We start from the raw sequence: 57,671 nt of genomic DNA, 5'->3' as shown, positions 1-57,671 counted from the left end.
AACAACGACGGCGCGCATCCGGATGACCGCCGAAATTATTGTCGCCGTCGCCGCCCTCGCTGCCGTCACCGTCCTCGTTCAGCGGGGAGCCACCGCCTCGGCCTCGGGAGGAGTCGACCTTCTCTCCGCCCTGACTCCCCTGCTGCTTTCCCTGCTCGGCTGCGTCGCCGTGCTCCGGCTGTACCCGGTGATCCTGCGCCGCTCCGTGGCGGCGTCGCGCCGCCGCCGCGGAATCAGCGCGTTCTTCGGCACGATCGTTGCCCACCGCGGCTCCCCCGCCGGCCTCATCCCGGTACTCGCGGTGGTCGTCGGCATCTCCGTCGCCGTCTTCTCCGGCGTGCTCGCCTCCACCCTCTCCACCGGACTCGCCACCGCAGCCCACGCCCGCATCGGAGCGGATGCTTCCATCGCCGGCATCCAGATCTCCCCCGACCAGGTCGACGAACTGCGGGCCGTTCCCGGCATGGCCGCCGTCGCCATGGTCACCCTCAACGTGCTTCCCATCTCCTCGACGGAATCCGATACCGTCCAGGCCACCGTCGTGCTCGTCGATCGCGACGACCTCCGGGCGGTGCAGCGGGGCGTCCCCGGCGCCATCGACTGGAACCTGCTCCCGGAAACCGACACCGGTGGTGACTCCGCGTTGCCGGTGCTCGCCTCATCCTCAGCCGTCACGGCCCTCAAGGGGAACCTCCCCTCCGACGTCAACGGCACCGCGGTCACCTCCCGCGCGCTGCCCCCGACCGACCGCGTCTTCGGCACCGGCGACAACTGGATCCTCGCCGACCAGTCCGCCGCGGACGCCTTCGAGTTCCCGCTCCCCCTTTTCGGTGACAGCGTTCTGCTGCGCGCCGACGCCTCTACGACCATCGCCGCCCTGACACCCGCGATCCGCGCCATCGTCGGGCCGGATGCCACGATCACCACGCCTGCCTCGGCAGGGGCCGCGCTGTCCGACAACCCCGCGGTGGGTGGCATCCACACCTCGGTGCTCCTCTCGGTTGCCGGCGCCGGCCTGCTCAGCGCGACCGCACTGATCCTCACCACGGCACTGGACTCCCGGGGCCGACGGCGCACCCTCGGCGTGCTCGCCACCCTCGGCATGAACCGTCGCCAGGCACGGTCCGCCGTCGCGTGGGAGCTCGGCCCGCTCTCGGTCGTCGGCCTCGTGGTCGGCCTCCTCCTCGGCGCCGTGCTGTCGGTCGTGGTCCTCACCTCGGTCGATCTTCGCCCGTTCACCGCCGGACTCGTGCAGCCCGGGACATCCATCGATCCGGTCCTCACCACCCTCGTCGTCGGCGGCTTCGGCGTCCTCGTCGTCGCCACCACGGTGATCGCCGCCTGGCGCGCAACACCGCGACCGGGCACCACCCGCACCACTCCGGCAGAAGAAGGTTGGAACTCATGACCGCCAGCACCGCCACAACCCCTGACATCGACTGCGTCGACCTCGTGCGGATCTTCCGCACGAAGGACGTCGAGGTACAGGCGCTCCAGGGCCTGACGCTGCGCGTGAACTCCGGCGAGATGGTCGCCGTCGTCGGCGCATCCGGGTCCGGCAAGTCCACCCTGCTCAACGTGCTGTCGGGCCTCGACCGACCGTCCGCCGGACGCGCGATGGTCGCCGGCCACGACATGCTCGACATGGGTCGCGCCGAGCGGGTGCGGTTTCAGCGCTCCAGCGTGGGGTTCGTCTGGCAACAGACCTCCCGCAACCTGCTGCCCTTCCTCACGGCGGCCGAGAACATCGCCGCGGTGCTCGCGATTGCCCGGGGGCCCAAGGGCGACGCCCGCGCGAAGCGCGTCGACGAGTTGCTCGACCTGCTCGAGGTCGGCGACGTGCGCGACCGGATGACAGCGGAAATGTCGGGCGGCCAGCAGCAGCGCGTGGCCATCGCGGTCGCGATCGCCAACGACCCCTCCATGCTGCTCGCGGACGAACCGACCGGCGAACTCGACGAGGCGACCAGCGAGCAGGTGCTGGCCGCGATGCGCCGCATCAACGAGGAGCGCGGCCTCACCACCCTCATCGTGACCCACGACGCAACCGTCGCCGCCCAGGTGCGTCGCACCGTGCAGATCCGCGACGGTCGCACCTCGACCGAGGTCGTGCGCAGCACCCGCATCGACGACTTCGGCGACGAGCACGCCATCGCCGAGGAATTCGCCGTGCTCGACCGCGTCGGCCGCATGCAGCTTCCCGCCACCTTCACCGAGAGCCTCGGGCTGCGCGACCGGGTGCGCCTCACGCTCGAGACCGACCACGTCAGCGTGCGCCCCGGCATCGGCGAGTCGCCGGAACAGAACGAGGGGACGGACAGGGTGGATGCCCCGGCCGCCCCCATCCCGAACGGAGACCCCTCATGACCTCACCCGACGCCATCACCGCTCCCGGTGCCACCGGAACGGCAGAGCCGACGGCGCCCCTGCTACGCGCCGTCGATCTCGGCCGCGTGTTCTCCACGCGGGCGGGGGATGTCGTCGCCTGCGCGAACATCAACCTCGAGGTGTACCCGGGCGAGCTTGTGGTGGTCCGGGGTCCCTCCGGTGCGGGCAAGTCGACGCTGCTCGGCATGCTCGGCGGCCTCGATACGCCCACCTCGGGCGAGGTGTGGGTCGAGGGCAGGCAGTTCTCGAGCCTGACGGAGCAAGAGTCCGTCGAGCTGCGGCGCGGCGCCCTGAGCTTCATCTTCCAGTCGTTCGGACTCATCCCCGTGCTCACCGCGGCGGAAAACGTCGAGCTACCCCTCCGCATCACGAACGCGGCGTCGGCCGAACGCGACCTGCGGGTCGCCGAGGTCCTGGCGATGGTGGGTCTCTCGGATCACGCCGCCCAGCTGCCGTCAGAGCTGTCCGGTGGCCAGCAACAGCGCGTGGGAATCGCCCGCGCCCTCGCCGTTCCGCCGCGCATCCTCATCGCCGACGAACCGACCGCCCAGCTCGACAGCACGAGCGCCGCCCTCATCCTCGATCTCATTTCCGGACTCGTGATCTCGCAGGGCCTCGCCGCCGTGGTCGCCACCCACGACGCCGACCTCTCCGCCCGCGCCGACCGCGTCATCGAGCTGCACGACGGTCGGGCCACCGTGCAGTCGCCCGCGCGCACCGGACGTCACGCCAGTCCGGTCGAGCCGAACTGAGAGCACGTCCGTGCGGGTAGCCCAACGCCGCGGCCGCCCGCCGGCCACGCTACGCCGGCACGATCGCCACCGGGCACGGCATCGCGATGAGCGCGTCGTGCGCGGTGGATCCGAGGGCGTAGTCCCGCATCGATCCGTGTGCCTTCCGCCCGAGCACCAACAGCTGCGCGCCCGCGGCCTCTTCCTCCACCACCCGGGACGTCGGCCCCTCCCGCAGCAGCTCCGTAATGATCAGCGCCGGCCTGTCGCGCCGGATCCGCGTGAGGTGGTCGGCGAACTTCTCCTCGACCGTCTCGCCCACCTCGCGCCAGACCGAGGGGTGTGCGAACAGCACCACCGCGAGCCACGTCGGCACTCCCCACGCGTGCACAACGCGCAGCACACCGCCGGCCGCCGCAGCCTCCCGCGCCGCGAACGATTCCACGCCCGGCTGCGGGTGTTGCACGTCGATGCCGAGCACGACGGGGCCGGCATCGCCGCTCACCCAACCCTGCGGGATGACGATCACCGGGCAGTCGGTCACCGTCGCGATGCGCGCGGGAAGGGCACCGTACCCGCCGTGCTCGACCGTGCGGTGCCGGGCCGTGCCCAGCACGATCACATCGGCGTCCTCCGAGGCCCGCGCGAGCTCCACCCGCACCTGCCCGCGGCGCACCCGGGAGGTCACTGTCGTGGTCGGACTTGCCGTGGAGATTCGCTCGACCGCCTCCCGCACGACAGCGGAATAGGCAGCCTCGACGTCATCCACCATCATGCCGCCACCGTAGGTCGCCAGCTCCGCGACCGTGGTGACCTCAACGCTCGTCGGGCGCCGGCGTGACCGCTCGATGACCCACCCGATTGCCGCCTCGCACGATGGCTCACCGTCCACGGCAATGATGATCTTCTCCATGGCCACACACCCGCTTTCTGTTACGTCAGAGCTCCCCCATCCCGTCCCAGCTTTCCACCGTGCACGAGCCGGCAACAGGGCGAAGATGCGGGAAGGGGCGGAGAGTGGATGCTCCGCGCCCCGCCCACATCGCAGCGATAATGGGCAGATGCCCACGCCCGCATCATCCGCCCCTCCCGCCCTCGCAGACGCGGCGCGCTGCCCGTGCCAGAGCGGGCTCCCGTACGGGGAATGCTGCGGGCCGTTTCACCGCGGGGACTCGGCGGCTCCGACGGCCGAGCGCCTCATGCGTTCCCGCTATAGTGCGTTCGTGACGGGCGACGTCGCGTACCTGCTCGCCACGTGGCATCCCGCAACACGCCCGGCTTCGCTCGAACTGGATCCGTCGACCCGCTGGTTCGGACTCGAGATTCTTGGCCGGTCCCGGGGCGGGATGCTCGACTCCGACGGCACCGTCGAGTTCGTTGCCCGCTACCGCAGTGACGGCGTTGTCGGCGAGCAGCGCGAGCTCAGCAGGTTCGTGCGCGACGGTCGGCAGTGGCTGTATCTGGACGCTTCCTAGCCGCACTCCGGCCACCGCCGCGACCGCTCGTTGTCGGATCCCGCGAGTACCATTGCCTCGTCGTGCCCCGAACGGGGGCCGGGAATCACGAAGGAGATCGCGGGTGCTGATGACGCTGGGAACGACGGCCGGGTGGCAGTGGTACTGACGTTCCCCGCACGCTCCCCCGACGCTCACGCAGACGCCGAGTCCGTGTCCGCAGCGCCGGACAAGGGCGACCGTATCGAACCGCAGGCACCCGTGCGGGAACCGCATTCCCGACTGACGGGCATCGACGGCCTGCGGGCCATCGCGGTCATCGCCGTCGTCGTCTTTCACCTCTTTCCCGCCGTCATGCCGGGCGGCGCGCTCGGCGTCGACATCTTTTTTGTGATCAGCGGATTCCTCATCACCCGTCTGCTCCTGCGCGAACACGCGGCGACGGGGCGGGTCCGACTTGCCGCCTTCTGGACGCGGCGCGCACGGCGACTGCTTCCCGCGCTCGCCGCCCTCGTGCTGGTGTGCACCCTTGCTGCTGCCGTCATCGGCGGCGACGTCATGGTGGGCATCGGAACGCAGGTGCTCTCCGCCGCCACATTCAGCAGCAACTGGGTGGCCATCGCCACCGGGTCCGATTACTTCGCCGGGACGTCGCCTGACCTCTTCCGCAACCTGTGGTCGCTCGCGGTCGAGGAACAGTTCTACCTGTTCTGGCCGCTGATTCTGCTGCTTCTGCTGCGCAGTCGCCGGGGAATCGTCGGCCGCGTCCTGGTGGCCGCGGCCGTGGCATCCGCTGTCCTGATGCTCGTTCTCTACAACGTCGGAGCCGGCGCCACCCGCGTCTACTACGGCACCGATACGCACCTCTTCGGCCTGGCTCTCGGCGGCCTCCTCGCGTGGGGCGCCGTGCGGTTCGCGGGCCGCGGACTCGTGCGCTGGGCCTGGTCCCGGCAGCTGTTGATGGGGGCCGGATGCCTCGCGCTGATCGCCCTGGTGACCCTCACTGTCGTGCTGCCCGCCCAGTCACCGATCGCGTTCCGTGGCGGTCTGGTCGTGGCGTGCCTGCTGACCGTTGGGGTTCTGGTGGGAGCTGCCCTTCCGGGGTCGTGGCTCGGCCGCGCGCTGGATGTACCCCTCCTGCGCTGGATCGGCGAACGCTCCTACGGCCTCTACCTCTGGCACTGGCCCGTTCTCGTCCTCGTGCGCGCGGCGATGCCTGCGTGGCGTGGCAGTGTCTTCGCGGACGTGGTGGTCGGTCTCCTCACCCTCGTGGTCACCGTCGGTCTTGCCACGGTCTCCTACCGCTACCTGGAGACGCCGGTGCGCCGCGAGGGGTTCCGTGCGAGCATCGCGGCTGCCTTTACGCGCGGCCCGCGCCGCCGCCTTCGGTCGGTCACCGGCGCCGCCGTGATCCTCGTGGTGGCCACCACCACGGTGCTCGCCGGATCCGCCGTGGTGCACGCTCCGACCGCCAGCGCCAGCCAGGAACTCATCGAGGCGGGAGCCGCCGCGGTCAGGTCTGCAGGACAACAACCCGACGCGGGCGCCGGGGATGTCGGCCCGTCGATCCCCCATCTTCCCGGGCGACCTCCCTCGTCAATTGCCCAGCCCTGGGGCGATGGCATCACGGCCATCGGGGACTCGGTGATGCTCGCCTCCGCTCCCGTGCTGGAAACGACCTTCCCGGGCATTTCGATTGACGCGGTCGTGTCGCGACAGATGCGGCAGCTGCCCTCCATCGTGAGGTCCATGATCTCTGAGGGGACATTGCGCCCGGTGTTGCTCGTCGGGCTAGGCACCAACGGCGCGATCGGTCGCGACACCCTCGACGAGGTGCACGCGATGCTGGGACCCGGGCACACCATGATCGTGGTGAACGTGCAGGCACCGCGGGGCTGGACCGCCGGGGTTAACCAGACCCTCACGGGGTTCGATCGCGACAACAGCGACGTCGAGCTCGTCGACTGGAAGTCGGCCATCGCACCGCACCTCGGCCTCCTCGGCGCCGACCACATTCATCCGGGGCACAGCGGCGGCCTCATCTATGCGGCGGCTATCCGGGAGGCACTCGACAGGCTCAACGGTCAGTAGCACCGCGGCGGGCGCGCGCCGGGTGGTCTGGCCTCTCCGAGAACCCTCGGGGTAAAGTGCGATCAGGGACCAACGGAGGGACACAGCGTGACACCATCGAAGCTCACCGTCATTGGGGAATCGCTCGTCGATATCATCGTCTCCCCTCTCGCCGACAGCTCAGAACCGCAGGTGCACGCCGGCGGCAGTCCGCTCAACGTCGCGATCGGTGCCACCCGGCTCGGTCTGGACACCACTTTGGTGACGTCGTTCGCCGAGGATGACGACGGTCGGGTCATCCGCGACCATCTGTCCGGCAATTCCGTCGCCACCATCGTCGCCGCGTCCCCGTCCACCAGCCGAGCCATCGCCACGCTCAACGTCGGAGGTTCCGCGAGCTACCAGTTCGAGATCGCGTGGGACATCGCCAGCGTCGTGCCCGAGGCCCGCGCATCGGTGCAGGCGGCCGATCACGTGCACGTGGGGTCGATCTCGACGTTGATCCAGCCCGGGGCGGCCTCCGTGTTCTCCCTCGTCGAGTCCGCGCGCGAGACCGCCACCATCAGCTTCGACCCGAATTGCCGGCCAGCACTCGAACCGAGCGTGGCCGACGCGCGGGCATCGGCGGAGCGTTTCGTCGAAGCGAGCGACATCGTCAAGGCAAGCAACGAGGACCTCAAGTTCCTCTACCCCAACCGCAGTACCCCGCAGGCGGCCGCCGCCTGGCTGGAACGCGGACCCTCTCTCGTCATCGTCACCCGGGGAGCGGAGGGGCCTCTGGTTCTCACCCCCAACGGCGTGCTCGAGGTGCCCTCGCCCGAGGTCGACATCGCCGACACCGTCGGGGCGGGCGACTCGTTCATGTCCGCCATCATCGCCGGGCTGACCTTCACGCAGACGCTGGGCGCCGCCGCCCGGCCGAAACTGCCGTTCCTGGGCGAGAAGACGGTGCGCGACCTCGTGACATTTGCCGGTCGCGCCGCCGCGATTACCTGTTCGCGGGCGGGAGCCAATCCGCCGCGCCTGGCTGAGCTCGGCGCATTCACCCCGTAATCCCGCCACGGGTTGGTGGGGCACGGCCGCGAGGATTCGGCTCTCACCCATCCCTGCATGCATGATTGAATGCACCGCCAACCGGAAACGCCAGCACAGCTCGTCTTCACCCTGAGCAGGATGCATCGGCGGAGTGCGACTCCTGACTGCGAAAGACGATCCGTGAGTACTGAATCAGGCACGACCCTCGTGGTCATTCCCACCTACAACGAGCGGGAGAACCTGCTTCCCCTCGCCGCCCGGATCCTGACGACCGTTCCCGCGATCGACATCCTGGTTGTCGACGACAACTCCCCGGACGGAACGGGTGACCTCGCCGACGAGCTGGCCTCCACGGACCCCCGCGTGTCCGTCCTGCACCGCACCGCCAAGAACGGCCTCGGACCCGCCTATGTCGCAGGCTTCCGCTGGGCGCTCGAGCGTGATTACATCCGCATCGTCGAGATGGACGCCGACGGCTCCCACCGGCCGGAAGAGCTTCCCGCCCTGCTCGCGGCGGTTGCCGCCGGCGCGGACCTCGCGATTGGCGCGCGCTGGATTCCCGGTGGTCGCGTGGTCAACTGGCCGTGGTACCGCCAGCTGATCTCCCGCGCGGGCACCTTCTACGCCCGCATCCTGCTGCGCTCGTCCCTGCACGACATCACCTCGGGATACCGCGCGTACCGCCGGTCCGCGCTCGAATCCCTCCACCTCTCCACACTCAGTGCCCAGGGCTACGCGTTCCAGATCGAGCTTGCCTGGCGCATCGAACGCCAGGGTCGCCCGATCCGCGAGGTTCCCATCACCTTCGTCGAGCGCGAGCACGGGGCATCCAAAATGACCACCCGGATCGTCGTCGAGGCGCTCACCCAGGTCACCCGCTGGGGATTGTTCGGAAGCCGGATGTCCCGGGGCGGCGCCTTCGACGCCGAGCGACACAGTGACCGCGCCTAGCGTTTCGCGCACCTCCGCCCCGCGCACCCGCGGATGGGGCACCGCCCTCGCCGGCCGACCGGCGTGGGTCATCGTCCTGGGGATTTACCTCGCGTCCCGGATCTTCTCCACCGCTGTGCTCCTCAGCAGTTACGCCATGGTGGGCGACCGTCCGTGGCCGGTGGCCTCCTCCCCCACTCACCGCGATTTCTTCCGGTTCTCCGCGGTGTGGGACGGCACGTACTACCGCCACATCGCCGTCGACGGGTACCCCGCGACGCTGCCGCTCGACGGCAACGGATTCGTGAACCCCAACGCCTGGGCGTTCCTGCCGGTGTTTCCCTGGCTCACGCGCGGCGTCATGACCGTGACCGGCCTGGGGTTCGACCCGGCCGGCGTGCTCGTAGCTGTGGTGTTCGGCGCCGTCGCCGCCCTCGCCCTGTTCCGGCTACTGCAACCACGCACGGGACGCACGCCCGCCCTCTGGGCGGTCACGCTCTTCTGCTTCGGGCCGATGGCGTTCGTGCTGCAGCTCGCCTACGCCGAGAGCATTTTTCTCGCGCTGCTGTTCTGCGGTCTCGTCGCCCTCGTGCGGCGCCACTACCTGGCGCTGCTGCTGTTCGGCGTGGTCGCGAGTTTCACCCGGCCCGGCGCGCTCGCCCTTGCCGTCGCTCTCGGTGTCCACGTGATCATCCGCCTGCGCAGCGCAGAGCCGTTCCCCGTCGCCGCGCGGGTGCGCGCCGTTGCCGCCGGCGTGGGGATCGTTCTCGCCGGTCTCGCCTGGCCCGTGATCGCCGGCCTCGCCACCGGGCAGCCCGACGCGTATCTCCAGACGGAGATGGCGTGGTGGGCCAAGCTCATCGACCGGGGCGGATTCGTGCCACTGTCGCCCTGGTTCCTCCTGGCCGGCCGCTACCTGGGCGTCCTCGGGATCATCCTCGTCATCGCCATTGCCGCTGCCTTCGTCTGGTTTGTCAGCAGGCGGTCGACCCGCACCATTGGCCCCGACGCCCTGGCGTTCACCTCCAGCTACGCGCTCTACATCTTCGCGGTGTTCCTCCCGCAGCAGAGCGTGTTCCGCATCTTCCTGCCCCTGGCGCCCCTGCTCGGATCTCCCGTCTTCACGGGTGGCCGCCGCCGGCGGTGGATCTGGCTTGCCGGATGCCTCGTGCTGCAGCCTCTCGCCGTCGGCGTGCTCTGGTTCTCGTCGTTCCCCTAGGCTGCTCGCGCCGAAGCACGCCGGTTAGTGCCGGGCCCGACTCCCCATCCCGAATGCGGGCACCGACAGCACAAGGGCTCCCCGGTCGGGAGCGAGTTTGTGCCCGACGCTTCCGTACGCCCCGCACATGCCAAGCACGAGAAACAGCGTGCCGGCCGCCATACGGAACGAGAACACGTCGAAGAACGCGATCATCAGCGCCGCCCCGATGACCGAGGCCGCGAGCCCCTGGGCGAGCTGGCGTGGCAGCCGCTCGTTCAGTCGTGTCCGCGCGCGGAACACGACGACCACACAGGTGAACATGATGGCGATGAACGCACCCGTGCCGACAAAACCAAGCTCGATGAGGCTACCGAGGTACTGGTTGTCGAGAATCCTGTACTGCGGCAGGAACGTGCCGAACCCGCGGCCGAAAATGGGATTTGTCTCGATGAACGCGACGGCGGTGTCGTAACTGCCCGTGCGGGAGTTCGCGCTCGCGTCGTCCCCGATGTTGACGAACAGGTACCGGATGGTGCCGATCATTCCCGGCACCAGCAGATAGACAGCGCCGAGACCGAGAGCTCCGACCACGAGCGCGCGCCAGCGCACGGCCGCCGTCCAGGTCGGGATGAGCAGAACAACGGCGACGGCGAGACCGATCACTCCCGAGCGGGAGCCGGACAGTGCAAGTGCCGTGATGATGAGCGCGGCGGGCCACCACCGGCGCAGGGCCCGGCGCTCCGAGTCATCCACCGCGATCGTCAACGCGAGCGGGAGAATCATCGACAGCACGAACGCGTACTCCAGCGGGTTGGCCGCCGTGCCGGCCGCGCGCGCGAAGCCATTGCGACCCTGCACCGACGAGAAGTCCTGCGCAACGGTGAACCCCGGGATGACGATCGAGTCGACGAACGACTGCTTGGTGACGAACTGCACGAGGCCGAGGGCCGCCAGGAGCCCGCCCCAGGTGACGAGACGCCGCACCAGCACCCGGAAGCGGGTCGCGTCGCTGATCCCGTCGTGCGCGATGAGGAGGATTCCCGCGTACGAGACGAGCCGGAGCACACCCATGTCGGTGGCGCGTCCCTCGCCGTCCGGGCGGGGACTCAGCACCGCGACGATGTAGCTGACCGCGGCGGCGGCCAGAAAGATGGCGAGCACGATGCGGACGGGCTTGCGGCCCACGCCCATCGTCCGGGTGGTGCGGGCGAGCTGGTACCAGGCCCACCACACGAAGGCGAGCCCGCCGAAGAGGATGGCGGGAGATCCCGCGCCGGCGAGCTGCGCGATGGTGCGGTCGGAGGGAACAACGAACAACAGCACCAGATAGACGCTGAGGACGGAGACGGCATCGATCCTCAGCCTGCGCGCGCGCGGCAGGGTCGAGACGACCGTGTCCCCGCCCCGGCTCCGGGCCCGCACCGCCATCGCTGCCGCTACTCCACGACCGCGCGGGAGCGATGGTCGTCATCGTCCATCGCAGGTTCGGCCTCGCGGTCGCCCGGCGACCGCTCACGCTCTCCCTCGGCGGTGGTCGCCCGGTCGAGCGCGGGAGCGGAGTCCTCGGTCGTCGTAGAGACGACCGGACGTTCGCTCACGCGCACTCCGCGGCGTCGTCGCGATCGCAGCAGCCCATCGATCAGACCGATGAGGAACACCGACAGCACGATGCCGACGGCGGTGATCCCGAGGACCGCTTCGGTGCGGGTCTTTGCATCGAGGGTTCCCTTCTCGTCGACGGTCAGGGTCATGACCCCAATGCGCGAGTTGTTCGGCACCGACAGCGAACTCTGCAACTCGGTGAGGGACGTGGGAACTGCCGCGGCCACATCCGCGGTCATCGCGAGCGACTCCGCGGCGGTCGGCGCGGTCGACGTGATGAGAATGATGGGCCCGGTCGTCGACCTGTCGGCGTCAATCGTGAACTTTGCTCCGGGATTAGCATCGAGCAGCGCCGCACTGACCTCGTCGGACTGCACCGTCCTGGTGAGGATGTCGACAGCCTGGCTGAGCCCACCGAGCAACAGGAACGGGTTGCCGACGGTCTGCGTCGAGGTCTTCGGCGGCAATAGAACGAGGCTCGCCTGGGAGTCGTAGCTGACGGGGATGACCCGGAAGGCCGCGATCGCGAGCCCGGCGGTGACCACAAGCCCCACAATCAGGAAATACCACCGGCGCGCAAGGCTCCGCATCAGGTCACGCAAGTACATGGGTTACGTCCTCATCGGGTAAGACGAATGGGTGGAGACACAGGAACGCGCCGATCAGGGCGAACTCCTCGGTGCGGCGGCGCGACTCCGGGTGAGGCGTGAGCGCGCCACGGCCAGTCGTGACTTCAGGCGGTCGAGACCGTCCCGGCCAAGCACGGCCCGAACCGAACGCTTTGCAGCGATCCGAACCCCGTCCCGCGCGGTGCGCAGTGGCGCTTCCACGAACCGGTCCCGCAGTATCCCGGCGCTACTCGGCGCGACAATGCCGTCGAGCAGACCGGGAAAGAGCCGGGCGTAGACGGCAGGGGCGACCCGGCTGCCCCGTACCCGGTTGCTGACGTTGGTGCCGTGAATCACCTGCAGCCAGCCGGGGTTTCCGCGCACAACGGTGACGGGCATCCGGGTCGGCAGCAGGTCGTGCCAGTCGACCCAGCAGGTCATCGGCTCATCCCAGGTTTCCCGCACCGAACAGAAAGCGTTGTGTCTGTCGAGGCGGCGGTAGACGGCGTCCGGGGAGGAAATGAGGCCGTCTCCGATGTACAGCGCCGTTCGGTCCGGGGTGGAGGGAACGCTTTGCAGCCTGTCGACGAAGTCCACCGCGAGCCCGTCATCGTTGTCGAGATTGGTGGTCAGCAGCAACCGGCCCTTCTGCCCCGACACCTCGCGAAGGTCGCTCAGCAGTTCTTCGGCATCGACCGACGTCCGGAACTTCGGCACGAACGCGCCTGCGGCAGCGTGCAGGGCTATGCGCTCCATGAGCCAATCAGGGCTCTCGGGATCGAAATAGATGAGCCAGGTGAAATTCTGGTTGGTCTGCGCTCGCACGGAGGGCAGGCAATACGTTTCGAACAGCACGATGCGCGTGCGAAGCCACCCCTCCTGGGCGCGGACGAAGCTCTCCACACCCGCCGAGGGCAGGTTGAAGCGGGTAAGGATGACGTGGTCGATCTCGGAAGACATGCGGGTCCCGTCGCTCGGGTGCGGTGGGTTAGTGGCGATAGCTAACCCCGCCGTCACCTTTCGCACAAGCGGGTTGGCAAAGGAAGTGCCGCGATTATTATGAGCGGGGGTCGAGAACGCCGGGAGTGGATGCGATGACCGTACGGGGCGTGCTCAGACTGTTGCTGCGGCGCTGGTACGTCGTGCTCGTCTGTGCGGCGGTGACGGCGTTTTCCATCGGATCCGTGTCGAAGATTCAGGGCGTGTACACGACCCAGGTCCAGGTCGTCTTCCTGTCACCGCTGAGCGTCAACACGCTCGAGGACTTCACCGACGGAATCGTGCAGTTCGCCGCTCTCGTGGAGCGGAAGTTCAACGGCAATCGCGGCAGTGCGCCGATTACGCTGCAGAGCAGTTCGCTCTACGGCGAGGGCGTTCGAGAGGGATACCGGGTGACCCTCGTGGATTCCGGCGGTCAGTGGGGAACCAATTTCAACCGCCAGATGCTGTCAGTGGAGGTGGTGGGATCCAGCCCCGAGCAGGTCTCGGCGACCGTTACCGACGTCACGGACCGAATTTCCCGCATCGCCGCCGACGAGCAGAGCGCGCAGCACGTGGCGACAGCGGACAGAATCGAGACGATCACGTCCCCCGAGGCTCCGGTCATTGGCTACGTGGGAGGCAACCTTCCCCGGGCAGCGCTGGCGATCCTCGCTCTCGGTGGGGCCTCCGCGGTCGTCGCCAGCGCCGGTGTCGACTCCGCGGCCGTCCAGGTGGGGCGCTGGCGCTCGCGGCGCAGAAAAGGTGCCGGCGCTGCCGCGCCGACACCTCATCCCGCGCACTGACCTCTCAGTGCGTGACGCGGATCAGATCGTCACCTTGTACACGTGGTAGGTGTACTCCTGGGCAAACGAGTCGGTGAAGGTGCGGCCGTTGCCCACCGGGATGGTGCGGTTCTCCCCCACCACCGTGACCGTCGATCCCGTCACTCCGACCGGGAGCGTGAAAGTCCGGCTTCCGGGCTGGCTCGCCCCATCGATCATGGCGAACACGTACGCCGAATCCCCCGAGGCCTTGAGCATCGTGTCAAGTCCCGGGCCGAAGGTGTACGCGTACGACTGCGTGTTGATGACGGGGGCAAGCGAGTGCACAAAGTTATTCACGTCCTTGGCCGCGGCGACCTGCGCTGCTCCGCAATAGTTGGGCACAACCTGCGACTGGCGCAGCACGCTGCCCGCTACACACGAGCCCCCCAGACTCTGGTTGAAGTACACGATGCCCCGGGCCTCGTTGATGATGGAATCCATCACCGCACCCTTGAGCTGGCCGGGCTGGATCAGCCGCGGCGTCTCCGGTGGCGCCCCGTTGAGGTCTTCAACGAACTGCCAGATCGGCTGCAGTTTGCCGTCCACCGCATCCTGCTGGCGCAACATCTTCACGACCTTGCCGTACGACGATGAGGTGCGGCAGTTGGCTTTGTTCAGGGGCTCCAGGTAGTAGCCGACGCCGGGGTATGGGTTCCAGTCGCAGAACGGAATCGTGTACCAGTAAGCGTCCACCGAGACGGCGTCCGTGTAGTTGTTCACGTACGCCTGCGCATCCGACGGCTTTGCGTAGCTCTGAATGACGATCGAGGTGAAGTTGGCGTAGTTGAACCTGCCATTGCCGGCGTATCCGTCCTTCAGCCTCTGCAGGTAGGCGCGGCCTTCTTCCGGGGTGAACCGGCCGTCCACCTCGTCGTCCAGGATGTTGCCCACCCAGTTCTTGCTGGTGGTGCTCGCATTCCGCAGTTGGTCGCCGATCCAGAACACGTTGTTGTCTTCGAAGAGCGAGAAGTCAGTGTTGCTGTCCATCCCGATGTAGGTGTTGATGCCCACCGACTTGTCGTAGGCAACCTCGGGGTCAGACGAGATGCCGTTGTACCAGATCACGATCGGGAAGAAACTCGCGTTCGCCCATCCGGCGGCGTTGGCCCGGGGGAACTTCTTCCAGTAGTCCGATCCACCTTCCCACGGCACCCGCGGAAGCGACAGGATCGGCGTCGTCGATGGTGGCGTAGTCGGAGGTGTCGTGGTGGGCGGCGTCGTCGGGGGCGTCGTGGTGGGCGGCGTCGTCGTCGGCGGGGTTGTGGGTGGCGTCGTCGGCGGACCGGCCGGCGGAGCCGTTCCCGTCGGGCTGAACACCACGTCCACGAAGTAGTTGCTGTTCTGGTAGTTCTTCCGCGGCCATGTCTGCCTGGAGTACGAGTACACGCCACCGCCGGCCGGAAGCGTCAGGTTGCCGACGTACTGGGCACGGGAGAAGCTGTTTGTGTCCGCCGAGTACGATCCGCGTGGCGCCGTGTAGGAGGCGGTATACGTGGAGTTCTTCGCGATCGCGACGGGTGAGGAAAACATCGCGGTCTGCCACCCCGACGCCGTCTCCTTCGTGAACGTCACCTTCGCGATGCGGATGCCCTTGTTGGTCCACAGGCTCCCGACATGCGTGCCGAGGTTCCGTGGACCCTTGTAGAACTGGATACCCTTGACCGTTCCAGCGACATTGCTGACGAACTGGACTCCGAGCTCGACGGTGTTGGTGTCGGAGTCGGTGATGGTTTTCGGAACAACGTTTTGTCCGAAGAGTCCCTGGGATACCGCAGCGTCGGCGCTGTCGGCGGCCGTTATGGCCGAGGCGGTGAAGAGTCCCGCGATGAGCGTGAGCACGATGGCGAGCGATCGGGGAGCCCTGCGGCGGGATCGGTCCCGCTCCGGGGTGTGAGGCGTAGCTGTCGTTAAATTATTCATTGTGTGACCAAAGTTCCGTTTCTCAGCGGTGTGATCTGCACACGCGCACGATGACCTATGGAATTTGAACGACGCTACATCCGGTATTCCACTTTGGTGATGGGGGTTCGCGCAAGCTCAGTATTAACCCCCTTGCGCTCAGTAATTAGGGGCCGATACGCTCCCTCCATTCAGCCCACACGCGGGTGCCCTCCCGTGTGTGGGGTCGCGTGCTAATTACCCGAGTTGGCAAGTGAAAACACAGCGATGGGCGCTTCGTGGCGCCGTAATTTTTGCCCTCATCACCGCAAGCCTTGTGGTGCCTCTCTCCGCCTCGGCGACAACCTGCCCCGCCGGAAGCAACGCCATCGTCTGCGAAAACCTGCAGCCAGGCACCGATCCGTCCGTGTGGGACATCACCGGTGCCGGTGACGGCTCCATTCAGGGGTTCTCGACCGACATCAGTGTGAACGTCGGCTCGACCATGTATTTCAAGGTGGATACGGATGCCTCGGCGTACACCATCGACATCTACCGAACCGGGTACTACCAGGGGTTGGGCGCGCGCAAGATCAACACGGCGCCCGTTCCCGTGACGGCAACACTCCCCCAGACGCAACCCGCCTGCCTCCCCGACTCGAGTACGGAAATGCTGGACTGTGGCAACTGGGGGGTCTCCGCGTCCTGGCCCGTGCCGTCCACCGCCGTGTCGGGGGTCTACTTCGCGCTCCTGACCCGCACCGATACCGGCGGCCAGAGCCACATCACCTTTGTCGTCCGCAACCAGGCGAGCACCTCAGCAGTGCTCTTCCAGACCTCGGACCCCACGTGGCAGGCCTACAACACGTACGGCGGATCGGACTTCTATGAAGGTGCCGCCAATGGCCGCGCGTACAAGGTCAGTTACAACCGACCCGTCGTCACCCGCGCGGCCAACGACGGCCGCGACTTCTACTTCAGCGCCGAATATCCCCTCGTCCGATTCCTGGAGAAGAACGGCTACGACGTCAGCTATTTCAGCGGCGTCGACACCGACCGCTACGGATCTCTGCTCACCAACCACAAGGTCTTCCTGTCGGTCGGTCACGACGAGTACTGGTCGAGTGCCCAGCGCGCGAACGTGACGTCCGCGCGGGATGCCGGCGTCAACCTCGCCTTCCTCGGCGGCAACGACGTGTATTGGCGCACCCGGTACGAGGCATCCACCACCGGCGGGAACGCCTACAGGACCCTCGTCTCCTACAAGGAAACCTGGGGCTGGGGCAAGATCGACCAGACCTCGCCGCAGTGGACGGGCACCTGGCGTGACCCGCGGTACACCACGACCGCCTACGGCGCCGGCTTGCCGGAAAATGCCCTGACGGGCACCCAGTACATGTCAAACTTCTCCGACCTTGCCGTGACCGTGAGCGCGAAGGAGGGCAAGAGCCGGTTGTGGCGGAATACCAGCCTCGCCTCGCTCGCCGCCGGGACCTCGGCTACCCTCGCCGCCCATACGATCGGCTACGAGTCCAACGAGGACGTCGACAATGGTTCGCGACCCCCGGGGTTGATCAGGCTGTCGACGACCACGGGGGCAGTTCCCCAGTACCTCCAGGACTTTGGCAACAACGTCGCTGCCGGAACCACGACCCATCACATCACGCTGTACCGGGCGCCAAGCACAGCCCTCGTGTTTTCCGCGGGCTCCGTGCAGTGGACGTGGGGGCTCGACCAGACGCACGATGGCAACGGCGCGGCGGCGGATGTGCGGATGCAGCAGGCGCAGGTCAACCTGCTCGCCGACATGGACGCGCAGCCCACCACCCTCGCCAGTCCCCTCGTCGCCGCCAGCAAGAGCACCGACGCAACGGCACCGACCGTGACCATCACCTCACCGACGGCCAGTGCATCGATCCCGAACGGCACCACCGTCACCGCAACGGGCACGGCATCGGATGTGGGCGGATGCGTCGCGGGTGTTGAGTACTCGACGGACGCGGGCGCCACGTGGCATCCGGCGACCGGCACCACCAGCTGGAGTTTCACGTACACGCAGCACGGCACCGGAACCACCGCGCTCCGGGTGAGGGCCATCGATGACAGCGGCAATTACCCCTCAACGCCGTCGTCCGTGAGCGTCAGTGTCGGGTCTCCGTTCAGTGTGCTCGGCACCGAGACGCCCGTCATCGCGGATTCCGGTGACACCACTCCCGTGACCCTCGGCCTGCGGTTCACTCCGACCACCAACGGCTATGTGAAGGGCGTGCGGTTCTACAAGAGTTCCGTCAACACGGGCACCCACACGGGTGTGCTGTGGGATTCCTCCGGCGGTCAGCTGGCCACGGTGAACTTCTCGGGCGAGTCCGCGTCCGGGTGGCAAACCGCGACGTTCGCCGCATCGGTGGCCGTCACCGCGGGACAGAGCTATGTGGTCTCGTACAACGCGCCGGCGGGTCACTACGCGGTGGATCCGTTCTACTGGTCGTACCGTGGAAGCACGCCTGCGCCACTCCAGGTTGCCGGGGGCTACGGCTCGACCTCCGGTGTCTACACCACGACCGGCGGCTTTCCCGGTACCGTCCACATCGCCGACAACTACTACGTCGACGCTGTCTTCACGCTCATCAATGACACGCCGCTGAGCGCCACCGCCCAGTTCCCCATCGCCGGCTCAACAAGTGTGCCCACGACGGCAAAAATCGGGGCCACTTTCTCCCGTGCCGTCACCCCGTCCTCCGTCGTGTTCCTCGTGCGGAATCCATCCAACGTCGCCGTCGGCGGTGCGACGGCGTCTCCCGCACCGGGGACCCTCGGCACCACCGGGGGAACGTACACCTTCACCCCGAGCTCGCCTCTCGCCGCCGCCACGACGTACACGGTCACGCTGACCGCGAGCACGCCCGAGGGAGTCACGCTCACGTCGGGTGGCAGCTGGTCGTTCACCACCGCCAACCCGCCGGCGACCGTCGGCACATGCCCCTGCAGCGTGTACGACGACAGCGCGGAACCCGCGGTGATGTCGGCCAACGACGGTGTGGCGCTGAGTCTCGGGATGCGGTTCGCCACCACCCGCAACGGAACCGTCAGCGCCGTGCGGTTCTACAAGTCACAGGACAACACGGGAGTCCACACGCTGAAGCTGTTCGCCAGCGACGGCACCGTGAAGGGCACGGCAACCACCACGTCGGAGAGCTCCGCGGGCTGGCAGACCGCCACCTTCGCCACCCCGGTGGCGATCACCGCGAATACCGACTACATCGTGGGCTACACCTCGACAACGGGCACCTATTCGCTGACGGTCAACGGCTTCAACGGTGGGTTCACCCGCGGACCCATTGTCGTGGCCAATGACTCCGGGACCTTCTCGTACTCGGGCGCCTTCCCGTCCGCCCCCTCGTCGTCGAGCTACTTCGTCGACGTGGTGTTCAACTAAGGATCGCTCCTCACCGCACTACCGCGGGTGACCAGGCGTGCCGGATGAAGAGGGACGGTGCGGCGCTCGCGGTTATCCCGATGGACCAGACATCGCTGTCACCGGTCTGCCCCGCGCGCGGCAGCCCGTAGAGCACCGTGGAGTCGTCGAGCCATTCGACCTGGTCATCGACGCTGTGCTTTTCGGCGAGCACGGTTTCGGTGTTGGTCGCCACATCGAGAACGGCGATGCGCCAGTCCGGAACCAGGCCGTCGGCCACATTCTTCTTGTAGGCAATGTGGGTGCCGTCCGGCGACAGCGACGGGCATTCCACCGTGTCGTGAATGGCGGTGAGCGTTCGCCGGGACATACTGCCGCGCACCAGCCACGTGGACCGTCCCGTCGCCGCCGTGGCGTAGAAGGTGTCCCCGTCCGACGCGAAGGTCACTCCCCAGAAGTTGCGGTCGGCCGCCGTGATCGTCTTCCCGTTAATGGTGAAGGTGTAGTCCTCGAGGTTCACCGATTGCCCGCCGCGCTCGATAACCGTCGCGGTCGAGAAGGTGGTGGGTGCGTAGGCGTGACCCGTCACGAACGCGGTGGTGGCGACCGTGTCATCCGCCCCTATCCGCACCCTGCTCGGGATGCCGGGAAGCGGCCAGGTGCGCAGCTGCGTCCACGCGGCGTTGAACTCGACCGCCTCGAACGTGGTGAGGATGCCCGGGTTCGTCCTCAGGCACACCCGGTCGGTGCGCGTGGCGTAGAGACGGTCACAGACCTGATCGGTGATGGTGCGCGCGCCCTGCGGCGAGGACAGGGGAACGGATGCCACGTGGCCGAAGTCTGCACCCGACGCCGTATTGCGGAAGTACACCTGCGCCGGTCCGTTGTCGACCGGGCCTGCGGGCGACGAGGGCGCGGCGATGATCGCGACATCGGGAGGCGTCTGCTGGCGCTGCTGGTAGCGCGCGAAGGCGAACGCGCCGTAGACAGACGCCGCTCCCAGGGCGATCGTGGTGATGACAACGACGATGGCCCAGCGTGCGCGGGGCGTCATTGCACGCCGACGGGAGGCCGGGGCCGCTGGTCGGCCACCGGACCTGAGCGGACCATCCGGCGAATGAGGATCACCACGACGGCGAGCACGACCGCGAGACCGATCGCGACGGTGGTGATCGCACCGGTGCGCCCGAGCGTGAACCACAACACCCCGAAGCCGGTCGACGCCGCGAACCGTGCAAGGGCCACCACCGTCTGGGCGGCAGCGATGCCACTGCCCGTCGCCTCCGCGGGAACCGACCGCGCGGCGAGCGCGGCCAGCACCCCGTCCGTCGCCGCGTAGAAGACTCCGAGCAGAAGCAGACAGGCCACCGTGGTCACCACGCCAATGCCGGGCAGGGCCGCGAGCACGTAGGTGGCGAGCAACGCCCCATGACCGAGGACGAACACGCGCATCCGCCCCCACCGGTCGGCGAGGCGGCCGAACGGCACCGCGAGCGCGAGGTAGGCGAAGTTCGTTCCCACATACAGCAGCGGGAACCACACGGTCGCGAACGAGTCCTTGCTCTGCAGCACGAGATAGATGAAGCCATCCCCCACCGTGAGCAGCCCGAACAGGGCGGCGATGATGAGCAGCCGGCGCAGCGCCGGAGCCAGCAGCACCCTCATCTTCAGCGGGTGCCGGGCCGACTGCGCACGCTCGGCGTTCGGCCGCATGTTGGGCACGAAGGCACCGAGGATGGTCACCCCAATGATGGCGCAGGCAAGCGAGAGCACAAACACCGTGGAGTATCCGTCCGGGATGACCAGCAGCACCACAAACGCGAGCACCGGCCCCACCATCGCGCCGACCGTATCGAGCGTGCGGTGCACCCCGAATGCACGACCGAGAATAGGCGGGGCGGATGACGCGGTGATCATGGCATCCCGCGGTGCCGTCCTGATCCCCTTCCCGATGCGGTCGAACGCCACCACGGCCGTGATCGCGCCGAGCCCGGTGGAGAACAGCAGGGCGATCCGGGCGAGCATGGAGATGCCGTAGCCGAGGAGCGCGATCAGCTTCGGGCGGTCCCCACGGTCGGATGCCCACCCCGCGGCGATCCGCACGATCGCGGAGACCCCCTGGTACAGGCCGTCGAGAAATCCGTAGGCCAGCGGGGAGAGCCCGAGGGCCGCGGTGATGTACAGCGGCAGTACCGCAGCAACGGACTCGGACGAGATGTCCGTGAACAGGCTGACGAAGCCGAGGGCGACGACGGTCGGGGCAACGCGCACGGGACGCCGTGAGACGCGGGCCGCGTCATCCGCCTCATCGTCCGTCCCGCCCGGCCGATCGGATACCGATATATACACGTGTGATTCCCCCCGGGGCTGCTCTTACTTCTTCGCCGTGCGCAGCACCGCGTGAATGGTGAAACTGATGCTGGACTTACCGGTCGGCGTGATTGCCAGCGTCACGGTGTCCTGCTTCTTCGTGCGAAACACGACGGACGTCGTGGTGGCGGACGGCTGCGTGACAACGGAGCTGAACCGCAGCCGGAAGAGCGCCGCCTTCACGACCTTGATCGCGGAGTCCGCGGACACGGGCATGGTGCCCACCACGCCGGCCTGCACGATGTTTCCCTCGGAGGCGACGGAACTGGAGACCACTGTGGCGCCGGCAAGGATCGTGCGCAGCACCGGAGGGAAGCCGTCGACGAACTTGCCCTTTGCGCTTCCCGTGCGCGGAACCGCGGTCAGCAACGGGGCGACCGGCGGCGTGGGGGGAAGTCCCGTGGGCGTTGCCGTGGGAAGCCCCACCTCGAGGGGCGGAAGGGTGGACGCCGCCCGGGCGCTGGTCTGGCTGGCGTCCGGTGCCGCGATGGCTCCGTTCGTTCCGGACGGCAGGGTGTCGAGGGCGAGGGCGGCCGCGGTGATGATCGCCGCGGCGGACAGGCCGATGGTGATGACACGACGGCGCGGGCTCATCCGCGGTGGATCCGTCGTGACGGGTGTGGTGTGATCTGTGCGCTTCATGACAGCAGTCCCCTTGTTTGCGCTGGGTATGTCGGCCAGACTCTGGCCGTATGGACGAAAAAGTTGCCGCCTGGGTGGCCGACACCGCCGATGTGGATCCGCTCGCCGTGATCGGCGATGGATCGCGCATCTGGCATCTGGCGCAGATTCGCGAGGGTGCCGTCCTCGGCGAGCAGTGCACGGTGGGTCGTGCGGCCTACATAGGCCCGGGGGTAACCATGGGAAGCAACTGCAAGGTGCAGAATGCTGCCCTCGTGTACGAGCCGGCGGTGCTGGCTGAAGGCGTCTTCGTTGGTCCCGCCGCGGTGTTCACCAACGATGTGTTTCCCCGGGCGGTGACGCCCGAGGGAGTTTTGAAGACCGCAGACGACTGGCATGCCGTCGGGGTGACCGCCCTGCGGGGGGCGTCGATCGGTGCGCGTGCAGTGTGCATCGCGCCGGTCACCATCGGGGCGTGGGCGATGATCGCCGCGGGAGCCGTGGTGACCGCAGACGTTCCCGACTTCGCCCTCATGGTGGGGGTGCCCGCCCGGCGCGTCGGCTGGGTGGGTCGCGCCGGGGTGCGACTCATACCGGAAGACGCGCAGGAATCCGACCGGATCGGGGGCGACCCGTCCGGGGTGATCCTCGTCTGTCCCGCCACGGGCCAGCGGTATCGGGAGTCCGCGGGCCTGGTGACGGCACTGGACTGAGCGGTTCGGAGGTCGGGTCACTCGAGCACCTCCTCCAACACCCGGCTCGTGTCATCCCGCGCCCACTCTGTTGTGCGGCGACGACCGCGGGAGCGCGCGAGGATGGCGCAGCTGGCGTAGATCACCGTGTCGATCAGGTCACCGGCACCGCGGGTGGTCGCCAGCAGCTCCCTCAGCGTGCCGCCCGTCGTGCTCTCCTCCAGCCGCGAGCTGTTGGTGCGGCCGAGCACGCGGATGAGTGCCGACGTCGTGCGGGGTACCCGCACATCCACGGGGATGGTGGTCACGATGACGCGCTCCGACTCGACGAACTGGCGGTGCACGAACACGTCGTCGACGGCGTCCGTCGGGAACGAGGAGAAGCGATCGTGGCCCGCCTCGGTGACGGCGTACATCCCCGCACCCCACAGGGCGGCAGAGCTGGAGGGCATGCGGGTGCGCGCCCGGTAGTAGGCCCGGACGGCGCCGCTGCAGCCCGCGAGGTCGTAGCGGAACTGGGGACGGGCCGCGAGCGTGTCGCCGCTGCCCAGCGCGATCAGGGTCTCGCGGATGGTCTCCGCGCTCACCCCCACGTCCGCGTCGAGGTAGATGCGCGGCCACAGGGTCGCGACGGCGTCACCCTCGTTGAGGGCAGCGGTCTTGGACGCCTCATCAATCTCGAGCACGGTGACGCCGGGAAACTCGCGGGCCCGCTGCGCCGTGCCGTCGGTGCATCCGTTGCACACCACAATGATCTCGAGGTGCCCGGTGTCAGCCAGCGGCGCGAGCGCGGTGAGGCAGGAGGCGATCACCGCGCTCTCGTCATGGGCGGGGATGATGATCGAGCCGGCCGGGAACTGTGCGATCGCACCGCCGTCGGCCAGCCGTGCGCCGGACGAGAGCTGCGCGTGGGGCAGCTTCTCCCAGCGCGTGCGGCTCAGCAGGTTCCAGACCGCACGGCGGTGCCGTTCCTGTCCCGACCGCAGCGCGGATCCGAGCAGCAACGGGACGCGGAATGCGCTCGCCCGCGACCGTGAGTGGTGCAGCTCCGCGTACCGCACGCGGTTGACGATCATGAGGGCCGTCAGGTCGGCCGGTCCTCCCGAACCGCCGCCGGCGTGCACCATGCGGGCGCCCGGTTCAAACCAGATGGATGCCCCGGCCTGGCGCGCCCTCCGGAAGTAGTCGGTCTCCTCGGAGTACAGGAAAAACCTCTCGTCCCAGTCGCCGAGCAGCTCGGCGAGCTCACTCGCGATGAGGACGGCGGCACCCGTTGCCCACTCGACCTGATGCGCGTGCTGGTAGCTTTCGACGGCGTGATCGGTCTCGGAGAGCCAGGACGGACGACCGGCGAGGTGATCGCCGAGCAGCGCGTCACCCCAGGTGCCGAGCAGGGTCGGCTCCCTCCGGAGGGAGGTGTGCAGGGTGCCGTTCTCGTCGGTGAGCAGCGGAACCGCGATTCCCGCGCCCGAGTGGCGTTGCCGCGCCAGCAGGGTCGAGATCGACCCACGCGTGACGGTCAGGTCGGGGTTGAGCACGAGGAACGCGCCGGCGGATCCGGCGGCGGCCCGTGCACGGTTGACCCCGGCGGCGTAGCCGAGGTTGCCTCCCGTCGGGACGGTGATGACGTTCTCGTAGCGACCGGCGATCGTGACCGAGTCATCCACCGACGCATTGTCGGCGACGACGACCCGCAGGCGCAGGTCCGCCGACTCGGGGAGAAGGGACTCCAGCAGCGCGCCGATGGAAGCCGCGCTGTTGTAGGTGACCACCAACACCGCCACATCGGCATGCCCGTCCAGGCCGACGAATCCGGGGCCCGGATGTGCGGCGGGCACGGGAGCTGCGGGGGCGGCGATGCTGCCCACCACCACCGGCGACTCGGCCGCGGGTGGCAGGGGCAGCGACGTCTCCGGGATGCGCATCGCCGGCGACGTCTCGCCGAGGGCGCTGTCCCGCCGCAGCCGCAGGTAGGCGACGGGTCCCTCGACCAGGTAGCGACGGGCGAGGCGGCGGGGCTCCAGCATCAGGCGCCACGCCCACTCCATGCGCGAACGCACGACCCACCGGGGCGCTCGCCGGATGCGACCGGCGAGAAAGTCAACGACGGCACCGAAGGCGAGCAGCACGCGCGCGCCCGTGGCCGCGCCGTACTCGCTGATCCACAGCTCCTGGCGCGGCTTGCCGAGTCCGACCAGCAGCACGTCGACACGCTGCGTCGCGATGGACGCGGCCAGTTTCTCGCAGCGTTCCGGGTCGGTGAGGTCGTCGCGTTCCGGCGACCACATGCCCACGACGGCGAGGTCGGGGTGGTCCACCGCGACGCGGTCGCGCAGCTGCAGTTGCGCCTCCTCCGATCCGCCGACAACACCCACGCGCAGGCCCCGCCGGTCGGCCTCATCGAGAATCGGGCCGATCAGGTCGCTGCCGGCAAGGCGTGGCCACCAGTGCCCCGTGAGGGCGTGCGCGCGGGTGGCAAGCGGCGACCCGTCGATGAGGCTCAGCCACTCCACACCCGGGTCGCCGGTGAGCGGGGCGTCGAGGGTGTGTGCCCAGCGACCGCCCGCTCCGAAGTGGTTGATGTGGTCGACGTTGGCGGACAGCACGGCCAGCGGTCGGGTGTCCGTGGCGCAGGCCCTGTCGAGGATGGTCCCAATCGCCTCGTCGTGTTCCAGAAGGTCGACGGATGTCCCGCCGAGAACGATGCGTGGGTGCGGGTTGTCGGTCATCATTGTCCTGACTCCTCGGTGGGTGCTGCTGCGTAGGGTGTGTTCGGATACTCGGGCGCCGGGGTCGTCTGCCACATCCGGCCGACGGAGCTCGCCGCCATCAGTCGACGCTCGCGTTCGGTGCGAAACCCGCCGGTGCCGTCCAGGGCGGCGAGTACGATCTGCTGCGCGGGGCCCCAGCCGTGCCGCACGCTGGCCGCGGCCGTGCGAGAAAGACCCGGCGACGCCTGCTCGACCAGGAGGCCGAGCGCGTCGGCGATCGCTCCCGCCGTCGGTTGTGCCCATGCAACGCACGGTGAGTCGAGGTCGGCGCGCGAATCAGGTGAGTCGTTGACGACGGGGATGGCACCGCAGGCGAGCAGCTCCTCTGCCACCAGCGACACGTTGGTGAAGGACAGCGCGATTCCGGCGATGGCACCGTTGTAGAGGTCGGCGAGCTGCGCGGGCGTCGGGGTTCCGTGGTCGATGACGGGGATCTTCCATCCCTCCGCGGTCGCCCCGTAGATGTGGATCGGCTGCTCGGGATGCATCGTGTGGAACAGTTCCAGCGCGCGCTTTCCCAGCAGGTAGCCCCGACGGTCGGCCGAGGGCCGTGCGTAGAACACCACTCCCGATCGTACGCCGGTGGTGTTGGTCAGCGAGTAGACGGAGGTGTCGCAGCCGAACGGCGCGACCTCTGCCCTGACCCCGATTCCGGCCAGGTGGCCGGCGACCATCTCGCCGAGAGCGATCGTGTGGAATCCGAAACGGTAGCTGTCCTCCGCCAGCGCCGAAATCGACCCCGATGGGTAAAACATCGGTTCGAAGTCCTGCACGAAATACAGCCGCTCCATGGGGTCGCGACCATGGGTCGCGAGCACGTGCGCGGTCTGCCAGGAACTGGCGACACAGGCGTCGACCCCGGTGATGCCCGCCTCGGCATCGCGGATGTCTGCCTCGATCCACGGCCACCACTGCCGGATGACCTCGGCGTGCCGGGTGATGTCGCCGCCATGCCTGTCGTACAGGAAGATCACGCACTCGTGACCGGCGCTCTCGAGGGCCTCGATCATGCGGAACAGGGTCGTGTGTCCCCCGGAGCCGGCCTGCGGTGGCGTGCAGATCCAGCCGACCCGCGTCGCACCGTCGAGCGGGGACTCCGCGGGCGCGAGGTAGAGCCGCGTCGAGTCGGCAATGTCGTGGTCGTACAGCGGGAACTGCAGCGACTCCACGTCGAGGCGTTGGCTGATGCGCAGGATGACCCGGCGGGCGACATCCCTCCATCCGGCGCGACGCCAGCGGGAGCGCACCTCTCCCACCCGTCGAATCTGGTCACGCATCGTCATCAGAACGTCCCCTGTCGGTGCCATCTGCGGATATTGCGGTCGGCACGAATGCGTCGGCCGAGCCGTTCGAGTACAAATCGGGGGTGCCGCTGCGTGGTGCCGTCCGCGACACGGAGGCGGGCGGTGACGGCACGCCATTCCGGCAGCTCGCGCGCCGAGGCATCCGTCTCCTCCGCAAATTCCACGAGCAGGTCGACCTCGGTGTGGTCGACCACCCGGGCGTCGAGGCGTTGGCAGGCCAGCGTCAGGGCGTCGACGGCGACGGCGCGACGCGCGGCGGCGTGGAGGGACGCGCTGCCCGGCAACCGTCCCGCGGCGCCGGAGAAAAGCGTGTCGAAGGCCGCACGGCGTTCCCGCACGTCGACCAGCGGAGACACCGATGTGGCGGACAGCGACGCGGGGTGCTCGCGGTGCCACGCCTGGTCGGCGCCGTGGATGTACGCGACGTCGGAGAACGCGGCGATCCGCAGCCACATCTCCATGTCGTGCGTGTGCGCCAGGTATCGCTGGCCCCCGACCACGTCGACGACGTCACGCCGCATGAATGCCTCGGGCGCGGTGATCACGTTGAAGCCCGAGCGGCACCGGTCGGCGAGCCACGCTCCACCGCGCCAGTGCGTCCAGGCGGTGGCAGTGGTCCGCGGCTCCGCTCCCGGTTCGCCAGAAAAATGCAGCGGGTGCCCATAGACGAGTCCGACGGTGGGCAACTCACGGGCCACCGCGATCGCGCGCTCGAGAGAGCCGGGCGTCAGCATGTCGTCGGCGTCCAGCCGCACGAGAAATTCGCCGGCGGTCGCGGCGAGCCCGTCGTTGAAGGTGTCCACAGGGCCGAGGTTGACCCGGTGCTCGAGAAGCCGCACCCGGGGATCGGCGTCGACGAGCGACCTGGCAACGGCAACGCTGTCATCGGTCGAGGCATCGTCGACAATTACCACGTCAACGTCGGCACCGCGCTGGCCGAGAGCGCTGCCGACACTCTGCCGCAGATAGCGGGCGTAATTGAAGCAGGGAATGACGACCGAGACCGTCGCGGAGCCATCGGGGCTCGGGCGCGGATGCACCCGGGTCGCGGTGGGAGAGGTGAGTGTCACGCCGTGACCGCCGTTCGGACAGAGCGGGCAAGCCGGTCGACCACGTACTCCTGCTGTCGCAGGGTTATGCCGGGATAGATGGGGAGCGACAGGATGTCCCGGCTGAACGCCTCGGCCCGGGGAAGCGGCCGCGCACTCCCGTGCTCGGCCCGGAACGGGCGCAGGAGGTGGACGGGCGTCGGGTAGTGCACTCCCGCGGCGATCCCGTCGCTGTGCAACCGGGCGATGGTCGTCTCGCGGTCGGGCACCCGCACGACGTACAGGTGGAAGATGTGGTCATTTCCCTCGGCGGTCGCCGGGGTGATGACGTCAGGGACGCCCGCGAGGAGCCGGCTGTATTCGTCGGCGGCGGCACGACGTTCGTCGTTCCACGCGTCGAGGAGCGGAAGCTTGGCTGACAGCACCGCCGCCTGGATACCGTCGAGGCGGGAGTTCATGCCGAGCACCCGGTGTTCGTAGCGGGCGAGCCCACCGTGGTTGCGCAGTTCCCGGATCGCATGAGCGATGTCATCCCTGGCCGTCATCACCGCGCCGCCATCCCCGTAGGCGCCGAGGTTCTTGCCCGGGTAGAAGCTGGTGCCGGCCACATCGCCGAGCGATCCCGCCAGCGCACCGAACCGTCGGGCGCCCTGCGCCTGGGCGGCGTCCTCGATGATGAGGACATCGGGGCCGAGCGTGGCACGCAGTCGTTCCACCGGGGCGCACTGACCGTAGAGGTGCACCGCCATCACGGCACGGGTGCGCGGTCCGGCGACCCGCGCGGCGTCGTCGGGGTCGATGAGGTAGTTGTCGTCGCAATCGGCGAAGACGGCCGTGGCACCGGCGCGGGCGACGGCTTCTGCGGTGGCAACGAACGTGTTCGCCGGCACAATCACCTCATCGCCGCGGCCGATTCCCGCCGCGCGGAGGGCGAGCTCGAGGGCGTCGGTTCCGTTGCCGACACCCACGACGTGCGGAACGCCGCAGTAGGCGGCGAACTCGCGCTCGAACGCCGAGACCTCCGGACCCAGCACGAACGAGGTATTGTCCAGCACACCGTCGATGCCGGCGCGGACGGCATCGGCCACCCGGTCGCGCTGCAGCGCGAGGTCGACAAACGGCACCACGACGGAGCCCGGGCGGGCGGGGGTGGAGTTCATGACATCCTCTCTTCGCCGGCGAGTGCCGGAGCGGTCAGTTCGGTGATGCGGCGCTGGGCCCAGCGACGCAGGCCGCCGGCGTAGACGAGCGCTCCCGCGGTCCCGCCGCAGGCGAGCGCTGCCCAGGGATTGGTCATCAGGTGGGAGAAACCGTAGGCGGCGACCCCTGCCGGGATGGCCGCGACGAGGGGCGGCCACACGCCCCGGACGAGTGAGCGGGGATCAAACCCGACCTTGCGGAGCGCGATCAGGTACGCGGGAGCGACGACGACGAGGGCGACAGCCACGTGGGCCCACGCGGCACCCACAAAACCCCAGATGGCGATCGCGGGGATGAGGGCAACGACGAGGGCGGCGAGCCACACACCCTGTACCACCAGCACCCGGCCGGATGCGCCCTCGACGAGCAGGTACGCGACGAAGAGCTCGAACACCACCCGCACGGCTCCGAGCAGGCCGAGAGCGGCGAGCGCCGTCGCGGCGGGCGCCCATCGGTCCCCGTAGAGCGCGGACACGAGTGGCGACGCCAGCACTGCCAGCAGTCCCCCGAGCGGGAGCGATACCGCCCAGGTCAGCGCAAAGGCGCTGGCGAGCGCATGGGACCGGGCGGCCCCGGACGTGCGCGCAAACGCCGGGAGTGCCACCGAACGCAGCACCTGGCCCGCGGCCGTCATCGGCCACGTCGACACGTTGAAGGCGAGCACATAGAAGCCCAGCGCGATGGGATCGACCATCGCCGCCACCACGAGTTTGTCGACACCGAGCACCGCCCAGGACAGCAGGTTCGCACCGGCAACGGGAAGCCCAAACCGCAACACGGATGCGGCAAGGCTGCGGTCGAGGCCGAAGCGGGGACGTTCGCCCGACAGGGTGAACTGGAGGATGAGCGTGACGGTCTGCGCCACGACGCGGGCGATGGCCAGCGACACCACTCCCCAGCCGGCGAGCAGGAGAACGACGGTGACACTCGTGCTGACCACGAAGTCGGCAACGGCGATGACAAACAGCCGGCGCTGGTCGAACCGGCGCAACAGCGAGGCAAACGGAACGACGCCTGCGCTCCCCAGCATCATGGTGACCGAGAGAACGAGCAGCACGGGTGTCGACTCCGGGCTGCCGAGCAGGCCGGCGATCGGGGCGGCGGTGAGGGCCATCGCCGCGGTGAGAATGCCACCGGTGACGAGACCAAGGGTGGCGACCGTCGGAGCACGGCGCGCGAAGTCGGGTGACCGCACGAGGTCGGCACTCAGGCCAAAGTCGGCCAGCGTCATCAACACGGCCTGCACGCTGAGAGCGACAGCGTACGCACCGAATTCCTGGGGCGTGAGCAGGCGCGCAAGGACTATCCCCAGGGCGAGGCTTCCCAGCCTCAGCACGATGTTGTTCAGCGAACTCCAGAGGAGACCACTGCGCACCTGGGTTCCGAGGGCGGGGCGGACGGAGGGCAGGGTCATGTGCCGTACCTCCGCCAACGCCGCCAACGCAGCGCGCTTCGCGCGTAGGCCCGCCGGGTTTCGATGTAGGCGGTGATGGCGCCCGGACGCCGGGCACTCCTTCGCAGGTACCGGCGCCACTCGGGAGTGGAGGTTATCGCCGGCCAGATCCGCTGAGCCTGCTCGACCCAGTCGCGCGCGGTCGCGCGTAGTGCCGGGTCGGAGCTCCCCACCGCCAGTGTCGCCGTGCGCACGCCCTCCCGGGCAAGCGAGCGGCGGGCGAGGCGACGGAGCTGGCCCGCGCGGTCGAGTCGGGCGCCCGCGCCGAGAAAGAACCCCTCAAACGTGTCGTGCCGCGCCGAAAACTCGCGGAGCAGTCCGCTGAGGGACGTGAGGTGCATGTTGGCGCCGTGCACGCGGTAGTACGCCTGCACGGGACCGTTGACCCGGCCGACATCGCTGACGGCAGCCGCCCTCATCCACAGGTCCATGTCGGCGGTCTGCGGCAGCGCGGGGTCGTACGCACCGATGCGCTCGAGTACCGAGCGGCGCATCACCGCCTCGGGATTCACAATCGTGTTGCTGCCGCGCTCGCACATGCGGGCGATCCACGACTCCCCCGGCCACACCGTCGTCGTCGCGGCGATGGTCTTACCCACGGGCACGTCGCCCGAAAAGTCCTGCGCGTACCCGTAGACGAGGCCGACAGCGGGGTGACTCTCCAGCAGGGCTACCGCCCGTTCGAGGGACCCGGGGGCAAGGGCGTCGTCGGCCGACAGCAGCACGACATACTCGCCGGTGGCGAGCTCCAGTCCGGCGTTGTAGGTCGCGATGTGACCCCGGTTGACGGGCTGCAGCAGCACGCGGATGCGGGTGTCGTCGGCGGCGAGCTCTGTCGCCACGCACGCGCTGTCGTCGGTCGACGCGTCATCCACCACAATGATCTCGACGTCGACCCCGGACTGTGACCGAACGCTCTCGATCGCCACCGGAAGGTAGTGCGCATAGTTGTAGGTGGGGATGACAACGCTGACGACGGGACGACTCACGAGCGGCCCCCTCCCACGGCGACGCCGTCAACGAGGGCGGCAGGAACGCCCACCCAGGTCTCGCGGGAGGGCAGATCGCGCAGCAGCACGGCGCCCATACCGAGCACCGACCGCGCGCCGACGTGGACGCGCTCACGCACGCTGGAGTTCATGCCGAGGTACGCCTCCGACCCGACGCGCACACCGCCGCCGAGCGTGACCCCGGCACACAGCGTCGCGAATGACTCGATTCGGTTGCCATGGGTCAGCGTCACGTGCGGCATCACGACGACGTGGCGGTCGATCGTCACGTCCGCGGTGAGAACCACACCGTCGAGCAGAATGCTGCCGACGCCGATGTGGCAGGACCGGGGAACCCGCACGTGCGGAGACACGAGCGTGGTGTACCGCGCGCCGGTCACGCCTGCCAGCTCCAGTCGCGCGGCCAGGCGGGCCCGGGCGGCGCCCTGTCCCACACAGATCGCCAGCTTCGCCGATGGATGATCCATGGCGACATCCATGCCGCCGAGAACGGGCACCCCGTCGATCGTCGTGCCCCACCGCGACTCGGAATCGTCGAGGATGCCGACGACCCGGTGCGAGTGCAGGGACCGCACGACGGTGAGGGCCTCGCGGGCGAGACCGCTCGCCCCCACAAGGATCACCTCGGTCATGACAGCCCCGCCCCGAACCTGAGGACACGGATGACCCGGTCCTGGTCGTCCCCGGTGAGCTCGTGATAGATCGGGAGAATCAGGGTGGAATCGGTGAGCTGGTCGGTGACGGCCAGGCTCGCCTCACCGGTGGAACGGTCGCGGTAGGCGGGCTGACGGTGGGACGCCATGATTCCGCGGCGAGCGGAGATGTCGGCGTTGGCCAGCGCCGTCAGCAGTTCATCCCGGTCGAGCGGGTAGGGATAGCCCACCTCGACCCAGAACGACTGGAAGTTGGACGTACCCCACTCGGGATCGGCGACCGCCCGCAGCCCGGGGATGGAGGCGATCGCGGCGGAGTAGACCGCCGCGATCTCCCTCCTCCGCTCGACGACGACGGGGAGGCGCTCGAGCTGCACGATTCCCACAGCTGCCTGCAGGTCGGTCATGCGGAAGTTGTAGCCGACCTCGGTGTACTCCTCGGCGGGGGCCAGGGTGTTGGCATGACGATCAGCCGCGGAGACGGACATGGCGTGTTCACGCAGGCGGCGAGCCCTGTCGGCGAGCTCCTGGTGCGGAGAGGTCAGCATCCCGCCCTCCCCCGTTGTCAGGATCTTGCGGGGGTGGAACGACCACGCGGTGAGGTCGGCGCCTGCCCCCACGGGGCGACCGCGGTAGACGGATCCGACGCCGCACGCGGCATCCTCAATCACCACAATTCCCAGGGGGTCGGTCACCGCGCGGATGGCGTCGAGGTCCACGGGCACCCCGCCCTGGTCGACGGCGATGACCGCGGTGGTTGCGGGAGTGAGCGCCGCCAGGAGTGTCTCCGCCGACAGGTTGCCGGTGAGGGGGTCGACGTCCGCGAAGACGGGCCGTGCACCGACGTACACGGGGGCATTGGCCGTTGCGATGAAGGAGAACGAGGGCACGACCACGTCGTCGCCGGCAGAAACTCCCGCGACCACGAGTGCCAGCTGCAGGGCCGTCGTGCAACTGGAGACGGCGACCGCGTGGGCAACCTGCTGGGACTGCGCGAACTCGCGTTCGAACTGCGCGACCCGTGGACCCTGTGCGACCCACCCCGAGCTGATGACCTCGGCAACGGCATCGATTTCCGCCTGGCCGAGCCAGGGCTGCATGACGTTGATCCGGCTCATCGGACGACCTCGCTTTCGCGTCCGGCGGCGACAAGCTCGCGCTGTGGTCTCCACCACTCCACCAGCTCGCGCAGCCCCGTCTCCAGGTCGACGGCAGCCTCGAAGCCGAGGTCGAGGCGAGCGGCGGAGGTATCCGCGAGCCGCCGGGTGACGCCGTTGACGGCGCGCTCTGGGCCGAACTCGACCGAGAGCGGGGAGTCCATTACCCGCAGCAGTGTCTGCGCCAGCTCAAGCAGGCTCGTCTCCACGCCGGTGCCGACGTTGTAGACACCCGCGACGACGGGGCTCACCGCGGCGAGAAGGTTGGCCCGCGCGACGTCCCGCGTGAAGACGAAGTCCATGGTCTGGTGCCCGTCGCCCAGGATGAGCGGGGGCTTGCCGTCGGCGATGCGCTCCATCCACCGCACGAGTACTTCGGTGTAGAGGCCGTGCACGTCCATGCGCGGCCCGTACACGTTGAAGTAGCGCAGCGCCGTGTAATCGAGTCCGTTCATCGCGCGGAAGCTCGCGAGCATTCCCTCGGTGAAGGACTTCGCCGCACCGTAAAAGGTGTCGTTGTTGTACGGGTGGTGCCGCTCCCCGGTGGGGAATTCTTCCGCGAGGCCGTACACCGAGGCACTGGAGGCCGCGATAACCTTGCTCACGCCGTGTTCGGCGGCCGCCTCGTACACGGTGAAGCTGCCGCCGACGAGAACGTCGAGCGCCAGCCGCGGTTCCTCGGCGCACTGGGTGATGCGGATGGCGGCCTGATGGAAGACAAGGTCCTTGCCCCGCGTCACGTCGTGGACGAGGTCGCGGTTGCGGAGGTCGCCCTCGATCAGGTGAACCCGACCGGAGTCGATCGCCGTCGCGATGTTGTCCACCCGCCCGCGCACGAGGTTGTCGAGGATGTCGATGTGCCCGGCGCCCGCCTCCAGCAGCTGGTCGACGATGGCCGAACCGATCGTTCCGGCACCGCCCGTGACGAGAATGGATGCCCCGCTCAACGTGCCCACGATGCAGCCTCCAGTCCCGCGTGCTGGGTGGCAACCGCGCTGATTTGTCCGCTGGCGGCGAGCGATTCCCGCGCCGCCTCCAACACCGCAAGCACCCGGAGGGCGGCATCCCCGCCGGTGCGCGACGGCCGTCCTTCCCGGATGCTGGCCGCAAACTCGGCAACCATGTCGCCGAGCGCCTCGCGTTCCGCCAGCGCCGGCGACCAGGTGTCGCCCAGGCGGTAGGACACGGTGGAGGCCGCACGATCGGCCCCCGCTGTCGACTGCGCGCCGAGGTCGACGCCGCGGTCGAACACACTCAGCCGCTGCTGCGGGTTGAGGTCGTCCCACACGAGGGTTCGACGCGAACCGCCGATCACCATCCGGCGGATCTTCGTCGGGCTGAGCCAGTTCACGTGGATGTGGGCGAGCGCTCCCTCGCCGATCGGAAGGGTGAGGTACCCGACACAACTACGTCCGGCACCGAGTGGATCGGAGCCCTGTGCCGACACCGCCGTTGCATTCAGGCCGCCGGGAAGGATGAAGTCGAGAATCGACAGGTCGTGCGGCGCGAGATCCCAGAAGACATCCACATCGGGCTGGATGAGTCCGAGGTTGATGCGAACCGCGTCCACAAAGAGGATGTCACCGAGGGCTCCGTCCTCGATGAGCTCGCGCATCTTCGCGACCGCCGGCGTGTAGCAATAGGTGTGGTCGGCCATGAGAGTGAGTCCGCGAAGACGCGCCTCCTCTACCATTTCGCGGCCGTGTTCGGTGCTGTCGGCCAGCGGCTTCTCGACCAGGACGTGCTTGCCCGCCTTGAGCGCCGCAAGGGCGATGCCGTGGTGGGTGCGCGCCGGAGTGGCAATCGCGATGGCATCGATGCCCGGCATGTCGAGCACCTCCTCGAAAGTGAACTGGGCGACGTCACCTCCCACCGTCCGCGCGAGGCGCTCGGCCTTGGGCACATCGAGGTCGCAGATTGCGACCAGGTCCCAGTCGGGACTTGTGCTGAAGTTGCGGGCCAGATTGGGGCCCCAGTAGCCGGCGCCGACAAGGGCAACGGTGAGCTTCTCGGTCATGTGTTCCATATCTCTCTCGGGTGGGCAGCGGTGAAGTCGATGGGGTCGGGCAATGTCGGGCGGCTAGTACGCACCCGACGGGCGGAACAGCATCTTTGCCGTGCGCCAGAGCAGGATGAGGTCACCGGTGATGGACCAGTTCTCGACGTAGTAGAGGTCGAGGCGCACGCTCTCCTCCCAGTCGAGGAGGGAGCGGCCGTTGGTCTGCCACATGCCAGTCAGGCCGGGCCGGATGTACAGCCGGCGTCGCACCGTCGAGTCGTAACTCTCGACCTCCCGCTCCAGCGGGGGCCTAGGGCCAACGAGACTCATGTCGCCTTTCAGCACATTCCAGAACTGGGGAAGCTCGTCGAGCGAGAAACGACGCAGGTGCTTGCCGATGCGGGTGACCCGCGGGTCCTCGACCAGCTTGAAGAGCGGGCCGGCGCCCTGGTTGAGCAGTGCAAGCGCCGCGAGACGGGACTCGGCGTCCTCGACCATCGACCGGAACTTGAGCATGGTGAACGGGCGCCCATTGCGGCCGACCCGCTGCTGACGGAAGAGCGCGGGGCCGGGGCTGTCCCGCACCACCAGCAGGGCGAGCACGAGCAGTGCCGGCGACAGCACGATGAGGGCGCACGCCGAGAGGCAGATGTCGAGTGCACGCTTCGTCGCGTGCCTCGCTCCCGAGTACTGCGGCAGTTCCACGTGCATGAGCGGAAGTCCCTCGACGGGACGGAAGTGGATGCGGGGACCGGCGACGTTGGTCAGACCCGGCGCCATGATCAATTGGGTGGATGACTCTTCCAGCTGCCATCCCAGGACCTTGAGAAACTGGTTTCCGCCGCGCAACGGCCCGGCCACGATCACCGCGTCGGCCTCGACGCGGCCGACGGCGTCCGCGACGGTCTCGATCGTGCTGATGACGGGGACGGTAATGCCCCGCACGGTAATGCCCGTCTGGGAGTCGGCGTCCGCGGTGGCCGCACCAATGACGTGGTATTCCACCCCGCCGCGCTTCTTCTCGATCTGGCCGATGACGTACCGCACGTCGTCGGGCTCTCCCGCGACGATCACGTGGGAGAGCAATCGCCCGTGTCTGCGCTGACGGGCCAGCCACCGACGGTTCATCCATCGCTCCGCCGCGAGAGCGAGAAGGCCCAGTGGCAGCGCAACGGCGAAGTAGCTGCGCGCAATGCTGCCGTGCACGATCACGGACGCGATGGCGATCGCGCCGAACACCCCGAACGTGGCACTCACGATGCGCCGGTATTCGTCGACGCTGATTCCCACTACGCGGGCATCGCGGCTGCGCACTGCACTGAGCGACAACAGCCAGCTGAGACCCACAAGGGTCGACACCACCGTGTACGCAATCACCGCTGGGGTGTCCGCCGGGTCCACCCGGTCGAGCACGAAGAGACTGAAGTGCGCGGCCACCGTGGTGATGACAACAACGGCGATGTCACACAGCAGGATGCGGGTGCGGTAGCGATCTGACCAGGTGGTTTTGGCGCGTCGTCGGGCGGACGTGTCGAACGAGAGGCTGCCGGTTACGAATGATTCGGCCGATCGGCCGTAGACAGTCATCGTCAGCGCGCGGTGTCACCGCCGGCAAATGGAGGCAATGGACATCGTGCGACGAAAAAATCGCGCTCGGGAAAACGGATCACGTTATCAACCTGCATTTCGGGTTTACAGGGAAGGGGTGGTGCTGTGGGCGGGAGAACCGGCGCTCCAAACGATTAGGGGGTTCGTTTGGAGCGCCGGCACTGACAGCTTCACCGCTCTCATGACGCCCCTAGGAAAGGCATCAGGATCTCGGCGAAACATCGCTCTGGACCGACCGTGCCACAGACTGCTAGGACAGTCAGTAGCGGAGTGCGATCCTGCTTCGGGTTGGTAATTCACGAGAATAAGCCACGAATGATGGGGCACCCGTACCCCCACTTTGGGGGGTACCGATCCCCGACCGGCTCCCACTACGGTGTCCCCTTTTTGAGGGACACTTCCGTGCTCCGTCCCAGCAGAATGGCCGAAGTCTGCCGCCCGGAGATCCATCAGCGTCCAACCGCCGGTCACTGTCTGCTGGCGCCATCGGACCTCCCACGCGACGCGCGGTCCGATGGTGAGAATCGCTCGACCCACCCCGGATATAGTCTGGGCATGGCTTCTCAGCAATCGGGTTGTTGAGCCAGGTTGAATCGCGTGCTGCATCGGGCGGAGCTAGGAACTCGGCCCGAACCGCGCCACGATTCTCGGCATGGTTCGGAGCACGAACTCCGAACCATGCCGCCCGAGTTCAGTACATGCCAAATACAGCATGTAGCCAGGGCGAGTACGCACGGAGTCCGCACTGCCACAGCATCCCCGTAGATCACGGGGCTTTGTCGTGTTCACCAACGAAATCCCCCGAACACGCAAATGCAACAGGAAAGCAACACACAACCAGCGCGGTGCGCCCCTCGTGGACGTACTATCTCCTGATCACGAGGTAACGAAGCCGACCGGAGAGAAGGTTCCTCATGACCGACAAGCGCATTCCGTCCGCTCAGCCGCATGACGTGGCAGAGGAACTCGAGAATCCACGCGAGCGACTGGGAGACGAGCTCTCCGCGGTCCAGGATTTCTCCTCGGAGCAAGAGGGTTACCACAAGACCCTCAAACCCCGGCAACTGCAGATGATCGCCATCGGAGGGGCCATCGGCACCGGCCTGTTCCTCGGTGCCGGCGGACGCCTCGCCACGGCGGGTCCGTCCCTCATGATCATCTACGCGGTCTGCGGGTTTTTCGCGTTCCTCATCCTCCGCGCGCTGGGTGAGCTGGTTCTCCATCGCCCGTCGTCCGGGTCCTTCGTCTCGTATGCCCGGGAGTTCCTCGGCGAGAAGGCCGCGTACGTCGCCGGTTGGATGTACTTCCTGAACTGGGCAATGACATCGATAGTGGATGTCACGGCCGTCGCTCTCTACGTCAAGTTCTGGTCTGCCTTCACCGACGTCCCCCAGTGGATCCTCGCCCTCATAGCCCTGGCCATCGTGCTGTCTCTCAACCTGGTCTCGGTGAAGGTGTTCGGCGAAATGGAATTCTGGTTCGCCATCATCAAGGTCGCAGCGCTGGTGACCTTCCTCATCGTCGGCGCGATCTTTCTCGCCTTTCGCTTCCCCACGAACGTCGGCGACACCGGCTTCCAGATCCTCGCGGACAACGGCGGACTCTTTCCGTCCGGACTACTCCCGGCGGTGTTGGTAATCCAGGGAGTCGTCTTCGCCTACGCCGGAATCGAATTGGTGGGCACCGCAGCGGGTGAGACAGCGGAACCGAAGAAGATCATGCCCACCGCGGTGAACACCGTGGTGATCCGTATCGCCGTCTTCTACGTGGGGTCGGTGCTCCTTCTGTCGCTGCTGCTGCCGTATACGGCCTACCACGCCGATGAGAGCCCTTTCGTCACGTTCTTCTCGAGCATCGGCAGCCCCGCCGTTGCTGCAATCGCCGGCAACATCATGAACTTCGTCGTGCTCACCGCGGCGTTGTCGAGCCTCAACGCTGGCCTGTACTCGACGGGGCGGATCCTGCGCTCCATGTCGGTCGCCGGGTCCGCTCCCCGCTTCACCGGGGTGATGAACGCGCGGGGCGTTCCCTACGGAGGAATCCTGCTGACGGGCTGCATCACCCTCCTGGGTGTCGGACTCAACGCGATCGTGCCATCGCAGGCATTTGAGATCGTGCTCAATATCTCTGCCCTTGGCATCGTCTCCGGATGGGGAATGATCGTGCTGTGCCAGATGCGCCTGCAGAAGCTCGCGAAAGAGGGGAAGGCGGAACGGCCGTCCTTCCGACTCTTTGGTGCACCCTTCACTGCCTATCTGACCCTCGCATTTCTCGTCGCGGTACTCGTACTCATGGCCATCGATTTCCCCGTCGGCACCCTCACGATCGGGTCGCTCGTCGTCATCATCCCGCTGCTCGTTCTCGGCTGGTACCTCTCCCGCGACAGGATCCTGGAGATAGCCAAGGCACGGGAGGGCTACACCGGCCCGTATCCCGTCGTCGCTGAGCGGCCGGGCATCGACGCCCAGAAGGACCCTCGGCCCGGCGACGGCTCCAACTCCACTCCCTAGGCCCGGGGTGCGACAGCCCGGAACGAGGCGGTCACGCTGACACACCCCGGCATGGAGCGCAGGGATCGACTACCGTGGGGGTCAGGCGCATCGACGCCGACTCCCGCTCCCGCCGCGCGCCCGTGATTCACGCGCCTCGCGGCCGGCTGCGGGCCGTGAAAGGACCACCATGCAGTCCGAGCTGAGTCTCGCGCCCCTGACCGCCGGTGAGATCGACGCCATCCGCGCCGATTTCCCCGCCCTCTCCCAGGAGGTCAACGGCTATCCCCTCGCCTATCTCGACTCGGGCGCCACCGCGCAGCGCCCCGCCTCGGTGCTCGACGCCGAGCGCTACTTCCTCGAGCACGACAACTCCGCGGTGCACCGTGGCGCCCACACCCTTGCCGGGCTCGCCACCGAGGCGTTCGAAGACGCCCGCGAGACCGTGGCCCGGTTCGTCGGCGCCCGCGCATCCGAGATCGTGTGGACGTCCAACGCCACCGATGGACTCAATCTGCTGGCGTACTCGATGGGCAATGCGAGCCTCGGCCGCGGCGGCGATGCTGCACGACGGTTTGCCCTCGGCGTGGGTGACGAGATTCTTGTCACCGAAGCCGAGCACCACGCCAATCTCATTCCCTGGCAGGAGCTCGCGGCCCGCACGGGTGCGACGCTTCGCTACATCCCCGTCAACGACGACGGAATTTTCACAGCGGATGACGCGGCGTCCCTCATCTCCGAGCGCACGCGCGTTCTCGCCTTCGCCCACGTCTCCAATGTCACCGGATACGTTGCGCCGGTCACCGAGCTCGTCGCCCTCGCGCGGGGAGTCGGCGCCCTCGTGGTGCTGGACGCGTGCCAGTCCGCGCCGCACCGTCCCCTCGACTTCGCCGCCATGGACGTCGACTTCGCCGTCTTCTCCGGACACAAGATGCTGGGTCCGACCGGCATCGGTGTGTTGTACGGACGCGAAGAACTCCTTAACGCCCTCCCCCCGTTCCGCACGGGTGGCTCCATGATCACCACCGTCACGATGGAGGCGGCCGACTACATGCCGGCACCGCAGCGATTCGAGGCGGGCACCCAGCCGGTGTCGCAGGCCATCGCCCTTGCCGCCGCGATCCGCTACCTGGAGGGGGTCGGGATGACCCGCATCCAGCAGCACGAGGAGCAGATCGCCGAGCGTCTTGTGCGGGAGTTGTCGGCGATCGACGGCGTCCGGGTTGTCGGCCCGGCAGCCGACATCCGCCGATCCGGCCTCGCCAGCTTCGATGTCGCCGGCGTTCACGCGCACGACGTTGGGCAGTATCTCGACGTGCGCGGCATCGCCGTGCGGGTCGGGCACCACTGTGCTCAGCCGCTGCACCGTCGCCTCGGACTCACCGCGACCACCCGCGCGAGCGCCTATCTCTATACGACGGACGGCGAGGTCGATCGCCTGCTCGAATCGCTTCCCGAGGTTCGCGGCTACTTCGGGGTGGCCTGATGTCCGATCCTCTCGCCGGTCTCTACCAGGAGCTCATCCTCGACCACGCCAAGCGCCGGGTCGGCGACGGGGTGCTCGAGCACTTCGATGGCTCGCACTACGAGCGCAACCCCACCTGCGGCGACGAGGTGACGGTGCAGATCGCCTTCGAACCCGGATCCGACCGCATCGCCGCCCTCGGCTGGCAGGGAAACGGCTGCAGCATCTCCATGGCGTCGGCCTCCGTGCTGGCGGAACTCGCGCCCGGCATGACCGTCACCGAACTGCGTTCGACCATCGACACGTTCCGTGAAATGCTGCGCTCGCGCGGCGCGGGCGAACCCGACGAGGAGGTGCTCGGGGACGCGATTGCCTTCCACGGCGTCTCGAAGTTCGTGATGCGGGTCAAGTGCGCGATGCTCGCGTGGGTGGCCACCGAGGCGACCCTGCCGCGCTGACCCATGGCCGTCAGGTGCGCAGCACCACGTTGAGCGGCTCCTCGCCGCGCAGCATCCGGTCGATCTGGGTGTGCACCAGCCGCGCCATCCTCGGCATCATGGCCGAGGTTGCGCCGCCGACGTGCGGCGAGATCAGGACGTTGGGCAGGGCGAAGAGCGGATGCCCCTGGGGCAGTGGTTCCGGCTCGGTGACGTCCAGCGCCGCACGCAGACGCCCGGTACTGACGTGTTTCAGCAGGGAATCCGTATCCACGACGGGACCGCGGGCGATGTTGACGAGCAGGCTCCCGTCGCGCATGAGGGAGAGGAACGGGTCATCCACCATTCCCGTCGTCGTATCGCTCAGGGGAACGGCGAGCACAACGATGTCCGCCGAGGGCAACAGCCCCGCGATCTCGGAGACTCCGTGTATCTGTCCGTGTTCGTCGGTGCGCGCCGTGGACGCCACCCGCACAATCGTGGTCTCGAACGCCAACAGACGTGACTCGATTGCCCGGCCCACTCCGCCGTATCCGATGATGAGCACGGTGCGGTCGGCGAGGCTGGGATGGATTGCCGGCGCCCAGCGTCCCTCGGCGGCGGCGCGGACGAAGTCCGGGATGCCCCGCTGTGAGGCGAGGATGAGGGCGACGGTCAGCTCGGCGGTCGACGGCTCGTGCACGGAACTGGCATTGGCATTGGCATTGGCATTGGCATTGGCAAACACTAGGTGCTCAGGCAGGTAATCTGCCACTCCGTCGTATCCGATCGACTGGCTCTGCACAAGACGCACGGGCAGCCCCGTCAACCGCCCAAGCACGCTCGCGCCGGTGTTCATGTACGGGGCGACAACGAGATCGATGTCGGCGACGGGTGGCGCGCTGGCCATGTCCCAGTCGACGATTTGCACGCCCGGGGGAACCTCCCCCACTGCGGTCCGGAGGGCACGGGTGGGGAGGGACACTGTCAACGTCGGATCGGTCACTCTTCGACCCTATCCCCGCTGCGGACGGCACCGTCCCTGACAGTCCGCCTTTTACTCTTGCTACGAAACTAATCAAGGGATTGACTACTTAGATTCCCGCCGAATCTTTTCCCAGTAGAGTGCATTACTGCTCGGGACGACCATTAGGGATTACTGTGAGTCGCATGCGCTGGGGTGCAAGGTGTGACTGTGGATGCCTATTCGGGGGATGTTTGCAGAGCTGTACCACCGGCGGCGTAAGGAGCGATCATGAGTGTTTCAGCAGTCCAGGGGGCCCGCGAACTTAGCGCGGAAGAGGGATTGTCCGTTATCGGTCGCGGAAAGCATCCGAAGACCATCGCGCGCATGCTGATGGAAGGACGCAGCGTCGTCGTGTTTGGCGCGCTGGGGTCGGGCAAGAGTCACCTTGCCGACGCGGTCACCGGATATTTGCGGGCGGATGGCTCTGAACCGCTGCGGCTCCGCGGAACCGCGTCTGCCCGGGCCACGGCTCTCGGAGCGCTCGGAAACAGCTCCGACCCCGTACTCAACGCCGCTATCGGAACCATCACTCACGCGCGCCCCTCCGTGCTATTGGATTACCTCGCGGCCCGCTTCGCATCGGTGACGCCTGTCGTACAGGTCGACGACGCCCAGTTTCTCGACCCGCAGACCGCGGAGTGGCTGACCCGGTTGTCGGCAGACGGCGCGCTGTCGCTGTTTCTCACCAGCGCACCCGTCAACTCCATCAACCCGCAGGACTTCGACCCCGAGAGCATCCGCCTTATCAATGGTCTCTGGATCGAGGGACGCGCCGAGCGCGTCGACCTTGAGCCACTCACCATGGACGACACCGACAAGCTCATCGTGGCCTTCGCGCCCGGCCAGGTCTTTGACGCGGTGACCCGCGCGACCATCTTCGAGCACAGCGGCGGCTCCCCTCTGCTCGTGCGTGAGCTCACCGCCGAGGCGCTGCGCAACCGGCTCGTGCTCGAGGATCACGACGTCCTGTCGTCCGGCAATAACCCGGTCACCGGACGCATTGCCGACCTGCTCAGTCATCAGCTGCGCTCCCTCTCCCCCTCGGAGCTGCACGGACTTGCGGTGATGGGCAAGGTTGGTGCGCTGCCGTACCCGCGCAGTCTTGCCATCTTCTCCCCGAACGAAGTGCGCAGCCTGCTCGGCCGGGGGTTCCTGCGCCGCACCTCCGACGACCTGGTGAGCTCCCACAGTCTCTTCGCCTCGGCAGCGGCCGCCATGAGCGAACCCGCAGATCTCCGGGATGCCACCGTCCGTCTCGGTCGGATCCTCTGGGACGAGTCAGGCACCGACCGCGCGCTCACCGCCAACGAGGCAGTCGTGGTGGCAGAGTGCTGGGCGTGCACGGGCACCATTCCCTCGATCGAGGCAGATGTCACCGCGGAGGGGATGTCGTCGGTGTTCGTGTCCGCCTCCCGACGCTGCCGCGAACGGTACGTCTTCGATATGGCCCACGACTTCGCCCGCCGTGCCCACGAGGTCTCCCCCACTGTCTCGAGCGCGACGGAGCTGGCACGGACCCTGACGGCGCTCGGTCGAATGGATGACGCGCTGCAGGTGCTCCGCGAATGGGAGTCCCACATCAGCACCGCCACCGACGGCATCCTGCTCGTGCGCTGCTGGACCGGCGTCGCACTCCCCATGCGCAACAATGCCGCGGCACTCGCGGACCTTGCCGACCGGGTTCGCACCTGGATTCCCGGCAACACGCTGCTCGAGGGCGAGGCTGACTACGTCGACCTGCTGCGCATCAACCGCTCCTCGTGCCGCGACAACGTTCTCGCCCTCTCGGAGGCCATCACCGCGAACGTCGAGTTCGACGACGGAATCCGGGGACGCGCGGCCATGCATACGGGAATCGAGCTGGCGGGACGCGGCGAGACCGAAAAGGGCATGGCCCGCGTGAAGGCATCGCTCGCCCTGCTGGCGTCACCGACGCGCGTGCGGGTGGTGGAGCAGGACATGGACGATACCTCCGAGCTGGAGTCGTTCGTCGGGCTGTCCATCATCCGGCAGGTTCGGGGCGTCGACATGGACGTCACCGCGACGGAGGCCGGCCACCGAATCAACCAGGCGGTACAGGCCCAGGACTACGCGAGCCTCGGCCTGCTGAGCGTCGTCGCGAGCCTGATCGCCAACTTCCGCGGCGACTACGCGATGGAAGCCGCGGAACTCAGCAAGGCCGAAGCGCGCTTCCAACGGTCGGATCCGGGCGCGTGGTTGCCGTGGGCACAGGTCATGCACGCCGGCGCGCTCGCTCACGGTGGCTCCTTCGACAACGCGATGCGCAAACTGAACCAGGCCCAGACGACCGGCATCAATCGCGGAGCAGGGGACATGTTCGCCAGACTGGTGCAGCGGACTGAGAATGAAATCGCGCTGTTGTCGGGCCGTGTCGCGCAGGCCGATCTCACTCCGGTCGCCGCCGCAGCCGACGCCGATGGGCCCGTCATGCACGTGCAGCGCCTGTACGAGATGTTCGAGCTGGGGGAACCCGCCGCGGCCGTGGTCGATGCGCTCGAGACATCCGCTGCCCAGACAGACAGCCCATATCTCGACTTTGTGGCCGAGCGTGTGCGCGCGTTGACGAACCAGGACGCCGCCAAGCTCGACGACGTGGCTTCCCGGTTTGCGAGCATCGGCGCCTTTGGGCAGGCCTGCGCCACCAGCGAGGATGCAGCGTCGTTGCACTCCCACAGCGGCAACCGCGCCGCCGCCGCCGCCAGCAAACTGCACGCCGAACACTATGGCGATGCCCGGCGCAGCGGTCACCTGGCAGCGACGCCCGATCCCGCGTCGAGCGCCGCCAACCGCCTGACCGGTCGTGAAAACGAGATCGCGCAGCTCGCGGCGCGGGGTCTCAGCAACCGGGACATCGCCCGGGCGCTATACCTCTCCGTGCGCACTGTCGAATCCCACCTGTACCAGGCGCGGCTGAAGCTGGGTGCTCCATCGCGACGGGATCTGGGAGTCATCCTGCAGATCGACAAGCAGTAGGTCACCCACGTCACCCAGCGCTCGGTGCAGTCGTGCAAGTTTGCACTTGCGAACCGAGTGCGGCCGCGCCAGAGTGAGGGGATGAACGAGGCGCCCACGATCTCCCGCCGGGAACGCCTGCGCGTGCAGACGCGCCAGCGCCTGCAGATGGCCGCCGTGGAGCTCGTGCTGCGGGACGGGCTCGACCGTGCCACCATCAACGCGATCAGCGATCGCGCCGACGTGTCGCCCCGCACCTTCTTCAACTACTTCGAGAGCAAGGAAGACGCGATCCTCGGGCTGCACGACATGCAGATTGCGGATGCCCCGGAGTGGAGTGCTCACGCGGACGACGACCACCCCGCGCCCGACCCCATCGCTCAGACCGTGCGGTTGCTTATGGAGGTGCTGGGTTCCACCATCACCACCTCGGTCGTGCGGTCGGGCCGGATGGAAATCATCCGCCGGTATCCCGAACTCGTGGGACGCCAGATGGTGCAGATGTCACGGATGCACCACGACCTGACCGCGGCAACCCGCGCGGTGCTGAAGCGAGAGCGGTCGTTCGCCGCCCAGACCGACCGGGACCTGACGGCGTCCGCGAAGGCCGTGCTCGGCATGTGCGGCGGGGCAGTGCGCGCGGTCATCCACGAGTGGGCGACCGACGACGCGGACGTCCCGGCGGACCAGCTGGAGCGCCGCGCCGTCACCGTCGCGCGGGAGTCGATCGCCCGGATTGGTGTCTATTCGCCGAATCCGGAGTTGACCAGCGCTGTGAGCGCGGACACCGCCTCGCTCGCCTGAGGCCCCGTCGCGGTGACCTCCACGGTCGCCCCGGAACCGAGTCCCAGCGACATGATGCGCAGCAGGCTCTTCGCGTCGACGCCGTTGATCACGACCCTCGCGTCGAACGTGCTCGCGAGGCGCACGAATTCGGCTGCCGGCCGGGCGTGCAGTCCCTCGGGATTGCGCAGCACCGCCGTTCCCGACAGCGGTATCTCGGCAGCGGGCTCGGGCGTCGCCAAAGACGCGGCCCCGGGACCGTCGTGACCCGGCTGGCCCGTCCCTTCCGCCTCCGCTGGAGACGTCGCCATCTCCTCCGCGGAGCCGGACGCCGTGCGTGCGGCGGCAACGACGTCATCGAGCGTGCCCGAGGTCTCCGCGGCGACGGCGGCCGCGACCGAGCCCTCCACGATCGGAGCATCGGCGATGACAACGCGTGATTTCACGTCGTCATCCAGAAAGTCGAGTGCCGTCTCCGCGGTGAGGATCGCGGAACCGAGGTCACACAGCACGACGACACCGTCACCGTCGTCGGCGGTGACGATGGCCGCCGAAATCTTGTCGAAACTGGTGCCGAGGCCCGCGTCATCCATTCCTCCCGCTGCCACAATCGTGACGTGCGGTGCCATCTGGGACGCGAGGTCAACGATGCCCTCGGCGATCTTGGGACTGTGCGAGACGATAACGAGCCCGACGGTCACGAGGCGTCCGCCGCGACATCGGCGGCGGCCTGGAGCAGCAGTACCGTGGATACCGATCCGGGGTCGCGATGCCCGACGGCGCGTTCGCCCAGGTAACTGGCCCGACCCTTGTGCGCCACCAAAGCGTCGGTCGACTCGGATCCGCGGGCGGCGCCTTCGGCAGCGGCGGCAAGAATTTCCGGCTCGCTCCTCCCCTCGGCCAGCGCTGCGGCCGCCGCATCGACGGCGGGCGTCCATGCGTCGATCATCGTCTTGTCGCCGACCTCTGCCTTGCCCCGCAGCACGATGCCGTCCCTGGCCGCCGTCAGCAGCGACACGAGCGCCGCTCCGTCGAGCTCCGTCTGACCCGCCACAGCGCCCGCTGCCTTGAGGTACGCGGTTCCATAGAGGGGGCCGGCCGCGCCTCCCACCGTCGAGATCAGGGTGGTCGCGACAATCTTCAGGGCGTCTCCCGGAACCGCGTCGTCGGCGAGGCCGTCGACCTTTGCTCGTACTGCAGCAAATCCCCTGTCCATGTTCTCGCCGTGGTCGCCGTCGCCGATCTCGCGGTCGAGGGTGGTCAGGGTCGTCCTGTTCTCCGCGATCACGTCCGCGCTGCGCAGAATCCACGCGCGCGCCCAGTCGATACCGAGACTCATCTGCTTACCGTCCCCATCGCAGGGCGGCAGTCTGCACCGGGGCATCCCATAGTTCAACCATTTCGTCGTCGAGCTTGAGAACGCTGATGGACGCACCCTGCATCTCGAGGCTCGTCACGAAGTTTCCGACGAGGGAACGGGTGACATCGATGCCGGCGGCCTTGAGAACCTCCGCCGCGTGCCGGAACACGATGTACAACTCCACCAGAGGGGTTCCGCCCATCCCGTTAACAAAGAGGAGTACACGGTCGCCACTGGCGAAGGGAAGGTCGTCGAGGATCGGCGTGAGCAAGCGGTCGACGATCTGGTCGGCCGGCTCGAGCAGGATGCGCTCGCGTCCAGGCTCTCCGTGGATACCAATGCCGATCTCGATCTCGTCCTCGGCCAGCGTGAAGCTCGGCTCACCGGCGTGGGGAACGACGCAGGGAGTCAGCGCGACCCCCATGGAGCGCACCTGTGAGTTCACGCGCGTGGCGATGGCCGCGACGGTCTCGAGGTCATCGCCGCGCTGCGCGGATGCCCCCGCGATCTTCTCGACGAGCACGGTCCCGGCAACCCCGCGCCGTCCCGCTGTATAGAGGGAGTCCTTCACCGCGACGTCGTCGTCGGTGACAACGCTGCGCACCTGAATCCCCTCCGCCTCCGCGAGCTCGGCGGCGGTCTCGAAGTTGAGCACGTCGCCCGTGTAGTTCTTCACGATGTGCAGCACGCCGGCTCCGGAGTCGACAGCAATCGTGGCGGCGAGAATCGGATCGGGCGTGGGCGAGGTGAACACCGGGTCCGGGCACCGCGGCGTCCAACATCCCGTAGCCGACGAAGCCACCGTGCAGCGGCTCGTGGCCACTACCGCCGCCGCTGACCAACGCCACCTTTCCCTGGACGGGAGCGTCCTTCCGCACGATGTACAGCGGGTCGACCTCGACGCGCAAAATGTCCTCGTGCGCTGCGGCGAAACCGGCCGCCGATTCGTCGACGACGTTTTTGGGGTCGTTGATCAATTTCTTCATGGAACTTCCCTTCGAGCACTTCATTGTGTTTGTCAGAAATCGGGTGTCCACGCCGCTTAGAAGCGGCGAAACCACGAAGTGTCAACCCGCCGGAAATGAAGCCGATTACTGGGCAAATAACCGCACGGGGGCACTCCACGACCCAACTTACGCCCAACTTGAGCACCGGGGTAAGAGAAAGTGTGCAGATTTCACAACCCCGTTGTTACCAGTCTGTTACCGGGCACTATGGTGTACAGAGTTCCCGCAGATGCGGGAAGGGCACCGTGATTACGGTGCCTTACGTGTGAATAGGACGGTCAACGTGGAACCGAATCTAGGTCAAATTTTTCTATCCGAAACTGTCGGTACGGCCATGCTCGTACTGCTCGGTTGCGGTGTCGTAGCAAACGTCGCACTAGCCAAGACCAAGGGCTTCAATGGCGGGTTCTTGATGGTTAACTTCGGATGGGGCCTCGCTGTCTTCGCCGGTGTAACCGTCTCCTACGCCTCCGGTGCCCACCTGAACCCTGCAGTGACGCTTGGGCTCTGGGCCAGTGGCAACGACATGAGCTTCACCACAATCCTTGTGTACCTTGCGGCGCAATTCGTCGGAGCCTTCATCGGTGCCGTCCTCGCCTGGGCCGCATACAAGCAGCACTTCGATGACGAACCCGTCGCTGCAAACAAGCTCGGCGTGTTCTCCACCGGCCCTGCCATCCGCAGCACCGCGTGGAACCTCATCACCGAGATCGTCGGCACGTTCGTTCTGGTATTCGTCGTGATCGGATTCGGCAAGGCGGGCGACCCCGCAACCAACGCTCCGGCCGGTCTGGCCGCGCTCGGCGCGTTGCCTGTCGCACTGCTCGTTGTCGCGATCGGTGCCTCCCTCGGTGGCCCGACCGGATACGCCATCAACCCTGCCCGTGACCTCGGACCCCGCATCGCTCACGCCGTGCTTCCCATCAAGGGAAAGGGCACCAGCGACTGGGGCTACTCGTGGATCCCGGTTGTCGGACCGATCATCGGTGGCCTTGCAGGCGGACTTCTTGCCCGCGTCCTGCTTCCCACCATCGCGTCCTAGTCATCCCAGCGTCTTAGTTAAGGAAACAATTTCATGAGCGAATACATCCTCGCCATCGACCAGGGCACGACCAGCAGTCGCGCCATCATCTTCGACCACTCCGGATCCATCGTGTCGACCGGACAGCTTGAGCACGAGCAGATCTTCCCCAAGGCGGGATGGGTCGAGCACAACCCCAAGGAAATCTGGGACAACACACGTGAGGTAATTGGCCAGGCGCTGTCCAAGGCCAACATCACCCGTCACGACATCAAGGCGATTGGTATCACCAACCAGCGCGAGACCGCGGTCGTGTGGGACAAGACCACGGGTGAGCCCGTCTACAACGCCATCGTCTGGCAGGACACCCGTACCCAGAAGATCGTTGACCGCCTCGCCGACGGAGATGTCGAGCGCTACAAGAAGACAGTCGGCCTCCCGCTTGCCACCTACTTCTCCGGCACCAAGATCGTGTGGATCCTCGAGAACGTCGACGGCGCGCGCGAAAAGGCCGAGGCCGGCGACCTGCTCTTCGGCACCACCGACAGCTGGGTTCTCTGGAACCTCACCGGCGGAACCAACGGCGGCGTCCACGTGACCGACGTCACCAACGCCTCGCGCACGCTGTTCATGGACCTCGAAACGCTGCAGTGGGATGACTCGATCCTCGCCGACTTCGGAGTTCCGAAGTCCATGCTCCCCGAGATCAAGAGCTCGTCCGAGATCTACGGATACGCGTCGTCGTCCAGCCTTCTCCGCGAAGTTCCCATTGCCGGAATCCTTGGTGACCAGCAGGCTGCCACCTTCGGCCAGGCCGCGTTCGACACCGGTGAGTCAAAGAACACCTACGGCACCGGTAACTTCCTTATCTTCAACACGGGTGAGGAAATCATCCACTCGAAGAACGGCCTTCTCACCACCCTCGGCTACAAGCTGGGCGACGCCAAGCCGCACTACGCGCTCGAGGGTTCTATCGCTGTCACCGGTTCACTCATCCAGTGGCTGCGCGACAACCTCGGCATCATCACGAGCGCGTCGGAGACCGAAGCGATCGCCAAGACGGTGGATGACAACGGTGGCGTGTACTTCGTGCCCGCGTTCTCCGGACTGTTCGCGCCCTACTGGCGTTCGGACGCCCGTGGCGCTCTCGTCGGACTCACCCGCTACGTCAACAAGGGTCACATCGTTCGTGCTGCCCTTGAGGCGACCGCGTTCCAGACCCGTGAGGTTCTGGATGCCGTCAATGCCGACTCCGGAGTGGACCTGACCGAGCTGAAGGTCGACGGCGGAATGATCGCCAACAACCTGCTCATGCAGTTCCAGGCTGACATCCTTGGCGTTCCCGTCGTGCGTCCCGTTGTCGCCGAGACGACCGCGCTCGGTGCTGCCTACGCGGCCGGTCTCGCGGTGGGCTTCTGGGCCGACCTCGACGACCTGCGCAAGAACTGGCAGGAAGACAGCCGCTGGACGCCCAACATGGACGAGGACGAGCGCGCCCGTCAGCTGCGCCTCTGGAAGAAGGCCGTCACGAAGACCTTCGACTGGGTCGACGACGACGTCCTGTAGGTCGCCAGTACCACCGCATTACCGCTCATCACACGGAGCGTGAGCGGTGGATCAGGCGTTCGTAGCCGCGATCCACTGCTCAAGCTTGGCCGTTGCCGCGCCGGAATCAATCGATTCGGCGGCAACGGCCATTTGCGTTTTCATGCGCTGCACAAACGGCACGAGAACGGCGGCCGGGTCCCCGGCCAGCTGGAACGACACGAGTCCCGCCGCGGCGTTCAGCAAGACGATGTCCCGCTCCGGGCCCGGCTCGCCCGACAGCACCTTCCGCGCGATGCCGGCGTTGTACTCGGGATCCTTGCCCAGCAGGCGTTCGATGGGAGCGCGCGGGATGCCCAGGTCCAGTGGGTCAAGATCGTGCTCCGTCACGGAACCCCGGGAGACCTCCCAGACGTGGCTGTGACCGGTCGTGGTGAGCTTGTCGATGCCATCGTCACCGCGGTACACGAGGGCCGTGGCACCGCGGGTCTGGAACACGCCCACGATTAAGGGAACGCGATCCAGGCTCGACACACCGACGGCGGATGCTTCGGGGCGCGCAGGGTTGCACAGCGGTCCGAGAATGTTGAAGAGGGTAGAAATACCCAGCTCCCGACGAGTCGGGCCGGCGTTGGCAAACCCCGGGTGGAACATCGCGGCGTTGGCAAAGGTCAGCCCGACCTCCGTCAGCACGCGGGCCACGGCATCCGGCGGGATAGTGATGTTGACGCCGAGGGCACTCAGCACATCCGACGCGCCCGACGCGGAGCTGGCTCCACGATTTCCGTGCTTAATAACTGGCACTCCCGATGCGGCACACACAATGGATGCCACGGACGAGATGTTCAGCACGGCGCCGTACGGGTCTCCCCCCGTCCCCACGATGTCAAGAACCATCGGATCCACGTCGAGCGGAAGCGCATTTGCGAGCACCGCGTCGCGGAAGCCGACGATTTCGTCGACCGTCTCGCCCTTTATCCGTAAGGCGACGAGCAGACCTCCGAGCTGAGACGGGGTAGCCCGTCCCTCCATCACCTCCTGCATGGCCCACGTGGCTTCGCTGATAGTTAGATCGGAGCTATCCACGAGGGTGCTGAGAAGCCGGGGCCAGGAGAGTTCTTGCGACATGATGGAAATCTTACCGATTGGTCGCGACTGGCCCCGGAATGGGAATCACGCCCTCGGTTATCGACCATAATGGGAGAGTGACGAGCACCTCTCTAACGCGACCAGTCGGCGCCCCTGTAGTTAATCGTCCGAGCTCTGTAGCGGTTGGAACAATCGTGTGGCTCGGCAGCGAGGTGATGTTCTTCGCCGGTTTGTTTGCGATTTACTTCACCCTTCGATCGACCGCCCCCGAATTGTGGGCGCTCCAAAGTTCGAAGCTGAATATCACCTTCTCCGGTATCAATACCGGCATCCTGGTGGCTTCCTCCTTCACGTGCCAGATGGGGGTGTTCGCCGCTGAGCGGCTGCAGCCCAAGCGCACGAGCTGGAAGCTCAAGGAATGGGGCATGGCGGAATGGTTCTTTGTGACCTACGTCATGGGTGCGATCTTCGTCATCGGCCAGATCTTCGAGTACGCAACGCTCGTCTCGGAGGGTGTCGGACTCAGCTCTGACGCATACGGTTCCGCCTTCTACCTCACGACCGGTTTCCACGGACTCCACGTCACCGGCGGTCTGATCGCCTTCCTGCTTGTGATTGGCCGCGGGTATGCCGCCAAGAACTTCGGGCACAAAGAGGCAACGAGTGCCATCGTCGTTTCGTACTACTGGCACTTCGTCGACGTAGTGTGGGTCGGCCTGTTCGCCGTCATCTACCTCCTGAAATAAGAAGCGGAAATACAGATCAGCATGGCGAAGCCCACCAAGTCCCCCGTCGACGCACGCAAAGCCCGCAAGGCCAAGACCGGTCGTCGATCCCCGCTCGCGTCGATCGCGCTCATCGCAATCGGTCTCGTGAGCACCGGAGGCGCGTATGCGCTCTTCACGACCACGGCCAGCGCCGACACGACCGCTGCACACTCGCAGCTCGTTGACGACGGCTCGAAGCTGTTCGCGGCCAACTGCGCAACCTGCCACGGCTTGAACCTCCAGGGCACCACGGCCGGTCCTTCACTCCTCGGTGTCGGCGCCGCGTCTGTCGAGTTCCAGGTTGCTACCGGTCGTATGCCGCTGGCCCAGTCCGGCCCGCAGGCAGAAGAGAAGCCCGCCCAGTTCACAACAGAACAGATCAAGGCGCTCTACACCTACGTTGCCGCGCGGGCCCCCGGTCCCGGCATCCCCGACTCCAGCCTTCTTCAGGGCGACGGAGACGCGTCTGCCGGAGCTGAGCTCTTCCGCATCAACTGCGCCATGTGCCACAACGTTGCCGGCGCCGGTGGCGCCCTGACCGAGGGCAAGTTCGCACCCGCGCTCAAGGGCGTTTCCGCCCAGCACATCTACGAGGCAATGCTGACGGGCCCGCAGAACATGCCGGTCTTCAACAACAACAACATCTCGCCCGAAGACAAGGCCAACATCATCACGTACCTCAAGTACCTCGATGACACGCCTTCCGTCGGAGGCCTTGACCTCGGCAACCTCGGCCCCGTATCTGAGGGCCTTTTCATCTGGATCTTCGGTCTCGGCGCAATCGTGGCAATCACGGTGTGGCTGACCGCGAAGTCCAACTAGTTCACAGAATTACACAGCGCATAACGCGTTTGTTGAAGGGAAGAGAATGGCACAGCACGACGACGGTGTAGCCACTCCGGGCGGCGATCCCGTTCCGGAAGCACAGAACACCGCTGCCGGCTCCGCGATCCAGAAGGCGGTGCCGTACGAAGTTTCGCCCGGCACGGCCGTCGTGCGTACCGATAACATCCCCAACCCGGGCTTCCCCCCGCACCGTGAGCGCCAGACGGACCTCGATCCGAAGAAGGACAAGCGCGCCGAGCGCCAGGTCACCAGCCTGTTCTACCTGTCGATTGTCGGAAGCGTGTTCGCGGTTGCCGCCTACATCGCCTTCCCGATCATTCCGGGAGACATGGGTTCGGTTCGCCTGAACACCCTTCTCCTCGGACTCGGAATCACCCTCGGACTGCTGGGCATCGGAATCGGTGCCGTCCACTGGGCCAAGCAGCTCATGCGCGGAGACGAGCTCGTTGAGAGCCGTCACGGTACCCGCGGATCGGACACCACCCGTGCCCGCGCCGTCGAGATCTTCACGCTGGGAAACCAGGAGTCCGGTTTCGGCCGTCGCTCCCTTATCCGTAACAGCCTCATCGGCGCTCTCGTTCTGACGCCGATCCCCGCCGTTGCACTGTTCCGAGACCTGGCCCCGGCCGAGGACCCGGTACCGCTGCTGCAGCACACGATGTGGAAGAAGGGCACGCGTCTGACGCGTGACCCCAGCGGCACACCGATCAAGGCAGAGGATGTCACGATCGGTTCTGCATTCCACGTCATCCCCGAGGGACTCAACGACGAGGAAGACCGTCTCGAGGAAAAGGCCAAGGCCGCCGTTCTCCTGATGCGCCTCAAGCCTGAAGACCTCAACGTCTCAGCGGGTAAGGAAACCTGGAACTACGACGGCATCGTCGCCTACTCCAAGATCTGCACCCACGTCGGTTGCCCCGTTGCTCTGTACGAGCAGCAGACGCATCACCTTCTCTGCCCGTGCCACCAGTCGCAGTTCGACATGAAGCACGAAGCGAAGGTCATCTTCGGCCCGGCGAAGCGTCCGCTTCCCCAGCTGCCGATCACGGTTGATTCCGAGGGTTACCTCGTTGCCCGCAGTGACTTCCACGAACCCGTCGGACCCAGCTTTTGGGAGCGTGAGCTATGACAACCACCGACACCCGCACAGAAACAACTGCGGTAGCACCCAGCCGCGGTGCACGATTCACCGGTGCCGCCGCCAACTACATCGACGAGCGCACCAGCATCTCCGGACTGGTGAAAGAGGTCGGTCGCAAGATCTTCCCCGACCACTGGTCATTCATGCTCGGTGAGGTCGCGCTCTACAGCTTCGTCGTCATCCTGCTGTCCGGTACCTTCCTGACCTTCTTCTTCCACGCGTCCATGACGCCGATGGAGTACCAGGGTTCGTACCTGCCGCTCAAGGGCATCGAGATGTCCAGCGCTATGTCCTCCACCCTCGATATCTCCTTCGATATCCGTGGCGGACTCCTGATGCGCCAGGTTCACCACTGGGCAGCACTGCTGTTCGTGGCATCCATTGGTCTGCACATGCTGCGCGTGTTCTTCACGGGCGCGTACCGCAAGCCGCGTGAAATCAACTGGGCCATCGGTTTCGTCCTCTTCATCCTGGCTCTGGCCGAAGGATTCACGGGTTACTCCCTTCCTGACGACCTGCTGTCCGGTAACGGTCTGCGCATCATCGACGGTCTGATCAAGGGCCTGCCGATCGTGGGCACCTGGATCTCTTACCTCCTCTTCGGTGGCGAGTTCCCCGGTACCGACATCGTGTCGCGACTGTTCACGCTGCACATCCTGTTGCTGCCCGCGATCCTTGTTGCCGCCCTAGGCGTGCATCTGCTGCTGCTGATCATCAACAAGCACACGCAGTTCGCCGGCCCCGGAAAGACCAACGACAACGTTGTTGGATCGCCGATCATGCCCGTGTTCGCTGCCAAGGCCGGTGGATTCTTCTTCATCGTCTTCGGTGTCATCACCCTGATCGCCGCTACCGTCACGATCAACCCGATCTGGACCTACGGACCGTACGACCCCTCCCCCGTTTCCGCCGGTACCCAGCCTGACTGGTACATCGGATTCGCGGACGGCGCCCTGCGTCTCGTGCCATCCGGCTGGGAATTCATGCTGGGTAACTTCACCGTGTCGATGAACATCATCGCGCCGGTGCTCGTGCTCGGACTGTTCATCGTGGTCGTGCTGATCTACCCGTTCATCGAGGCCTGGATCACGGGCGACAAGCGAGAGCACCACATCGCTGACCGTCCCCGTAACGCTCCGACCCGTACGGCCATTGGCGCCGCCGGTGTGACGTTCTACGCAGTCCTGTGGGCCGCAGCCAGCTCCGACCTCATCGGTACCCACTTCCACGTGGGCATCGAAGATGTCATCCGCACGCTGCAGGTGCTGCTCATCCTCGGACCGATCATCGCCTTCGTTGTCACCAAGCGCATCTGCCTCGGCCTGATGAAGAAGGACCGCGAGATTGCCCTCCACGGATTTGAGAGCGGACGCATCGTTCGCCTTCCCGGTGGCGAGTACATCGAAGTTCACGAGCAGCTCTCCGAGTACGAGCGTTGGAAGCTCACCAGCTTCACGGAGTACACGCCGCTGATGATTCGTCCGAACGCGAAGGGCAAGATTTCCGCCGCCCAACGTGTGCGTGCCGGACTGTCCAGCTGGTTCTTCGAGGACCGGATCTCCCCCGTGTCCGGCACTGACATCGAGCGTTCGCACGACTCGGGTCATTAGCCACACCTTGTAGCATCACCGGAGCCCGGTGGTCGGCCAGGAGCGCGAAAGAGCCTCCTGGGTGGCCACCGGGCTCTTCTGCGTCGTCCACGTGGCTTCCCTGCGTCCCTCGCGCCCTCCTCTACGTCCACCGCACCCCCTACGTCCACCGCACCCCCTACGCCAACCCCACCCCTACGTCCACCGCACCCCCTACGCCCACCGCGCTCTTCTGCATCCCGGGACTCTTCCGCCACAACACGGCTCGTCCCCGAGACCACCATCCCGGGGGCTCGATACATTTGAGGGATGACCCTGACGCCGCGTTCTGGAAATAGACCTGATGTCTCCACGGAAGGACCACAGCGCCAATTGACCCAGCGCTCGACGCCGGAGCTGTGGGGTCGCCTCGTCGCCAGTGTCTTCGAGCTCGACGGAACAGTCGAGGGGCACAGTCAGGTCTCTCCGGCGTCGTCACGTGCCGTCTTCCTTCGGGACGAGCAGGTGGAGCGGGCACCGTTCACCTCGCTCGCGCCGGGCAAGCGTCTCGAGCCGGTACACATTCACGGCGTTGACGACACGAGCCTGCATCTCTGCCTGCCGTCCGAGAGAGGCCAGGAACTCACCGCGCTGGGCTGGGGTCAGCCCCACCAGTACGAAGACTTCGGTACAGAGTTCATGATCTATGGCCCCAGGGACGCGAGCGAGCTAGCGGTCGTCCTCTCCATCGTTCAGGAAAGCATTGACTTCGGCCGGTCGTCTCGTTCAGCCCCACCGGCGGTCGACGCGGTCTGAGAGACTGCCTGTCACATCCACGCCCTCTCTCCTCGTTCCCCGGCCATACCCTCCCGGCACTCGTTTTCGCCTCGCCTCGCCACTTCTCCTTCCCTCTTCCCTCCTTCTCTTTCTCCTCATCTCCTCATCTCCTCCTGCTCCTGCTCCTCCTCGTCTCCTCCTCTTCCTCTCCTCCACAGGGGTGGGTTGTTTCCCGCGCTCCACCGATCGATGGAACACGCGTTCTGGGTCGCGCTGTCGGCGTTGAATTGTTGTATGACGTTCAACCAGGAACCCCCGAACCCCGACGGCCATACCGGCCGCGGCCCGGTGGATCCTGCCAACCAGGCCCGACTTGCACAGATCGACAAGCGC

Annotated in this window: 46 protein-coding genes and 1 pseudogene (1 of these 47 running past the window's edge); 23 read left to right on the top strand and 24 right to left on the bottom strand. The window is 67.0% G+C overall.

The genetic code is table 11. From position 1 onward, the window contains the following. The 3 genes in view from HB677_RS14760 to HB677_RS14750 are tightly spaced (each overlapping or abutting the next) and all read left to right on the top strand, a layout consistent with a single transcriptional unit that may run on beyond the window. A protein-coding gene (locus tag HB677_RS14760) for an FtsX-like permease family protein (protein WP_213816497.1) crosses the window boundary here: on the top strand, positions 1–1,408 show its 3' portion. Its footprint begins 1,313 nt before the window's first position; the window shows 1,408 of its 2,721 coding nt (coding positions 1,314–2,721); its start codon lies off the left edge, out of view; it ends in the stop codon at positions 1,406–1,408. Continuing rightward, positions 1,405–2,367, top strand: a complete 963-nt coding sequence (locus tag HB677_RS14755) for an ABC transporter ATP-binding protein (protein ID WP_213816496.1) — start codon at positions 1,405–1,407, stop codon at positions 2,365–2,367. The genes HB677_RS14760 and HB677_RS14755 overlap by 4 nt, the downstream gene beginning before the upstream one ends. Beyond that, positions 2,364–3,140 carry an ABC transporter ATP-binding protein gene (locus HB677_RS14750; protein ID WP_213816495.1) on the top strand — a complete coding sequence of 259 codons (777 nt, stop codon included), beginning with the start codon at positions 2,364–2,366 and terminating at the stop codon, positions 3,138–3,140. The genes HB677_RS14755 and HB677_RS14750 overlap by 4 nt, the downstream gene beginning before the upstream one ends. Positions 3,141–3,189: 49 nt before the next feature. On the opposite strand, the gene HB677_RS14745 is transcribed toward HB677_RS14750, so the two are convergent. After that, positions 3,190–4,032, bottom strand: a complete 843-nt coding sequence (locus HB677_RS14745) for a universal stress protein (protein ID WP_213816494.1) — start codon at positions 4,030–4,032, stop codon at positions 3,190–3,192. On the opposite strand from HB677_RS14745, the gene HB677_RS14740 reads away from it, so the two are divergent. The 5 genes from HB677_RS14740 to HB677_RS14720 all read left to right on the top strand — a co-directional run bounded on the left by HB677_RS14740 (position 3,968) and on the right by HB677_RS14720 (position 9,827). Next, positions 3,968–4,594: a YchJ family protein gene (locus HB677_RS14740; RefSeq protein ID WP_374193826.1), complete on the top strand. Its 627-nt coding sequence runs from the start codon at positions 3,968–3,970 to the stop codon at positions 4,592–4,594. The two genes, HB677_RS14745 and HB677_RS14740, sit on opposite strands and share 65 nt — an antisense overlap. Positions 4,595–4,726: 132 nt before the next feature. Next, on the top strand, positions 4,727–6,664 hold the full coding sequence (locus HB677_RS14735) for an acyltransferase family protein (protein WP_213816492.1): 1,938 nt from the start codon (positions 4,727–4,729) through the stop codon (positions 6,662–6,664). 87 nt (positions 6,665–6,751) lie between these two features. Continuing rightward, the gene (locus HB677_RS14730; RefSeq protein ID WP_213816491.1) at positions 6,752–7,696 is read left to right on the top strand and encodes a PfkB family carbohydrate kinase; all 945 of its coding nucleotides are present in this window, start codon (positions 6,752–6,754) and stop codon (positions 7,694–7,696) included. A gap of 162 nt (positions 7,697–7,858) precedes the next feature. Further along, positions 7,859–8,629, top strand: coding sequence for a polyprenol monophosphomannose synthase (locus HB677_RS14725; protein ID WP_307852615.1), 771 nt, complete (start codon positions 7,859–7,861; stop codon positions 8,627–8,629). Beyond that, positions 8,616–9,827, top strand: a complete 1,212-nt coding sequence (locus tag HB677_RS14720) for a hypothetical protein (protein ID WP_213816489.1) — start codon at positions 8,616–8,618, stop codon at positions 9,825–9,827. Before HB677_RS14725 ends, HB677_RS14720 begins: the two co-directional genes overlap by 14 nt. A 24-nt stretch (positions 9,828–9,851) precedes the next feature. Here the strand turns inward: HB677_RS14720 and HB677_RS14715 are convergent, their stop codons facing one another. Genes HB677_RS14715 through HB677_RS14705 form a run of 3 tightly spaced genes read right to left on the bottom strand, consistent with a single transcriptional unit; the run spans position 9,852 to position 12,979 of the window. Continuing rightward, positions 9,852–11,237: an O-antigen ligase gene (locus HB677_RS14715; RefSeq protein WP_213816488.1), complete on the bottom strand. Its 1,386-nt coding sequence runs from the start codon at positions 11,235–11,237 to the stop codon at positions 9,852–9,854. 8 nt (positions 11,238–11,245) lie between these two features. Next, complete coding sequence (locus HB677_RS14710; RefSeq protein WP_213816487.1) at positions 11,246–12,019, bottom strand: hypothetical protein; 774 nt, start codon at positions 12,017–12,019, stop codon at positions 11,246–11,248. A 54-nt stretch (positions 12,020–12,073) separates the two neighbouring features. Then, positions 12,074–12,979 carry a glycosyltransferase gene (locus HB677_RS14705; protein WP_213816486.1) on the bottom strand — a complete coding sequence of 302 codons (906 nt, stop codon included), beginning with the start codon at positions 12,977–12,979 and terminating at the stop codon, positions 12,074–12,076. A gap of 134 nt (positions 12,980–13,113) precedes the next feature. Here HB677_RS14705 and HB677_RS14700 point away from each other — a divergent pair, with 134 nt between their 5' ends. After that, positions 13,114–13,803, top strand: coding sequence for a hypothetical protein (locus HB677_RS14700; RefSeq protein ID WP_213816485.1), 690 nt, complete (start codon positions 13,114–13,116; stop codon positions 13,801–13,803). Between the two features lie 21 nt (positions 13,804–13,824). Here HB677_RS14700 and HB677_RS14695 read toward each other — a convergent pair whose 3' ends face one another. Continuing rightward, the gene (locus HB677_RS14695) at positions 13,825–15,744 is read right to left on the bottom strand and encodes a DUF4082 domain-containing protein (protein WP_213816484.1); all 1,920 of its coding nucleotides are present in this window, start codon (positions 15,742–15,744) and stop codon (positions 13,825–13,827) included. Positions 15,745–15,976: 232 nt separating this feature from the next. Here HB677_RS14695 and HB677_RS18900 point away from each other — a divergent pair, with 232 nt between their 5' ends. Continuing rightward, positions 15,977–19,138 (top strand): N,N-dimethylformamidase beta subunit family domain-containing protein, encoded by a 3,162-nt coding sequence (locus tag HB677_RS18900; protein ID WP_213816483.1) that lies wholly within the window; start codon positions 15,977–15,979, stop codon positions 19,136–19,138. Between the two features lie 10 nt (positions 19,139–19,148). On the opposite strand, the gene HB677_RS14685 is transcribed toward HB677_RS18900, so the two are convergent. Genes HB677_RS14685 through HB677_RS14675 form a run of 3 tightly spaced genes read right to left on the bottom strand, consistent with a single transcriptional unit; the run spans position 19,149 to position 22,129 of the window. Then, positions 19,149–20,171, bottom strand: a complete 1,023-nt coding sequence (locus HB677_RS14685) for a hypothetical protein (protein WP_213816482.1) — start codon at positions 20,169–20,171, stop codon at positions 19,149–19,151. Further along, positions 20,168–21,466, bottom strand: coding sequence for an MFS transporter (locus tag HB677_RS14680; RefSeq protein WP_213816481.1), 1,299 nt, complete (start codon positions 21,464–21,466; stop codon positions 20,168–20,170). The genes HB677_RS14685 and HB677_RS14680 overlap by 4 nt, the downstream gene beginning before the upstream one ends. A 24-nt stretch (positions 21,467–21,490) precedes the next feature. After that, positions 21,491–22,129, bottom strand: coding sequence for a hypothetical protein (locus HB677_RS14675; protein WP_213816480.1), 639 nt, complete (start codon positions 22,127–22,129; stop codon positions 21,491–21,493). Between the two features lie 50 nt (positions 22,130–22,179). Here HB677_RS14675 and HB677_RS14670 point away from each other — a divergent pair, with 50 nt between their 5' ends. Next, entirely contained in the window at positions 22,180–22,821 is a 642-nt protein-coding gene (locus HB677_RS14670; protein WP_213816479.1) for an acyltransferase, read from the top strand. 17 nt (positions 22,822–22,838) lie between these two features. On the opposite strand, the gene HB677_RS14665 is transcribed toward HB677_RS14670, so the two are convergent. The 11 genes from HB677_RS14665 to HB677_RS14615 form a co-directional block, all read right to left on the bottom strand. Then, a complete protein-coding gene (locus HB677_RS14665) occupies positions 22,839–25,532 on the bottom strand; it encodes a WecB/TagA/CpsF family glycosyltransferase (RefSeq protein ID WP_213816478.1) in 2,694 nt (897 codons plus the stop codon). Then, positions 25,529–26,878 (bottom strand): glycosyltransferase family 1 protein, encoded by a 1,350-nt coding sequence (locus HB677_RS14660; protein WP_213816477.1) that lies wholly within the window; start codon positions 26,876–26,878, stop codon positions 25,529–25,531. The genes HB677_RS14665 and HB677_RS14660 overlap by 4 nt, the downstream gene beginning before the upstream one ends. Next, positions 26,854–27,945 carry a glycosyltransferase family 2 protein gene (locus HB677_RS14655; RefSeq protein ID WP_213816476.1) on the bottom strand — a complete coding sequence of 364 codons (1,092 nt, stop codon included), beginning with the start codon at positions 27,943–27,945 and terminating at the stop codon, positions 26,854–26,856. The genes HB677_RS14660 and HB677_RS14655 overlap by 25 nt, the downstream gene beginning before the upstream one ends. Continuing rightward, a complete protein-coding gene (locus HB677_RS14650) occupies positions 27,942–29,084 on the bottom strand; it encodes a DegT/DnrJ/EryC1/StrS aminotransferase family protein (protein WP_213816475.1) in 1,143 nt (380 codons plus the stop codon). Before HB677_RS14650 ends, HB677_RS14655 begins: the two co-directional genes overlap by 4 nt. After that, positions 29,081–30,538: an oligosaccharide flippase family protein gene (locus HB677_RS14645; RefSeq protein WP_213816474.1), complete on the bottom strand. Its 1,458-nt coding sequence runs from the start codon at positions 30,536–30,538 to the stop codon at positions 29,081–29,083. Before HB677_RS14645 ends, HB677_RS14650 begins: the two co-directional genes overlap by 4 nt. Then, complete coding sequence (locus HB677_RS14640) at positions 30,535–31,566, bottom strand: glycosyltransferase (RefSeq protein WP_213816473.1); 1,032 nt, start codon at positions 31,564–31,566, stop codon at positions 30,535–30,537. The genes HB677_RS14645 and HB677_RS14640 overlap by 4 nt, the downstream gene beginning before the upstream one ends. Beyond that, entirely contained in the window at positions 31,563–32,219 is a 657-nt protein-coding gene (locus HB677_RS14635; RefSeq protein WP_213816472.1) for a NeuD/PglB/VioB family sugar acetyltransferase, read from the bottom strand. Before HB677_RS14635 ends, HB677_RS14640 begins: the two co-directional genes overlap by 4 nt. Further along, the gene (locus HB677_RS14630) at positions 32,216–33,358 is read right to left on the bottom strand and encodes a DegT/DnrJ/EryC1/StrS aminotransferase family protein (RefSeq protein WP_255546645.1); all 1,143 of its coding nucleotides are present in this window, start codon (positions 33,356–33,358) and stop codon (positions 32,216–32,218) included. Before HB677_RS14630 ends, HB677_RS14635 begins: the two co-directional genes overlap by 4 nt. Continuing rightward, positions 33,355–34,353, bottom strand: coding sequence for an NAD-dependent epimerase/dehydratase family protein (locus HB677_RS14625; RefSeq protein WP_213816471.1), 999 nt, complete (start codon positions 34,351–34,353; stop codon positions 33,355–33,357). Before HB677_RS14625 ends, HB677_RS14630 begins: the two co-directional genes overlap by 4 nt. Further along, on the bottom strand, positions 34,341–35,414 hold the full coding sequence (locus HB677_RS14620; protein WP_213816470.1) for a Gfo/Idh/MocA family protein: 1,074 nt from the start codon (positions 35,412–35,414) through the stop codon (positions 34,341–34,343). The genes HB677_RS14625 and HB677_RS14620 overlap by 13 nt, the downstream gene beginning before the upstream one ends. Positions 35,415–35,477: 63 nt before the next feature. Next, positions 35,478–36,983, bottom strand: a complete 1,506-nt coding sequence (locus tag HB677_RS14615; RefSeq protein WP_213816469.1) for a sugar transferase — start codon at positions 36,981–36,983, stop codon at positions 35,478–35,480. A gap of 935 nt (positions 36,984–37,918) precedes the next feature. Here HB677_RS14615 and HB677_RS14610 point away from each other — a divergent pair. The 3 genes from HB677_RS14610 (at position 37,919) to sufU (ending at position 41,416) form a co-directional block, all read left to right on the top strand. Next, a complete protein-coding gene (locus HB677_RS14610) occupies positions 37,919–39,514 on the top strand; it encodes an amino acid permease (RefSeq protein WP_213816468.1) in 1,596 nt (531 codons plus the stop codon). A gap of 169 nt (positions 39,515–39,683) precedes the next feature. Then, complete coding sequence (locus HB677_RS14605) at positions 39,684–40,979, top strand: SufS family cysteine desulfurase (protein WP_213816467.1); 1,296 nt, start codon at positions 39,684–39,686, stop codon at positions 40,977–40,979. Continuing rightward, complete coding sequence (gene sufU, locus HB677_RS14600) at positions 40,979–41,416, top strand: Fe-S cluster assembly sulfur transfer protein SufU (RefSeq protein ID WP_213816466.1); 438 nt, start codon at positions 40,979–40,981, stop codon at positions 41,414–41,416. The genes HB677_RS14605 and sufU overlap by 1 nt, the downstream gene beginning before the upstream one ends. 10 nt (positions 41,417–41,426) lie before the next feature. Here sufU and HB677_RS14595 read toward each other — a convergent pair whose 3' ends face one another. Further along, positions 41,427–42,380 (bottom strand): 2-hydroxyacid dehydrogenase, encoded by a 954-nt coding sequence (locus HB677_RS14595; RefSeq protein WP_307852614.1) that lies wholly within the window; start codon positions 42,378–42,380, stop codon positions 41,427–41,429. 249 nt (positions 42,381–42,629) lie between these two features. Between HB677_RS14595 and HB677_RS18685 the strand changes: the two genes are divergently transcribed. Both HB677_RS18685 and HB677_RS14585 read left to right on the top strand, forming a co-directional pair. Then, positions 42,630–45,395, top strand: a complete 2,766-nt coding sequence (locus HB677_RS18685; RefSeq protein WP_275950915.1) for a LuxR family transcriptional regulator — start codon at positions 42,630–42,632, stop codon at positions 45,393–45,395. 81 nt (positions 45,396–45,476) lie between these two features. Further along, the gene (locus tag HB677_RS14585) at positions 45,477–46,178 is read left to right on the top strand and encodes a TetR/AcrR family transcriptional regulator (protein ID WP_213816465.1); all 702 of its coding nucleotides are present in this window, start codon (positions 45,477–45,479) and stop codon (positions 46,176–46,178) included. Here the strand turns inward: HB677_RS14585 and dhaM are convergent. The 3 genes and pseudogenes from dhaM to dhaK all read right to left on the bottom strand — a co-directional run bounded on the left by dhaM (position 46,118) and on the right by dhaK (position 48,503). Next, complete coding sequence (gene dhaM / locus HB677_RS14580) at positions 46,118–46,858, bottom strand: dihydroxyacetone kinase phosphoryl donor subunit DhaM (protein ID WP_213816464.1); 741 nt, start codon at positions 46,856–46,858, stop codon at positions 46,118–46,120. The genes HB677_RS14585 and dhaM overlap by 61 nt on opposite strands. Then, complete coding sequence (gene dhaL, locus HB677_RS18575) at positions 46,855–47,496, bottom strand: dihydroxyacetone kinase subunit DhaL (protein WP_213816463.1); 642 nt, start codon at positions 47,494–47,496, stop codon at positions 46,855–46,857. The genes dhaM and dhaL overlap by 4 nt, the downstream gene beginning before the upstream one ends. A gap of 4 nt (positions 47,497–47,500) precedes the next feature. Next, a pseudogene (gene dhaK / locus HB677_RS14570) lies at positions 47,501–48,503 on the bottom strand (dihydroxyacetone kinase subunit DhaK). Positions 48,504–48,858: 355 nt separating this feature from the next. Between dhaK and HB677_RS14565 the strand changes: the two are divergent. Together HB677_RS14565 and glpK are read left to right on the top strand one after the other, a co-directional pair. Continuing rightward, the gene (locus HB677_RS14565) at positions 48,859–49,566 is read left to right on the top strand and encodes an MIP/aquaporin family protein (protein WP_374193825.1); all 708 of its coding nucleotides are present in this window, start codon (positions 48,859–48,861) and stop codon (positions 49,564–49,566) included. Between the two features lie 33 nt (positions 49,567–49,599). Continuing rightward, entirely contained in the window at positions 49,600–51,111 is a 1,512-nt protein-coding gene (gene glpK, locus HB677_RS14560; RefSeq protein WP_213816461.1) for a glycerol kinase GlpK, read from the top strand. 51 nt (positions 51,112–51,162) lie between these two features. Here the strand turns inward: glpK and trpD are convergent, their stop codons facing one another. Further along, entirely contained in the window at positions 51,163–52,218 is a 1,056-nt protein-coding gene (gene trpD, locus HB677_RS14555) for an anthranilate phosphoribosyltransferase (protein ID WP_213816460.1), read from the bottom strand. A 38-nt stretch (positions 52,219–52,256) separates the two neighbouring features. Between trpD and HB677_RS14550 the strand changes: the two genes are divergently transcribed. The 5 genes from HB677_RS14550 (at position 52,257) to HB677_RS14530 (ending at position 57,317) form a co-directional block, all read left to right on the top strand. Continuing rightward, complete coding sequence (locus HB677_RS14550; protein WP_213816459.1) at positions 52,257–52,925, top strand: heme-copper oxidase subunit III; 669 nt, start codon at positions 52,257–52,259, stop codon at positions 52,923–52,925. Positions 52,926–52,946: 21 nt separating this feature from the next. Continuing rightward, the gene (locus HB677_RS14545) at positions 52,947–53,768 is read left to right on the top strand and encodes a c-type cytochrome (protein ID WP_213816458.1); all 822 of its coding nucleotides are present in this window, start codon (positions 52,947–52,949) and stop codon (positions 53,766–53,768) included. Positions 53,769–53,814: 46 nt separating this feature from the next. Continuing rightward, the gene (locus HB677_RS14540) at positions 53,815–54,921 is read left to right on the top strand and encodes a ubiquinol-cytochrome c reductase iron-sulfur subunit (RefSeq protein WP_213816457.1); all 1,107 of its coding nucleotides are present in this window, start codon (positions 53,815–53,817) and stop codon (positions 54,919–54,921) included. Next, positions 54,918–56,543, top strand: a complete 1,626-nt coding sequence (locus HB677_RS14535; RefSeq protein ID WP_213816456.1) for a ubiquinol-cytochrome c reductase cytochrome b subunit — start codon at positions 54,918–54,920, stop codon at positions 56,541–56,543. The genes HB677_RS14540 and HB677_RS14535 overlap by 4 nt, the downstream gene beginning before the upstream one ends. Before the next feature lie 351 nt (positions 56,544–56,894). Then, complete coding sequence (locus HB677_RS14530) at positions 56,895–57,317, top strand: luciferase family protein (RefSeq protein ID WP_255546644.1); 423 nt, start codon at positions 56,895–56,897, stop codon at positions 57,315–57,317. Positions 57,318–57,671 lie beyond the last annotated feature (354 nt).

The organism is Glaciihabitans sp. dw_435, from assembly GCF_018449675.1.
Classification (GTDB): Bacteria; Actinomycetota; Actinomycetes; order Actinomycetales; family Microbacteriaceae; genus Glaciihabitans.
This window is presented reverse-complemented; position numbering and strand designations above follow the sequence as displayed.

Excerpts from the sequence above, each read along its gene's own strand:
- HB677_RS14755 (WP_213816496.1), top strand. The coding sequence starts at position 1,405 with ATGACCGCCAGCACCGCCACAACCCCTGACATCGACTGCGTCGACCTC.
- HB677_RS14750 (WP_213816495.1), top strand. The coding sequence starts at position 2,364 with ATGACCTCACCCGACGCCATCACCGCTCCCGGTGCCACCGGAACGGCA.
- HB677_RS14740 (WP_374193826.1), top strand. The coding sequence starts at position 3,968 with ATGACCCACCCGATTGCCGCCTCGCACGATGGCTCACCGTCCACGGCA.
- HB677_RS14745 (WP_213816494.1), bottom strand. The coding sequence starts at position 4,032 with ATGGAGAAGATCATCATTGCCGTGGACGGTGAGCCATCGTGCGAGGCG.
- HB677_RS14715 (WP_213816488.1), bottom strand. The coding sequence starts at position 11,237 with ATGGCGGTGCGGGCCCGGAGCCGGGGCGGGGACACGGTCGTCTCGACC.
- HB677_RS14710 (WP_213816487.1), bottom strand. The coding sequence starts at position 12,019 with ATGTACTTGCGTGACCTGATGCGGAGCCTTGCGCGCCGGTGGTATTTC.
- HB677_RS14705 (WP_213816486.1), bottom strand. The coding sequence starts at position 12,979 with ATGTCTTCCGAGATCGACCACGTCATCCTTACCCGCTTCAACCTGCCC.
- HB677_RS14700 (WP_213816485.1), top strand. The coding sequence starts at position 13,114 with ATGACCGTACGGGGCGTGCTCAGACTGTTGCTGCGGCGCTGGTACGTC.
- HB677_RS14695 (WP_213816484.1), bottom strand. The coding sequence starts at position 15,744 with ATGAATAATTTAACGACAGCTACGCCTCACACCCCGGAGCGGGACCGA.
- HB677_RS14685 (WP_213816482.1), bottom strand. The coding sequence starts at position 20,171 with ATGACGCCCCGCGCACGCTGGGCCATCGTCGTTGTCATCACCACGATC.
- HB677_RS14675 (WP_213816480.1), bottom strand. The coding sequence starts at position 22,129 with ATGAAGCGCACAGATCACACCACACCCGTCACGACGGATCCACCGCGG.
- HB677_RS14670 (WP_213816479.1), top strand. The coding sequence starts at position 22,180 with ATGGACGAAAAAGTTGCCGCCTGGGTGGCCGACACCGCCGATGTGGAT.
- HB677_RS14665 (WP_213816478.1), bottom strand. The coding sequence starts at position 25,532 with ATGATGACCGACAACCCGCACCCACGCATCGTTCTCGGCGGGACATCC.
- HB677_RS14660 (WP_213816477.1), bottom strand. The coding sequence starts at position 26,878 with ATGGCACCGACAGGGGACGTTCTGATGACGATGCGTGACCAGATTCGA.
- HB677_RS14650 (WP_213816475.1), bottom strand. The coding sequence starts at position 29,084 with ATGAACTCCACCCCCGCCCGCCCGGGCTCCGTCGTGGTGCCGTTTGTC.
- HB677_RS14645 (WP_213816474.1), bottom strand. The coding sequence starts at position 30,538 with ATGACCCTGCCCTCCGTCCGCCCCGCCCTCGGAACCCAGGTGCGCAGT.
- HB677_RS14635 (WP_213816472.1), bottom strand. The coding sequence starts at position 32,219 with ATGACCGAGGTGATCCTTGTGGGGGCGAGCGGTCTCGCCCGCGAGGCC.
- HB677_RS14630 (WP_255546645.1), bottom strand. The coding sequence starts at position 33,358 with ATGAGCCGGATCAACGTCATGCAGCCCTGGCTCGGCCAGGCGGAAATC.
- HB677_RS14620 (WP_213816470.1), bottom strand. The coding sequence starts at position 35,414 with ATGACCGAGAAGCTCACCGTTGCCCTTGTCGGCGCCGGCTACTGGGGC.
- HB677_RS14615 (WP_213816469.1), bottom strand. The coding sequence starts at position 36,983 with ATGACTGTCTACGGCCGATCGGCCGAATCATTCGTAACCGGCAGCCTC.
- HB677_RS14610 (WP_213816468.1), top strand. The coding sequence starts at position 37,919 with ATGACCGACAAGCGCATTCCGTCCGCTCAGCCGCATGACGTGGCAGAG.
- HB677_RS14605 (WP_213816467.1), top strand. The coding sequence starts at position 39,684 with ATGCAGTCCGAGCTGAGTCTCGCGCCCCTGACCGCCGGTGAGATCGAC.
- sufU (WP_213816466.1), top strand. The coding sequence starts at position 40,979 with ATGTCCGATCCTCTCGCCGGTCTCTACCAGGAGCTCATCCTCGACCAC.
- HB677_RS18685 (WP_275950915.1), top strand. The coding sequence starts at position 42,630 with ATGAGTGTTTCAGCAGTCCAGGGGGCCCGCGAACTTAGCGCGGAAGAG.
- HB677_RS14585 (WP_213816465.1), top strand. The coding sequence starts at position 45,477 with ATGAACGAGGCGCCCACGATCTCCCGCCGGGAACGCCTGCGCGTGCAG.
- dhaL (WP_213816463.1), bottom strand. The coding sequence starts at position 47,496 with ATGAGTCTCGGTATCGACTGGGCGCGCGCGTGGATTCTGCGCAGCGCG.
- HB677_RS14565 (WP_374193825.1), top strand. The coding sequence starts at position 48,859 with ATGCTCGTACTGCTCGGTTGCGGTGTCGTAGCAAACGTCGCACTAGCC.
- glpK (WP_213816461.1), top strand. The coding sequence starts at position 49,600 with ATGAGCGAATACATCCTCGCCATCGACCAGGGCACGACCAGCAGTCGC.
- trpD (WP_213816460.1), bottom strand. The coding sequence starts at position 52,218 with ATGTCGCAAGAACTCTCCTGGCCCCGGCTTCTCAGCACCCTCGTGGAT.
- HB677_RS14550 (WP_213816459.1), top strand. The coding sequence starts at position 52,257 with ATGGGAATCACGCCCTCGGTTATCGACCATAATGGGAGAGTGACGAGC.
- HB677_RS14545 (WP_213816458.1), top strand. The coding sequence starts at position 52,947 with ATGGCGAAGCCCACCAAGTCCCCCGTCGACGCACGCAAAGCCCGCAAG.
- HB677_RS14540 (WP_213816457.1), top strand. The coding sequence starts at position 53,815 with ATGGCACAGCACGACGACGGTGTAGCCACTCCGGGCGGCGATCCCGTT.
- HB677_RS14535 (WP_213816456.1), top strand. The coding sequence starts at position 54,918 with ATGACAACCACCGACACCCGCACAGAAACAACTGCGGTAGCACCCAGC.